This is a genomic window from Flavobacterium filum DSM 17961 (genome assembly GCF_000425465.1).
In the GTDB taxonomy this organism is placed as follows: domain Bacteria; phylum Bacteroidota; class Bacteroidia; order Flavobacteriales; family Flavobacteriaceae; genus Flavobacterium; species Flavobacterium filum.
Window position 1 is genome coordinate 1 of sequence record NZ_AUDM01000012.1, and the last position, 57,671, is coordinate 57,671.

Below are 57,671 nucleotides of genomic sequence, written 5' to 3' on the forward strand. Positions count from 1 at the left end.
AGGCTTTGGTATGCTATACTACTACTATACTAGTACTATATCTCTACTATACCAGTACTATTACAACTTGCAAAAAAAAGGGAAAAAACAGCGAAAAAGAAAGGTATACCTGCTTGAAACAAAGATAAAAATTTTGGTGAATGTTTAGGGTGGTTAGCCCCCTTTTTTAGCTAAAAAATGTACTCTTTTTTGAGTGTAATGGCAGATAAATTGCTGTTTGGTTATGAACCCCCCCCCTTTTTTTTGAAAATAAGACATCAACAAAGGGTACCACAACCCCGAACCAATATCGAATAAAACCCGAAGGAACCCTGAAGAAATATTTTTTTAATTTATTTAATTGTCAGACGCATACCATTCTGCAAAGGATGTCTCTGTTTCTTGTAATTTTAAGGAATGCAATTCAATCGTATTAGGAAGTCGGTTTTTGATTTTTTCTGCAAAATCAATCACCATATTTTCACTAGTTGGTTGATAGTCAACTAAAATAACATGATGACCACGATTTTTAAGTTCATTTGCTAGTTCAATGTGCGGCGTATTTTGATTAAAAACGGTTGCATGATCAAATAGGTCAACAATTTCCTCTTTCACGATTTTTTTTAAATCGCCAAAATCGATGACCATGCCAAATTTCACATTCGTAGAATCAACAATTGGTGCTCCAATTACTGTAACCGAAAGTTTATAACTATGACCATGCACATTTTTACATTTTCCATCGTAGCCATAAAGAGCATGTCCGGTTTCAAAACTAAATTGTTTGGTAATTCTAATTTTTGCCATTTCACATTTATTTCGGTACAAAGATAAGAAATGCTACTGGTTATTTTCCCTTTTTTTGGTGGCATAATACATCCAATAGGCAATTGCCACCAACAAAACGAAAGGAATAAATGAACCGATAATCAAACCAATCTGATAAGAATCGTCAGGAGCATTTTCAAGTTTTTCTTTTAAATCAACTGATTGAATCAGGAAAAGGAGATTTTTCATTTATAAATGAATAAAGTAATTGTATCAAACAAAATTATGAATTTATATAGAGCAAAAAGACTTTAAAAAATTAAAAAAGGAAAAGCTCTGATTTAAAATAAATTTAATTAAATTTGCCGTCACTTTGGGGATGTAGCTCAGTTGGCTAGAGCGTTTGGCTGGCAGCCAAAAGGTCGTGGGTTCGAGCCCCATCTTCTCCACAAAAAAACCGCAAGTCTATTTTGATTGCGGTTTTTTTATTTTTTTATGCATCCGGTAACGGATCACCCACTTTAATATCACAACGGTGATGTGGTTGACCATGTGCGGGATTATTTTTTGGTCTAGGGCCATCAGCTTTTGCAGTAGTGGCAGGTGTTGGTGTTGCTGCTGGTTTTACTTGTTGCGTCTGAGTTGCTTGCGGAGCAGGAGCAACCGCAACTGGCTGAGTTGGATTGGCTTGTTGCTCACTTTGTACCGTTTTGAAAAACGACCTAGGCTCACCTTGCTGAGGGCTAGGAGTTGCTCCTTGTGCTGGTGCAGAACCATCTAAAGGTGCTCCAACGGCAATTTCACAACGGTGAAAAGGTTGCCCATGTGGTGGATTTAATTTTGGCGGTTGTCCTGCCGGAGTAGCAGTTTGTGTAGCTGCCGGAGCCGGAGTTGTGGTTATATTGGAAACATCATTTGAAGCCGGTGTTTCATTCGCCGTTGTTTCTGTTTTTTGTTCTGTTGAAGCTGGTGTTTCCTCTGTTTTTTTACAAGAAGTAAAGAAAAGGGAACTTCCCAAAAGGAAAAGTAGTATTGATTTTGATTTCATAACATGGATTTTTTTCAATTTCAAATATAATAATTTAAAAATGAATGGCTTTTGTTTTTAACAAATTGTCTTAAAAATAAGCCCTTAACTGGATACTTCCCGTGTGAATCGTATCACTGGTTTCGCTTTTTCTTCCTTGGTAATTGATATTCACATCTAAATATTGTGTCAGGTTTTTTTGGATGAGTAATCGCCAGGTTTGGTTTCTTCCCGGTTGAAGTCCTTCTAACATTTGAAAACCTACTGCGGATAAAGCATCGCCTGTAAAATCATTGTTGTAAAGCGAAAATTCTCCGTTCATCGTGAATTTTTTCTCGCCTGCATACGTAAACGAAGTTCCTAATCTGCTTTGATTCAAAGTTTCACTATTGCCCAATTGGTTTTCTTTGTTTTGAATTTCAAAAAACACATCTAAGCTCGTGTTTTTTGAAAATAAATAACTCACTTTAGGAGCAATTTGATACCCTAAAATATCAAAATTGCGTGCCGGAAAATTATCAGAAATACTTTCGGTGGTAAATGTTTTTCCAGACATGGCAAACAGCCAACTCTTTTTTAGCAAATGAGCATATTGCAATTGATGAGCAAAATTGATGTTTTCTTGCAATCCAATCGATAATAAATTGCGGGTTCTACTATTTAAAATCGTATAGGTAACCGAATGTTTTTGTTTGCCTCGATTGTAGAAAAAACTATTCATAAAACTGGAATTCAACCCTAATAATTCTGATTCATCATCATCAAACGGATTGAGGTTGAAATTATCCGAATTACGTTCAATTTTCCGGTCGATTAAATATGACGTTTGATTGTAGAAATAAGACAAAAACTTTTTAAATCCTGTTTCATTCTGCCAAATGGAAGGATTCAGCGTAAGCGAAACCGAAAATTTATTTTGATGGGTTTTTACAAAAACTTGGTTGGGCAAAAATACCCGAACATATTTAGCCTGGTCAGGAAACGGAGCAATTTCAAATTCTTGCAATTCTTGAATTCCGTTGCCGTTATAGTCATTCCACATAAAAACACCTTGGCCGGGTTCCACTTCCAAATAGGTAAATTCTTGTTGTGGCAAGGTTCCTGAAGCGGTTTCATAAGCCGTTGTGAGCAAAAGCAATTGTTTGAAAAAACGATCATTATACAAAATTCGTGAATTCAACGAAGGTTCGTTTGGACGCGTTTTGTCTTCAAATGCTAAATTTCTATAATTGATAAAAACGCTCAAATCACTTTTTTCGGTTTGTAATAATCTCGATTTCAAATAATATGAATGTGATCGATTTACCCGTTGCACAAAACCGTTTTGCAAACTGTCGTTCACGCGATGCAAATAGCCAATTTCCATATAAACTTTAGTAGAATCTCCACGGCCAACAAAACCACCATATTCCACAAAACGCTGACTAAGTTGTGAAAACGTATTGGTGGCGTTTATTTTTTCGCTATTGTCTTCTAATCGAAGTGAACCACCCGCCCAATTTTTTTTCCAATCATATTTGGCTAACGTTTCGCTTCGTGCAAAAGTTGAATTGGCAATAGAACCATCACTTTTCATCAAACTGCTGTTGTTGGAAATAGTCCAGTTTTTATGACGAAATCTTCCGTTTAACACATGTCTAATTCCGGAAAAATTATCCGAAAAATCTAATTTTTCCAATTGATAAGTAGCAAAACCTTTTTCAGGATCGTTCCATCGCAAACCGGAAATAACCAAACTCTGATTACCGATTGGAGAAGTTAAATTCCAATCGCGATCAAATTCAATCGTAAACAAACGTTCAATAGTTCTAAAATCTTTTTGCACAAATTGCATGTTTGCAAAGGCATCTAACGTTGAATTTTTGGTAAAAAGTCGTTGATTGGCATTGATTCTTCCTGCAATTCCTTGATTGTCGTCGTTATCAAGGTTGGAATATAAATTCAAATCGTTATTGCTCATTCCAATTTCAAAATCAATACTGGTTTTGTCAGACGGATTATATTTTCCCATCACCGTGGCAATTTGAATTTTGGTTGGAGCAATCAGTCGAATAATCGGTTCAAAATTCCCTTGTGGAATACCATTTAAAGGTTCAACATACTGATAAATTCTTCCTACAGCTTGGTTGTTGGCTAAGATGTAATTTCCTTGATTATTTCCCACCAATGAAAAACGAACATTGTATAAAACTTCTTCCGGATTATTAGAAAATTCAAATACTTCCACACCTGAAATGAGTGTTTTTCGGTACAAAACTTTGTTTTCCGAAAATGAATCGACAAAAGCAGATGGAGCATTCATCAGATTGATATTATCGCCGGCATTTTTGAGAATTTCGACTTGTTCTTCGGATAAATCTTGTTGCAAAGGTTGATTTTTTACATCATTTTCAGAATAAATGAATCCGCCAATGCTCCATTTTTCACGTTCATGCGTTACGCCTCCATAAGTAACAAACCTTGTAAAACTTCGATCAGAATATTGGTATTCAATGTTAATCCGCATTTCGGAATTAATGGGAAAAAGCGAAGTAAACGTAACTTCTCCGGCATTGTAATCAATTGTGTAGTGATTGTTTTCGCCTCTTTGCAAGAGAATACCATTCACAAAAACCCGTTCGGAACCCGAAATAACCAAAACATACAATTCGCCATTATTCCCTCGCAATTTATACGGACCTTGATTTCCTTCCTGACCCACAAAAGTGCTTTTGGCATATTGACCACGAACCAATGCGGCCGAAGCAAAAATGGTGGTTCTGTTTCCTTCTTCGCCTAAACGAAATTGTGTAGATAAACCTTGCACTTTTTTGTTGAAATTTAAAAAACGAGATTGTCTATTTTCTAAAAATAAATCACCGGCACGAATGTTCCATTTATCGGAATACAATTCGATAAAAATCTGGTCAAACTCATCTAATTTTTGCGAATAACCACCTTCTTGCAACGGAATATTACTGTCTTGAATAGAAGCCCGCAAACTCACTTTGTCTGACAATTTTCCTGCAATTTGCAAATCTAAATTGGAATTGACAACAGCATTTTGATTGTTTCCAATGGTTACACCTCGTGTGATGCTTCCTGAAGTTGTGAGTCCGTCAAACGGTTTAAAATTATTGATTCGGTCTTTGGAAAGCGAGTACAATTGACCGTTTCCTCTTGAATTAGGAACAACTTTGCTTTCATCGTAAACGCTATAGGTTTTGGTTAAATAGTCAGGAAAAGCGAGGTAGCGAACGGTAAGTGTGTCGTTGGATGGATAATTGTTTTTAAAAACAAGCGTCCCTTTTTGAAAGTTTACGTTGTAAAAAGTTGTGTCAATCGGACTGCCATTTCCATCTAAAACTTTAAAAAACTCTTTGTTAATGCTCACTTTTTCGAGCGAAATGGTGTCGGTTGAAACGGTGATTTTTTTCTTTTTATAAGGTGTTTCGCTTTCCTGAGCCCACAACTCGGAAACCAAGAGCAACAACATCCCTAAAAAGCAATTTTTCAACATAGATATACTAACTCTAAAAACTCAAAAGTAGTATTTTTTAGGGGTTAAAATCAATAAGAACATATTATTCCGTGTTCACTATACAATTACAAGTAGACTTATTACATGAGAAAGACTAGAATTATTCTTTCGTCACCACCTGCAACGTTTCTCTACTAATCTGTTTCACCAAAACAGTTTTGTTTTCTTCCACCATTTGAGCGGCTTTTTCCGTGAAGTGACGAATGGTATAAAGCGACACGTTTTCGTTATATGAAACTTTAAACTTTTTAGAAAGAATGGTTTTCAACTCCGGAAAGTTGCCAAATTTATCTTCAATACACACCGAAAAACTAATGGCGGTATTCTGAATTAAACTTACTTTTATTTTATAATCATGAAACAAAGCAAAAATTTCGCTGATGTTTTCTTCCATAATAAACGAAAAATCAATCGAAGAAAGCGAAATCAGTAATTGATTCTTTTTCACAATAAAACAAGACGTTTGCGGTTCTAAATCGGCACCTTTATACACTCTTGTTCCCGGTAAAAGCGGATTCACAAACGATTTTACGAACAACGGAATTTCTTTTCTTTGCAACGGTTGCAACGTTTTAGGGTGAATAACCGAAGCACCGTAAAAGGCTAATTCAATCGCTTCACGATAGGATATCTGATTCAATAAAATCGCATTTTCAAAATACCGTGGATCGGCATTCAAAACACCGGGAACATCTTTCCAAATCGTTACACTTTCGGCATTCAAACAATAAGCAAAAATAGCAGCCGTGTAATCCGAACCTTCTCGACCCAAAGTGGTTGTAAAGTTATTTTCATCAGAGCCCAAAAAACCTTGCGTAATGTTCAAGGCTTTTTTCTTCACATTTTTCGAAATTAATTTTTGCGTTTGTTCCCAATCCACAATCGCATCACGATACGTGGCATCCGTTTTGATGAATTGACGAACATCCAACCAATTGTTTTTCAAACCACAATAATTAAAATAATGACTCACAATAGTGGTCGAAATAATTTCTCCATAACTCACAACTTGGTCATACACAAAATTATAGTTGGGCGATTTATTGTGGCTCAAAAAATAATCTAATTCTTCAAAATGAACGTTTACAACTCTAAAAACCGGATGTTTATCGTCTTCAAAAAGTTCTAATAAAATTTGGTTGTGGTATTTTCGCACTTCCTGAATCGAAGCTTTTAATTCTGGTGATTTTTCAAAATAATGTTTTATCACAACTTCTAATGCGTTCGTGGTTTTTCCCATGGCAGAAATCACGAGCAACACATCATCGTGTCCCACTTTTTGTAAAACGGATAATACGTTTTTTACACCTTCGGCATCTTTTACAGATGCTCCTCCAAATTTGAATATTTTCATCAGTTCAATTAGTCAATTAGCCAATATGGCAATGTGTCAATTTATTTTTATTTCAAAAATCAAAAATCGTTAATCTTCAATCAAAAATCTATTTATTCCTTCTTCATTCATTTGCACCACTCGCCAATCATCCAAAACCTTCGCACCTGATTTTTCATAAAAACGAATGGCGGGTTCATTCCAATCCAACACATTCCATTCAAGACGTCGAACATTATCTTTCTTACCTTGTTTAATGATTTCAGAATACAATGCCAAGCCCGCTCCGGTACCACGATGAGCTTCCTTTACAATCAAATCTTCTAAATGAATTGTTTTCCCTTTCCAAGTCGAATACCTGTAATAATACAACGCCATCCCAATAATTTCGCCATTCATTTCCGCCACAAAAGTGTGAAAAAGCGGATTTTCACCAAAACCATCACGCTCTAAATCGGCAACCGTTACCACCACTGCATCCGGTTCTTTTTCAAAAACTGCGAGTTCTTGAATCAAGCTTAAAACCGCTGGCATATCGTTTATTTTTCCTTTTCTGATGTTCATTTTAAACGCTTTTCTTTGTTAGTAAGGCAGTTAAGCTAGTGTAAAGGTTATTAATCATGCACAAAAATACAATTCTTTAACATAACAAAATAATAATCTTATTTGTATCACAAAAATTTCGATATTTGTGCCACTAATACAACTACAACGTTTTCGTAATGGAAGAAAGAAACAAAACCCTCGGTGAATTTATCATCGAGAAACAAGAAGAATTTCAATATTCAACCGGAGAATTATCACGCATCATTAACTCTATCAGACTTGCAGCAAAGGTTGTCAACTACAAAGTAAACAAAGCCGGATTGGTGGATATTGTAGGAGCAGCAGGTGAACAAAATATTCAGGGCGAAGACCAACAAAAATTGGATGTGTATGCCAATGAAGTGTTTATTCAAACCCTTATCAACCGTGAAATTGTGTGTGGAATTGGCTCCGAAGAAAACGATGATTTTATCACCGTAGCCGGAAGTGACAATTCACACAACAACAAATATGTAGTGTTAATGGATCCTTTGGATGGTTCTTCCAACATTGATGTAAATGTCTCGGTGGGAACCATTTTTTCGGTTTTCAGACGCAAAACCCCTGTGGGAACTCCGGTAACTTTGGAAGATTTTCTACAGCCCGGTGTGAATCAAGTGGCGGCGGGTTATGTGATTTATGGAACATCGACCATGTTGGTTTATACAACCGGTCACGGCGTAAACGGATTTACTTTAAACCCGGCTATTGGTACTTTTTATCTTTCACATCCAAATATGACCTATGCCGAAACCGGAAAAATCTATTCTATCAACGAAGGAAATTATGTTCATTTTCCACAAGGAGTGAAAGATTACATCAAATATTGTCAATTAGAAGAAGAAGATCGTCCGTATACTTCTCGTTATATCGGAAGTTTGGTTTCCGATTTTCATCGAAACATGATTAAAGGAGGAATTTACATTTACCCAACCAGTTCAAAAGCACCCAATGGGAAACTTCGTTTGTTGTATGAATGCAACCCAATGGCCTTTTTAGCAGAACAATCGGGTGGAAAAGCTTCAGATGGTTATCAACGTATTATGGAAATTCAGCCAACCGAATTGCATCAACGCGTCCCTTTCTTTTGCGGTAGCCGAAAAATGGTGGAGAAAGCAGAAGAGTTTATGGCGAAATATAAATAGTTTAAAAGTTTAAAAGTTTAAAAGGTATTCTTAAAACACAAAAAAGCCCCGATAAATCGAGGCTTATTTTATTTGTTCATGTGTTGCATTTCAAATAAGAAGGTATCTAAATCAACATTTAGAATCAAAAGCGAAAGGGCTTTGTCTACAATGTAATTCACATTCCCGGGAGTAAATCCTAAAGCCAAAGCAAATTTGGTTAAAATTTCTTTTTGTTTTGGTCCTAAAACGTGATCGGCATATACCATACGAGCCAAATCATATAAACGCTCCAAACGGTGAATGTATAAATAAGGAGGGTTAATTGGATATTTCATCGGATTTTCCATGATTTCCTCATACTCATCTGCTGAAATTTCTAAATTTTTAGCAAGTTTATCAATGAATTCGCGTTCTTCAACCGTGATGTCTCCATCGCTCAAAGCTACACGAACAATCGCTGAAAAGTGACCTTTATTTCTGTTTTTAAATCCGCTATCAAATAAATCTGAAATTGACATAAGTTTGTTTTAAATAGTTGTGCAAATATAATTCAATTTCCAATTTTTTTTAAGAAATCCGCAAAAATTCTTTCTTAATTTCATTTTTCTTTAACATCAATTTAAATGTTTCTCGCCTTTCATTTTCAAAATAAATCGTATGTTTGAATTCCCTAAATTTTAATTTGAAAATGCTATGTCTGAATTTTGGTTATATTTCAATATTGGTCTCAAACATGTACTGGATATTAACGGGTATGACCATGTACTTTTTTTGATTGCTTTATCCGTTCCTTATGCTTTTAAAGACTGGAAAAAAGTACTCATTTTAGTTTCGTTGTTTACACTTGGGCACACTTTAGCTCTCATTCTTTCAGTTTATGAAATAGTGATTATTAAAGCAAGTTTGGTTGAATTTCTTATTCCGGTTACCATCTTAATTACGGCTCTTTTTCATCTTTTTACTGCAGGAAAGTCCGGAAAAAAAGAGAGTATCACGTTTGTGGCATTTGTTACTTTGTTTTTTGGAATTATTCACGGGCTAGGGTTTTCCAATTATTTTAAAGCTATTTTACCCGGTGAAAAAGTGGATAAATTAGTACCACTTTTAGAATTTGCACTCGGAATTGAAGCGGCTCAAATTATTGTAGTCTTAATTGTTTTACTTTTGTCGTATATTGTTCAAACGTTTTTCCGATTTTCAAAAAGGGATTGGACGCTGGTAATGTCAGCTTTTGTAATTGGAGTAGTACTTCCAATGATTATTGAAAGCGATATTTGGACAAATTAATGAACCCTCATGAACAAGAAAAAATTAAATAAATACGACAAAGCCTATCTCCGAATTGCAAAAGAATGGAGCCGTTTATCGTATTGTAAACGCAAGCAAGTGGGTGCTATTATTGTAAAAGACCGTATGATTATTTCAGACGGTTACAACGGAACACCTTCAGGTTTTGAAAATTGTTGTGAAGACGAAAACAATCTAACTAAATGGTATGTGCTTCATGCAGAAGCCAATGCGATTTTAAAAGTAGCGGGTTCCACACAATCTTGTGAAGGAGCAACGTTATATATTACTTTATCACCATGTAAAGAATGTAGTAAATTGATTCATCAATCCGGTATCAAAAGAGTGGTTTATCACGAAGGTTACAAAGATGATAGTGGAATTCAATTTTTAGAAAAAGCGGGTGTTGAAGTAGAATTGATTACTGATTTGGAATAGTCATTTTATCAAAAATTGAAAATAAAGAAAATATATTGGCCAATTGTTTTTTTCTCCATTTTGGGGCTTGGGGTTGTTATTGGGGGAAAATTAAATTATTTCTCTCAAGATATTTCCGGGTCTGTCAATAATCATAAAAATAAGCTCAATCGGCTTATCAATTTGATTGAACAGAATTATGTTGATCAAATCAATACCGATAGCATAGTTGATTTAACGGTCAATGGTATTTTAGAAAAATTAGATCCTCACTCGGTTTATATTGCAAAAAACGAAATTGATCAAGTGGCGGAATCCATGCGGGGAGATTTTGTTGGAATTGGAGTCAATTTTTATATGTACAATGATTCAGTAGCCGTCATTAAACCCTTACCGGGAGGGCCTTCTGAAAAAGCAGGAATTAAAGCAGGTGATCGCATTTTATTTGCCGATAATTATCAACTATTTGGAAAAAAATTACCCAATGATTCGCTTTTTCCTCGTTTGAAGGGAAAAATTGGGTCAGAAGTGGAATTGACCGTTTATCGCAAAAGCGTAAATAAAAAATTAAAAGTAAAGCTTAAACGAGGCGTTATTCCCATTAAAAGTGTTGATGTTGCTTTGATGTTGAACGAGCGTATTGGTTACATTAAAATTAATCGATTTGCGGAGTCAACCTATAAAGAATTTAAAAACGGACTTTTAAAGTTAAAAAAACAAGGTGCTCTAACCATTGTGTTAGATGTACGTGATAATGGCGGAGGATACTTAGATCAAGCCGTAAAAATTGTGGATGATTTTTTGGTTGAAAACGCTCCGATAGTTTCTACCAAAAACAAAAGAGGAAAAGTAGATAAAACCCTAGCAACTAAGAACGGACTTTTTGAAAATGGAGAAGTAATCGTTTTGATTAACGAAAATTCGGCATCCGCTTCCGAAATTTTAGCTGGAGCCATTCAAGACAATGATAGAGGTTTAATTATCGGTCGACGTTCCTTTGGAAAAGGATTAGTACAGCGTGAAATGCCTCTAGGCGATGGTTCTGCTGTTCGATTAACAGTGGCACGTTATTATACGCCATCCGGTCGTTCGATTCAAAAACCCTACGTTGAAGGAAATGAAATGTATTTTAATGAGTTTGAAAAACGTTTTTACAGCGGCGAATTATACGAAAAAGATAGCATCAAAGTAGCTGATAGTCTAAAATTTAAAACCCTAAAAGGCAGAACGGTTTTTGGTGGCGGCGGAATCATTCCGGATGTTTTTGTACCCTTAAATGGAAAACATGGCGATGAAGCCACCGAAATGCTTATGCAATCTGGAATTGTAAGCTATTTTGTATTTGAGCAACTGGAAAAAAACAGAAAACAGTTTGAAGGACTTACGCTAGAAACTTTGAAAAAGAAGTTTGCAGAAAATAAATACCTAGATAAATTCACCGCTTATCTTCATCAAAGTGGCGTTTCAATTGAGTTAAAAAACAATCGCGAAATGGCCAATAATTATTTGTTAGCCGAATTTATTCGTCAACTTTTTGATGAAGAAAAAGCGTTTGAGTTAAAATTGAAAAATGATTTGATGATTCAGGAGGTATTGAAGAAGTAATTTTTTAGTTTCTGGTTCTGATTTTCAGACAACTGACAACCGACAACTATTTCTTTATACTATCATGCACTTGAACGTGCACACCACCATTCCACAATGTTAAAATATCAGTAGCTACAGCTGCACCGCTTCCGGAGGCAATTGAGAGTTGACTTCGCCATCCGGCTAAAACGCCACAAACGTAAATACCGTCTTTCACCAAATGGTCGTGATTCTTTAATTGAATGCGGTTTTTCTCCGGATTGGCTTTTTGGTGAGGCATCACAAATTCTTCTAAACCTTCAATCGTAAAAGGATTTCCGGCTCCAATGCCAATCACAACTAATTTTGTGTAATAAACATTTTTGTTGGTTGTAACCGAAAATTTCCCGTTTTTACCTTCAATTTTCAGCACTTTTTCGTTTGGAATTTGTTGAATATGTGGATAAACCGAAGTTAAATGAGCTAAACTTTCAGTTAATAACTCACTACCCAATTTTCCGGCTTCAATACCATATGCATTATTAAACAAAGCATCTTGAAGTGAAGAAGCTTTTTGGTGAGAAAGTAGTGCGATTTTTTTATCAGATGCAAATGGTTTAGAATGAGCAGAGCCAAGAATAAGAGCACAAGAAACGCCCGAAACACCACCGCCAATAATGAGGACATCCAACATCTTTATTGATCTTTCAATTTGTCTTCGATGGATTTTGACATTCGAAATATCAATAAAATCAAAATGGCACAGAAGGCAGCCACAATTCCAATCAAAGCAATCATACTGTCATGCCCAAAAAGGTTAGAAAAGTCCAACTGTGTTACGTTGAAAATCACCAATCCAATAGCTAAAGCAATAACAATGTAAGTAAAAATTTTCATGCTAATAAAATAATGGTACAAAGGTATGTTTTATCGGCTTAAGCAAAAAGACCTTTAACATTAGCTGCAAATAATTTAACAGCAATAGCCAATAATACGACCCCAAATACTTTTCGAATTACACTTAATCCGTTTTTGGTTAAGAATCGTTCAATTTTGGCAGAAGATTTTAATACACCATACACTAAAATAATGTTCAATATTATTGCAATGATAATATTAATCGTTTGAAATTCAGCTCTAATGGAAAGAATTGTAGTCATTGTTCCGGCACCGGCAATCAGCGGAAAGGCAATCGGGACAATAGAAGCAGACCCGTGATTTTCATCACGATATAAACGAATGCCTAAAATCATTTCCAAAGCTAAAAAGAAAAGTACAAATGAACCTGCAACGGCAAATGAATTTATATCAATTCCAATTAAACTTAAAATGGTTTCTCCCACAAATAAAAAAGCAATCATGATGCAAGCCGCAACAATAGACGCTTTTTCAGATTGAATATGACCCACTTTTTGCCTTAAGTCGATAATGATTGGAATACTTCCTACTATATCAATTACTGCAAAAAGCACCATGGTAGCGGTAAAAATTTCTCTCAAATCAATTTCCATATCGTTCAAATTTTTGGCAAAATTAATGCTTTTCAAATGGCTTTGCCCTAAAATACCGTTAATAATTTGCGGTATTTAATGATAAACCTTAGTACCTTTGTGCCTTTACATCTTTAAATATGTTTCAATTAGGTAAAACCATCGTTTCGGAAGAAATTCTGGAAAAAGAATTTGTTTGTAACCTTACAGCCTGCCATGGAGCATGTTGTGTGGATGGTGATGCCGGAGCTCCTTTAACCAAAGAAGAAGCTCAAATTTTAGAAGAAATATTTCCGAAAGTTAAACCTTTTTTACGCAAAGAGGGAATTGAAGCCATTGAAGCTCAAGGTACCTGGATTACCGGATGGGATGGCGAATTAGAAACCCCTTTAATCGATGGGAAAGATTGTGCTTACGTAATTTTTGACGGCAAAACCGCGTTGTGTGGTATTGAACAAGCGTATAATCAAGGCATTGTTTCTTGGAAAAAACCGGTTTCTTGTCATTTGTATCCTATTCGCGTAAAAGACTTTTCAGATTTTGCTGCAGTCAATTATCACCGTTGGGATATTTGCAGTCCGGCTTGTTCATTAGGCAAAGAATTGGAAGTGCCGGTGTATAAATTTGTCAAAGAAGCGTTGATTCGAAAATTTGGTGAAGAGTGGTATAAAGAACTTGAAAAAGTAGGAGAAGAATACCATAAAAAAGATTGATATTTTTACTTACTTTCCTGCTTAATTATTTCTTAAAATAATTTCGTTTTCCGTTGTAACAGCTAGTAAATAGGTTTTTAAGTAGCTGATATGTAGTTTTTTACATTTTTATTTTTCAAGTAAGAAATTCCTCATTGGTTGTTAAAAACTAAGCCCGATTGTGAATAAGTTTGACTTTCATTTACCATTTTGAATTGCAATCTTTGTAACTCGCAAAACGCAAAAATTTTAACCCTCAATAAAACCAAAATCGAAAAAGATGGCAGCAGTAGAACCAATTTTGCAAGAAAATAAAGACAGATTTGTGATTTTTCCCATTAAACACCACGATATATGGGAATGGTACAAAAAAATGGAAGCCAGTTTCTGGACTGCGGAAGAAATTGATTTACATCAAGATTTAACCGATTGGAATACCAAATTGAATGATGATGAAAAGTATTTTATAAAGCACATTTTAGCTTTTTTCGCTGCATCAGATGGTATTGTAAATGAAAATCTAGCTGAAAATTTTGTAAATGAAGTACAATATCCGGAGGCAAAATTTTTCTATGGTTTTCAAATTATGATGGAAAACATTCATAGTGAAACTTATTCATTATTGATTGATACGTATGTAAAAGACGAAAAAGAAAAAAACATTTTGTTTCACGCTATTGAGGTATTTCCGGCTATTCAAAAGAAAGCGAACTGGGCTTTGCGATGGATAAAATCAGATTCGTTTGCAGAAAGATTAATTGCTTTTGCAGCAGTAGAAGGAATTTTCTTTTCAGGTGCGTTTTGTTCGATTTTCTGGTTGAAAAAGAGAGGTTTAATGCCGGGATTGACCTTTTCAAACGAATTGATTTCGCGAGACGAAGGAGTGCATTGTGATTTTGCAGTGCATTTACATAATCACCATTTGGTTAATAAAGTTTCAAAAACGAGAATTACCGAAATTATTACGGATGCTTTAAACATTGAAAGAGAGTTCATTACCGAATCACTTCCTGCAAGTTTGATTGGTATGAATTCCACCCTGATGACCCAATATCTTGAATTTGTTGCCGACCGTTTATTAGTTGAATTAGGATGTGAAAGAGTATATAATTCTTCCAATCCGTTTGACTTTATGGATATGATTTCACTACAAGGAAAAACCAATTTCTTTGAAAAAAGAGTAGCAGAATACCAAAAAGCCGGGGTAATGAACAATGATTCAGAAGCTCAAAAAATTAGTTTTGATGCTGATTTTTAATCAATAACCCTAACCCTTCGGGGGTTTCAACCCTCGAAGGGTTCAAAGGGTTCAAAATACCGGGAGTAGTTTCCCAAAAACCAAATTACAAATAACCAAAACAGCAAAAGGGATTTTCTGTTTTACAAAAACGTAAGCGTATGTATGTAGTAAAAAGAGACGGGCACAAAGAACCGGTAATGTTTGACAAAATCACCGACAGAATTAAAAAACTCTGCTACGGATTGAATGATTTAGTAGATGCCGTAAAGGTAGCCATGCGAGTAATTGAAGGTTTATATGACGGTGTAACAACTTCTGAATTGGATAACTTGGCCGCAGAAACCGCTGCTTCCATGACGGTAACGCATCCCGATTATGCCCAGTTGGCCGCTCGTATTGCGGTATCGAATCTACATAAAAATACCAAAAAATCATTTTCTGAAACTATGACCGATATGTATTTGTATGTGAATCCACGTACAGGTCAAAAAGCTCCTTTGATTTCAGATGAGGTATATGAAGTAATCAAAAACAATGCAGAAGTATTGGACTCTATGATTATTTACAACCGTGATTTTAATTATGACTATTTTGGTTTTAAAACACTAGAACGTTCGTATTTATTAAAAATAAACGGAAAAATTGTAGAGCGTCCGCAACACATGTTAATGCGTGTTTCGGTGGGAATTCATTTAAATGACATTGAAGCCGTGAAAGAAACGTATGAATTAATGTCGAAAAAATTCTTCACGCACGCAACACCCACTTTATTCAATGCCGGAACACCAAAACCGCAAATGTCATCATGTTTCTTGTTGACTATGAAAGATGATAGCATCGACGGTATTTATGATACGTTAAAACAAACCGCAAAAATATCGCAATCTGCAGGTGGTATCGGACTTTCAATTCACAATGTGCGTGCAACAGGTTCATATATTCGTGGCACAAACGGAACATCGAACGGAATTGTTCCGATGTTACGTGTATTCAACGATACCGCTCGTTATGTTGACCAAGGTGGTGGAAAAAGAAAAGGAAGTTTTGCCATTTATTTAGAAACATGGCATGCCGATATTTTTGAATTTTTAGATTTAAAAAAGAATACCGGAAAAGAAGAAATGCGTGCCAGAGATTTATTCTTTGCGATGTGGACTTCTGATTTATTCATGAAGCGAGTACAAGAAGATTCTACTTGGACGTTGATGTGTCCAAATGAATGTCCGAAATTATGTGATGTTTATGGCGACGAATTCGAAGCATTATATACTTCGTATGAAGCAGCCGGAAAAGGTAGAAAAACCATTAAAGCACGTGAATTATGGGAGAAAATTCTGGAATCTCAGATTGAAACCGGAACGCCATACATGCTGTACAAAGATGCCGCAAACCGTAAATCAAATCAGAAAAACTTAGGAACGATTCGTTCTTCTAACTTGTGTACGGAAATTTTAGAATATACATCACCGGATGAAATTGCGGTGTGTAATTTGGCGTCTATTTCGCTACCAATGTTTGTTGAAAACGGAAAATTTGATCATCAAAATCTATATAATGTTACCAAACGTGTAACACGCAACTTGAACCGCGTAATTGACAGAAATTATTATCCGGTTCCAGAAGCAGAAAATTCGAATATGCGTCACAGACCAATTGGTTTGGGAGTACAAGGGTTGGCCGATGCTTTCATTTTGATGCGTTTGCCTTTTACGAGTGACGAGGCTAAACAAATGAACCAAGAGATTTTTGAAACCTTGTATTTTGCAGCTGTTACCGCTTCAATGGAAATGGCAAAAGAAGAAGGGCCGTATTCAACCTTCAAAGGTTCGCCAATTTCACAAGGTGAATTCCAATACAATTTGTGGGGATTAAAAGATAGCGATTTATCCGGAAGATGGGATTGGGAAAGTTTACGTAAAGAAGTAGTAGAACACGGTGTGAGAAACTCATTGCTTGTGGCTCCAATGCCAACGGCTTCAACATCTCAAATTTTAGGAAACAACGAAGCGTTTGAACCTTATACGTCTAACATTTATACAAGAAGAGTACTTTCAGGAGAATTTATTGTAGTAAACAAACATTTATTGGAAGATTTGGTGCAATTAGGGCTTTGGAATGAATCTTTGAAACAAGAAATTATGCGTCATAATGGTTCGGTTCAAAATATTGAAGTGATTCCACAAGACATTAAGGACTTATACAAAACGGTTTGGGAAATGAGTATGAAAGACATTATCGATATGTCTCGTCAACGGGGTTATTTTATTGACCAATCACAATCGTTGAACTTGTTTATGGAAGGGGCAACCTATGCTAAATTAACGTCAATGCATTTCTATGCTTGGCAATCCGGTTTAAAAACAGGAATGTATTATTTAAGAACCAAAGCTGCGGTGGATGCCATCAAGTTTACCTTAAATAATGATAAAAAAGCAGAGCCGGTTCAAATCATTGAGCAACCTTCGCCACAAAAATTAGAGACCATTGCAGTAGTAAACGAACCCGTTGAAATGTCGCAAGAAGAATACAGAGCCATGATTGAAAGAGCTCGAAATTCAGGACCTGAAGATTGTGAAATGTGTGGGTCGTAATAAAGCAAATTAAATTCAAAGACAGCTATCAATTGATGGCTGTTTTTATTTTAGATAATTAGATTCCAATTCGTACATTTGGAAAACAAATTTAAAATCATGTCAAAAGAAAAAAAGGGAATCTACACCGGAGTAATTGAAAAAGATGATAAAGGGAATTATTTCTGTGGCGAATATTTGTTGGATTATAAATATACCGAAGCTAATTTTAAGCTTGGCGATGTAGTCAACATCAAATCGGTTATCGAAAACCCAAGCGATATCAGTTACAATCAATATCCTAAAAAATCAAAAAATTTCTTTTTGGCAAACGATAAAAAATAGTATAATTCATGTATCTCTCAAAACCTAAAACCATTCCCATCACCAATGAAATGTTGGCTTCTCAAGGTCAACGATTTGGTAATTATTTAATCGATATGTTTGCTCACAATATCATTAGTGTTATTCCAATGATCATTGCCTTTATTTTAAGTGAGTTTTTCGGGAATTATGATCTTTCTTTTTGGTTAGAAGATGTTAATCCTTTTGTTGATTTTTTAATAGGTTATATAGTAGTAGTGATATATTATTTCACCTTTGAATCCTTAACCGGAAGATCATTGGGTAAGTTTGCTACCAATACAAAAGTACTAATGGCAGATGGTTCAGAGCCAACCACTCATGCGGTGTTTATTCGTTCAGTTTCGCGATTGATTCCATTTGAACAGTTTTCTTTTTTATCTGATAAACCTAAAGGATGGCATGATTCGATTGCTAAAACGGTTGTGGTTGATATTAAAAAATATAATCAAGCTTTGGAATCGTATGATGCCATTGACGAAATTGGAAAAGAACAAGATTAATTATGATGCATTGGGAACAACTTTTATCGCTAAAAAGACAAGGCGACACGGGAAAACGATTACGTTCTGAACAAGATGATACTCGATTGGGTTTTGAAGTCGATTATGACCGAATCATCTTTTCGGCAGCGTTTCGAAGTTTGCAAGACAAAACACAAGTCATACCACTTTCAAAGACCGATTTCGTTCATACACGACTAACGCATAGTTTGGAAGTTTCCGTTGTGGGTCGTTCCATTGGAAGATTGGTTGGAAAAAAAATAATTGAAAAATATCCGTATTTAAAAGATGTGCATGGCTATCATATGAATGATTTTGGAGCCATTGTTGCCGCCGCTTGTTTGGCCCATGATATTGGTAATCCGCCTTTCGGGCATTCAGGTGAAAAAGCCATTGGAGAATATTTTAAAAACGGAAATGGTTTACAATACAAAGACCAACTTTCCGAAAAAGAGTGGCAAGATTTAATCGATTTTGAGGGAAACGCCAATGGTTTTTCAGTATTAACCGCCAATCGTCCCGGTAATGAAGGCGGATTGAGAATTTCGTATGCCACTTTGGGAACCTTTATGAAGTATCCTAAAGAAAGTCTTCCCAAAAAGCCAACATCCAATATTGCCGATAAAAAATATGGTTTTTTTCAGCAAGACAAAGCTTTTTTTCAGGAAGTAGCAGAAGAGTTGGGTTTACTTCCCAATAAAACAGGAGATGATATTGGGTATGAACGACATCCATTGGCTTATTTAGTAGAAGCTGCAGATGATATTTGTTATACCATTATTGACTTTGAAGACGGAATAAATTTAGGATTGGTTAATGAAGATTTTGCACTTGAATATTTGGTTAAGTTGGTAAAAGATACTATAGATGTCAATAAATACAATAGTTTAAAAACCAAGGAAGACCGAATTAGTTATCTAAGAGCTTTAGCCATCGGAAGTCTGATTAATGATGCAGTTAGAGTTTTTCTAGAAAATGAAGAATCCATTTTAAAAGGAAACTTTCCTTATGCATTGATGGACAAAAGTAAATACAAAGCTCAAATGGATGACATCATCAAATTAAGTGTAAAAAATATTTATCAATCACAAGAAGTGATTCAAAAGGAAATTACTGGCTATCAAGTCATCAATCATTTGTTGGATAAATTCATTACCGCTTTTGAAAACAAACACAATGGTAAAATGTCGAATTATGACAAATTATTGTTGAATCTTTTACCTGAAAAATACCATGTTGAAAAAAGCGATTTATATTCGAGATTATTACATATTACGCACTTTGTTTCGTTATTGAGTGATGGAAATGCAATGAAAATGCACACGATACTTTCGGCGAACAAAAGTTAAAAATAAATAAACTGTAAAATAAAACGTTAAATATTTTATATTTGGCAATTAAATTAAAAAAAATGAGAAGAAAAATTACGATTTTGATGCTTTTTGCTTTTTCTTGTCTGCTTCATGCACAAGTCCCTACGGCAAAAATTCAATCTTATCTGAATGAAAATTATGCAAAATTGGAGGTTTCGCTTGCAGATGTTCAAGATTGGATAGTGGAAAGTGAAGCAAATTCAGATGCCACAGGAATCACGAATTATTACATCAAACAGCGACATCAAGGAATAGAGCTTTTTCATGCACAAACCAATTTTTCAATTAAAAATGGAGAGGTTTTTTATGTAGCCAATCGATTTGAATCTTCAATTGCTCAAAGAGTAAATACTGTTACTCCACAGTATTCATTTAGTCAGGCGTTAGCGGCTGCTTATAATAATAGTGGCATCAATTATGCCGGACCATTCTCTATTGAAGAAACGATTCGTACGAATTATTACAAATTATCTAACGGAATTGGCTTAGAAGAACCCGTTTTTGCAAAATTAGTTTTTCAATTAACAGAAGAAAACAAACTCAGATTAGCTTGGGATTTTACTTTTTATTCTCCTGAATATAAAAACTTATGGAGTGTTCGTGTAGATGCCGTTAATGGTGAAATTTTAGAGAAATTTGATTTAGTTGTGAATTGTAGCTTTGATTCTAATCACTCTAATCATGCTCATAATATACCTTTCACAAAGCAAATTGTAAAAGAGGAATTTAGTGTAGTAGAAGCACAATCTGGTTCGTATCGAGTGTTTCCTTTCAATATTGAAAGTCCAAATCACGGACAGCGACAATTGATTTCCACTCCACATGATATTCTTGCTTCACCTTTTGGATGGCACGACACTAATGGAGCAGTTGGAGCAGAATTTACTACAACCAGAGGAAATAATACATGGGCAAAAGAAGATATTGCCGGTTTAAACGGTAATGGTCAAGCACCTAACGGTGGAGCTAATTTAGTTTTTGATTATCCTTATGGTGGGAATAGTGCCCAGCCAACTTCTTATACAGATGCTTCTATTACGAATTTATTTTACATGACGAACATCATGCATGATGTATGGTACCGTTATGGATTTAACGAGGCAAATGGTAATTATCAGTCAAATAACTATGGACGTGGTGGAACACAAGGCGATTATGTTTTTGCTGATGCACAAGATGGTTCAGGAACAAATAATGCTAACTTTTCTGCCCCTATTGATGGACAAAGAGGAAGAGTTCAAATGTTTTTGTGGGATGTAGGTCCACCAACACTTTCATTGATTGTAAATTCACCTTCTAATATTGCTGGATCATATGCAACACGAGTAAATAATTTTAATCCGGGTTATGTACCATTACCAACGGCTCCAAATGGAATTACTGCTAATTTGGTTTTGTATAGTGATGGTGGTGCAAATCCTTCTCAAGCATGTGCACCAGCTATTAATGCTTCTGAAATTGCAGGGAAAATTTGTGTAGTAAGAAGAGGAAATTGCTTATTTGTTGAAAAAGTGAAAAATGCTCAAAATGCAGGAGCTTTGGCAGTAATTGTTGTAAATAATGTGGAAGGAAATATTATTATGGGTGGAGGAGATGCTACAATTACTATTCCGGCTATCAGTGTGACACAAGAAATCGGTGAGGCTATCATTGCTCAAATGGCGTTAGGAACGGTAAATGCGACTTTACAAGATCCTTTGGAAGTATTCATTAATGCAGATGGATCATTTGACAATGGAATTATTTCGCACGAGTTTGGTCATGGAATTTCCATTCGATTGGCAGGTGGAAGAAATAATTCAAGTTGTTTGAACAATGCTGAACAAATGGGTGAGGGTTGGTCTGATTGGTTTGCTTTGATGATGCAATTAAAACCTGGTGATGTTGGAACGGCTAGTAGAGGTATTGGAACTTTTGCCGTTAGTCAATCAACAGATGGTGTCGGAATTCGTTCGTTTCCATATAGTACAAGTACGGCCTTAAATCCAATGACATTTGCAAGTTCAAATACTGAAGCGATTCCACACGGTGTTGGATCGGTATGGGCAACAATGCTTTGGGATTTAACGTGGGCGTATATCAATAAATATGGATATGATCCGAATATTTATACTGGTACAGGTGGAAATAATAAAATAATGCAATTAGTATTAGATGGCTTAAAATTGCAACCATGTTCTCCTACATTTGTGGAAGCTAGAAATGCATTAATTGCAGCAGACCAAGCGACCACAGGTGGTCAAGATTTTTGTATGATTTGGGCGGTTTTTGCTAATAGAGGTTTAGGCTTAAACGCCTCTTCAGGAAGTAGAACAAGTGCTACAGATCAAATTGAAGATTATGCCGTTCCACCAGATGGACCAAATTGTACCTTATCAGTTGATTATTTTGTAAACAACGAAATGTTCTATGTTTATCCAAACCCTTCAAACGGAATTTTCAATATTCAAATTAACAAGTTCTTAGGTAAAATTTCTTTAAGAGTGACAGATTTGAATGGAAGAATTGTATATGCTGAAAATGAAGCTTCATTCAATTCTTCAAAAGAAATCAACTTGTCTCACCTTCAATCCGGTATGTATATCATCAATGTTGAAGCAGATCAATTGAGTTTCTCTAAAAAGATTATTAAAAACTAAATCAGTTTTTACACGATAAAAAATGCCGAAGAAAGTTCTTCGGCATTTTTGTTTAAAAACTATAGATTAATCCAATTCCTAATGCTTGTTTAAGCTGAATTTTTGGGCCTACTGTAACTTGTTGACCGTTCACTTCTTCTTTCGCTTTGATGTCGTCGTCGTAAATCAAATGAACACCAATATTCGCCCTCACATATTTATTGACCACCATTTCCATTTGAATCTGCCAATCTACATCTATGTTTCCAAAGTTGTTGATATAATCTGAATACAAGGAAAGTCTGTTTTCAACAAACATGTTTTTATAAAATTCTTTCTTCCAATAATTTGTTACTAACAATCCTACTTCATTTCTACTTTTTCTTCCACGCCTCAATAGATTACCCTCTTCATCAAATAAAGCCTTTGTTACCCCAAAGGATCCTAAATCGGCTAATCGCTGATTAAGAACTAAAGTAGTTTTTACGGTTAAAGGTGAAAAGTAGATATTAAAATTTTTATCTTTTCGGTTATATTCAGAACCAACACCTAAAAAAATGTAGGCAGGAGCAAAAATGGTTGAAATAGATTTATCTGTATTTGGATAAGCATATCCATTCGTAAATTGTGTATTGAAATTAAAACGAGCTGAATAAAACCAATTCGAACTTTCTACTTTTCGATAACCATAATGCGATAAAAAGGTAAAAGCATCATCTGTTTTTCGTAGTTCTCTGCCTTCCTGCTTGTTTACCCCATAGCGAATAGACATTTCATTGTTCCAAATGACATTTCCCTTCACATATTTTCGAACAAAATCACCTTTTAGTAATCCTGAAATGGAGCTGTTTCCACCGGCATTCCAATTCACAAAAGCAATTTGGCTAAAATCTAATCCTGCCTGATTTTTATGACTCCAATAGGATGTGTCTTTTTTGGTGGGGTTTGTCTCATTTTCTAAAATTTGCCCATTTGCAGCAAAAGTAAGAATGAAAAGGAGCGTAAAAAACGTATATTTCATCAGTAAAGGTTGAGTTGCAAAATGCAAAAATCACTATTTTGAATAAGTTGACAAAACAACAATAAGGTTTTCTACACTAATTTTGCTAAAACGTTGTAGTTCTTCTATAGTTCCTTGTTCAATAAATTGGTCGGGAATTCCAAGTATTTGAAGGTCATTTTTATACTTATATTTTGATTTGAATTCAGCAATAGCCGAACCAAATCCGCCAATAATTGTCCCGTCTTCAATAGTTATGATTTTTTCATATTCTTTGAAAATGGAATGTAAAAGTTCTTCATCCAGCGGTTTCACAAACGGAAAATCAATATGCGAAAATAAGGCTGCATTTTCCATTTCGGCTAGAGCCAAAGATACATTTCGTCCTATAAAACCATTAGATAAAATCGCTGTTTTTGTCCCTTTTTTCAATAAAGTAGCTTTTCCAATCTCAATTTTTTGAAACGGTTGTTGCCAATCGACTATTTCACCTCTTCCTCTCGGATACCGAATTGCGATTGGATGATTTAATCCCAATTGAGCAGTGTAAAGCATGTTTCGCAATTCAATTTCATTGCGTGGCGAAAAAATAATCATATTCGGGATGCATCGCAAATAGGCCATATCAAAAACGCCGTGATGCGTGGCTCCGTCTTCGCCAACCAAACCGGCTCGGTCTAAACAAAAAATGACAGGAAGATTTTGCAACGCCACATCATGAATCATTTGGTCATACGCTCGTTGCAAAAAAGTGGAATAAATGTTGCAAAAAACAACCATTCCTTGTGTTGCCATTCCAGCTGATAAAGTCACAGCATGTTGTTCTGCAATGCCAACATCAAACGCTCTTTCCGGAAAAGCATCCATCATGAATTTGAGCGAACTTCCCGTTGGCATCGCTGGCGTTATACCAATAATTTTTTCGTTTTGTTGAGCCAATTCTACCAATGTCAACCCAAAAACATCTTGAAACTTTGGAGGCAAATGGCTTTCTTCTTTGAGATGAATTTCTCCGGTTAATTTATCAAATTTCCCCGGAGCATGGTATTTTACTTGATCTTCTTCCGCTTTTTGAAGTCCTTTTCCTTTGGTGGTTATCACATGCAAAAACTTCGGACCTTTTACATTTTTCAATCTTTCCAATTCCGAAATCACCGCTACTAAATCATGTCCGTCAATTGGACCTGAATAATCAAAATTGAGCGACTTAATCATATTATTGACTTTCGGATTTTTGCCTTCTTTTACTGCAGTCAAATAGTTTTTCAATGCTCCCACACTGGGGTCAATTCCTATCGCGTTGTCATTTAAAATCACGAGTAAATTAGCATCAGTAACTCCGGCATGATTCAACCCTTCAAACGCCATTCCGCTTGTAATCGAAGCATCGCCAATCACCGCAATATGGTGTTTGTTTTCTCCTTTTAATTGAGAAGCTATCGCCATGCCCAAGGCCGCGGAAATAGAAGTAGATGAATGCCCAACACCAAAGGCGTCATATTCACTTTCACTTCGCTTCGGAAAACCTGAAATGCCATTTAATTGGCGATTGGTATGAAAAATTGATTTTCTTCCGGTTAATATTTTGTGACCATAGGCTTGATGACCAACATCCCAAACCAATAAGTCTTCCGGAGTATGGAACACATAATGCAAAGCAATCGTGAGTTCTACCACACCTAAACTCGCTCCCAAATGTCCTTCTTTTACGGAAACAATATCAATGATAAAGTCGCGTAATTCTTGGGCCAATTGCGGTAATTGATTTACGTTGAGTTTGCGTAAATCAGAAGGAAATTCGATATGTTGCAGTAAATTATCAACCATAGGACAAATGTACGAATTGAAATTGTATTTTTGTTTCTATGGAAAATCCTTTCAACGATACCTATTTCATGAAAAAAGCTTTGCAAGAAGCTGAAACTGCTTTTGAAAAAGGCGAGATTCCGGTAGGTGCGGTAATTGTGGTGGACAATAAAATCATCGCCAGAACACATAATTTAACCGAATTGCTCCACGATGTGACGGCTCATGCCGAAATGCAAGCCATCACTTCTGCTGCCAATTACTTGGGTGGAAAATATTTAAAAGGATGTACGCTTTACGTTACGTTAGAACCGTGTCAAATGTGTGCCGGTGCGTTGTATTGGAGTCAGATTTCTAAAATCGTTTTTGGAGCCCGAGATGAACAAAGAGGTTTTATAAAGATGGGGACCCAACTTCACCCAAAAACAGAAGTGGTTTCAGGGGTTTTAGCTAATGAAGCAGCCGATTTAATGGTTCGTTTTTTTGCTTCTAAACGGAAATAATTTATTCCAAAAATTCTTCTTAAAAAATAATTAACTTTAACACAATATTTGGAATACTTTTTGTGTTATCGTGAATAAGTACCCACACCTTTTTCGTTCCATTTTTTAATCTTTATTGTAAAATGTCAATCAAACGTTTGATGCAACTTTTTGTTGCGGTTGTTGTGCTACACTCTTGTGGCAAAAAAGTTTCTACCGAAGAATTCAATTCTGATTTTTCGAAGTACGAGAACTACATACTTAGTTTTAGTTCCGGATTGCAATCGGCTCATTCGGACATCAGGGTGACGTTAGCGTTTGACAAAACAGAATGGCAGCCGAATCAAGAAATTGATGCGGGTTTATTTGACATTTCCCCCAGCGTAAAAGGTAAAATGGTTGCTTTGGCTTCTAATACTATTGCTTTTGTGCCTGAAAAACCTTTAGAACAAGACACCGAGTATCGTATTATTTTCAAATTATCCAAACTCATTAAAACCGAAAAAGGCCTTGAAGAATTCAAGTTTTCTGTCAAAACAGTAAAACAGGATTTTACAGTGAACCTTTTGGATTTGCAATCCTACAGCCGTGAATTAAATTATTTGAATGGAACCATTCAAACAAGTGACTGGATGGATTTAGAAACCGCTACAAAATTGGTGGAAGCTACTCAAAACGGTAAAAACTTAAAACTTAAATTCGATAAAGCACTTAGCACAAAAACCGAATTCAAATTTATCATTGATAGCATTCAGCGTAAAGTTGAAGATAGTAAAATCACTATTTCATGGAACGGAAAATCGTTCAACATCGACCAAAAAGGAAGTGTGGAGTATGATATTCCCGGCAAAAACAACTTCAAAATTGTAGGGATGGAAGTGGGTGATGAAGACAACCAATCGTTGTTCATTAATTTTTCTGACCCGATAAAAAAAGGGCAAGATTTACAAGGTTTGGTTGCGGTTGAAACGGCTCAAACATCCAAATTCATCATCGAAGGGAATTTGCTTAAAGTTTATTTTAGCGAACCACTCAAAGGCGATTTGTTGGTAGAAGTTTTTCAGGGAATTTCGAGTGACGAAGGCTATAAAATGAAAGAAACGCATTCCCAACGTGTGGCGTTCAACGAAATGAAACCCAATATTCGATTTGTGAAAAACGGAACCATTTTACCGAGTTCCAACAATTTAAAAATCAATTTTGAATCGGCCAACTTGAAAGCGGTGGATGTCAAAGTGTATAAAATTTACAAAAACAACATCCTTCAATTTTTACAAGATAATAATTTGAATGGCAAGCGAAACCTGCGAAAAGTAGCTTCGCCCGTGACCAAACAAACCATCAATTTATTGGATAAAAAATTACCCAATTATAGTAAATGGAACACATTTGCCATCGATTTATCCAAAATCATTACCCCTGAACCAGGTGCGATTTATCGGGTGGAAATGTCGTTCAAAAAAAGTTATTCTTTGTACAGTTGTAGTAATTCTGTTTCTGATTCCGAACAAGAAAGTGAAGAAGACGGCGATGAAGTGCGTTCCAACGACGATGATTACTACGATTATTATTGGTATGACGATTACGATTGGTACGATAGCAAAGACCCTTGTGAATTGGATTACTACCGTCGTGGACCAATTGGGATGAATGTATTGGCTTCCGATTTGGGTGTAATAGCCAAACGTGGTGAAAATGGTTCGTATACTTTTGCGGTGACGAATATTGTCAATACGCAACCCATTAGCGGAGCAAAAGTGGAATTGTATGATTTTCAACAACAAAAGTTGGCTTCCGGAACCACCAATGCGGAGGGAATGGTCGCTTTTCAAGTGGAAAAATATGCTTTTTTTGCGATTGTTTCCAAAGATAAACAAGCCATTTACGTGAAATTAGACGAAGGGTATTCGCTTTCGGTGAGTAATTTTGATGTGTCCGGTGAAAAATTACAAAAAGGACTCAAAGGTTATATTTATGGTGAAAGAGGCGTTTGGCGACCGGGCGATACCTTGTTTTTAGGATTTATGCTCAATGATGCTGCCAGTAAATTGGATAAATCACATCCGATTAAATTCAAATTGAATGACCCAACCGGAAAGTTGACTTTTCAATCCGTTCAAAAATATAATGCACTCAATCATTACAAATTTATCATTCCTACTCGTGAGGCTCATCCTACCGGAAGTTGGGAAGCGGTGATTAGTGTGGGTGGAGCTCGTTTTTATAAAAACATCAAGATTGAAACCATTAAACCCAATCGTTTAAAAATTAAAAATAAATTTGATTCCGAGATTTTATCTACTTCTAAAATCAATACCGGTCAAATAGAAGTCGCTTGGTTACATGGTGCCGTTGCCAAAGATTTAAAAATGGAAATGCAAGCTAAAATCATGCAACAAAAAACCACGTTCAAAGGGTTTGCTAATTACAATTTTGATGATCCGATTCGTCAATTTGAAACGGAAGAAACCAATATTTTCAGCGGAAAAGTAAATGCCGAAGGAAAAGCAACTGTCAGTTTTCAACCGAAAGTAAGCACTGAATCACCCGGAATGTTGAAAGCCAGTTTGATGACCAAAGTCTATGAAAACGGAGGCGATTTCAGTACTGACGTGATGGTAGCCACGCTTTCGCCTTATCAAACGTATATCGGTTTAAAAACACCTGAACCAAATAAATACGGTTTATTGGAAACCGGAAAAATGAACCGTTATGACATTGTAACCTTGGATGAAAAAGGAAATCCAAAAGCGGTGCAAAACCTAAAAGTACAAGTGTATAAAGTAGAATGGCGTTGGTGGTGGGATGCGAGTTATGATAATCTTTCCAGTTATGTTTCCTCTAATTCAACCACAGCGTTCAAGAATTTTACCGTAAATACGAATTCCAGTGGAAAAGTCAGCTTTCAATTCAAAAACGAAGAAAATGAATGGGGTCGCTATTTAATTCGAGTAACGGATGAAGAAGGTGGTCATGCTACAGGTTCTACCGTAATGATTGATTGGCCGTATTGGTCCGGAAAAACTAGAAATACCGATTCGTCTAACGCTTCGATGTTGATGTTTTCTACCGATAAAAAGAACTATTCCGTAGGCGAAAAAGCTAAAATTTCCTTTCCATCGAGTGCCGGAGGAAGAGCGTTAATTTCGTTAGAAAATGGATCACGAGTCGTAAAAACAATATGGGCAACCACTCAAAAAGGTGAAACGAAAGTAGAAATTCCAATCACCGGCGACATGGCTCCGAATGTGTTTGTGCACATTACCTTATTGCAACCGCACGCTTCTACCTTAAATGATTCTCCGATTCGTTTGTATGGAATTGTGCCGATTGAAGTCATTGATAAAAACACCATTCTTGAACCTCAAATCAGTATGCCGGAATTCTTGAAACCGGAGAGTAAAACCAGCATCCGTGTAAGCGAAAAATCTGGCAAAGCGATGACCTATACCTTGGCGATTGTAGATGATGGTTTGTTGGATTTAACCCGTTTTAAAACCCCAAATGCGTGGAACAGTTTCTATACTCGTGAAGCCTTAGGCGTTAAAACCTGGGATATTTTTGATGACGTTATTGGAGCGTATGGTGGAAGAATTAACCAAGTTTTCAGTATTGGTGGTGACGAAGATTTAGGCGGAAGCAAAGCCAAAAAAGCCAATCGTTTTAAACCGGTGGTTATTTATTTAGGACCATTTAAGTTGGAAAAAGGACAAAGCAAAACACATCAAATCAAGTTGCCCAATTACGTTGGTTCGGTTCGAACAATGGTCGTAGCCGGTGATGTAAATTCAAGTGCATACGGTGCAGCTGAAAAAACCACTCCGGTTAGAAAACCATTGATGGTGTTGGCTTCGTTGCCGAGAAAAATCTCACCTTCCGAAAAAGTAACGCTTCCGGTAACGCTATTTGCCATGGAATCGAAAGTAAAAAATGTTTCGGTACAAATCAAAACGAATAACGGTGTGCGTGTCATAGGAAGCAGTTCACAAAGCGTGACTTTCGCTCAACCTGATGAAAAAATGGCGTATTTCAATTTGGAAGTTGGCAGTGCCACCGGATTGGCAAAAGTTCAAATCATTGCCACATCCGGTAATGAAAAAGCAACATATGAAGTTGAATTAGATATCACCAATCCAAACCCGATAACAAATGAGTTTACCGATGTAGTTTTAGAACCCAATAGCTCTAAAACCATTACTGTTTCTACCTTTGGTGTCGCCGGAAGCAACAAAGCTCAATTGGAAGTTTCGTCTTTCCCGACGATTGATTTTAGCAGAAGATTGCAGTATCTGATACATTATCCACACGGTTGTTTGGAGCAAACCACGTCGAGTGTGTTTCCGCAATTGTATTTGGCCGATATTTTCGATTTAGACCAAAACCGTAAAAACGAAATTCAGAAAAACATCAAAATCGGCATTCAAAAATTAGGCGGTTTCCAAATATCAAATGGCGGATTCTCGTATTGGAGCGGACAAAATTATGCCGACGATTGGAGTTCGTCCTATGTGGGACATTTCTTGATTGAAGCCGAGAAAAAAGGCTATGTATTGCCACTGAATTTCAAAGCCAAATGGATTGGTTACCAACAAAAAACAGCCAAAGAATGGCGATTTGCCAAAAACGGAAACGATTTTGCTCAAGCCTATCGCTTATATACGTTGGCTTTGGCCGGTTCGCCCGATATGGCTTCGATGAACCGTTTGCGAGAAACCACCGGAATTTCCAACGAAAGTAAATTGCGTTTGGCGGCTGCGTATGCCTTAGCGGGACAAAAACAAGCCGCTCAAAGCGTGTTTAACCAAAGCAAAATTGACGATTCCAATCCAAATTATTATTACTATTACGGATCGTCTGACCGCAATAAAGCGATGGCATTGGAAACTTTGATACTGTTAGGCAATAAACAACGAGCGTTCAAAATGGCGACCGATTTGGCTAAAAATATGGCTTCCAACCAATGGATGAGCACGCAAACCACGGCGTATAGTTTGTATGCCATGTCTAAATTTGCTCAACAAAATGGAGGAAAAGGGGTAGCGATTACTTACTCCGTTAATGGAAAACCGGAGAGCATCAAAACCGCAAAATCGTTGGCCAATCGAAACTTAGCAATCAAAACCGGAAGCAATATCATTACAGTCAGAAACACCCAATCCAACACCTTGTATGTGCGGGTGCTCACGAGTGGTATTTTGCCGATTGGGCAGGAAAAAGCCATGCAAAGCAAGTTGTTTACCAATTTGGTTTTCAAAAACCGAAGCGGAGCACCGGTGAATGTGACTAAAATTGCTCAAGGAACAGAGTTTGTTGCTGAAATCACCATCCGAAACCAAACCAATGAACGATTGGAAAACGTGGCATTGACGCAAATTTTACCGTCAGGATTTGAAATTGTGAACACGCGTTTCACCGATTTTGGCAGTTTTGGCAATAACGTAGCCGACCATATCGACATTCGCGACGACCGCACCAATTTCTATTTTGGTCTCAAAGCCAACGAGTCCAGAACGTTCCAAATGCTGTTGAATGCGTCGTATTTGGGTCGTTACTATTTGCCGGGCATGCAAGCCGAAGCGATGTACGACAACACGTATGCGGCACGAACCTTGGGGCAGTGGGTGGAAGTGGTGAAGGATTAAAGCGAAATTTAAAGTACTAATAAAAAAATATAATTATGTTATGAAGTTTGGTTTATCAGTTTTTTTAATTGTTTTAGGAACATTTATATTTATCATTACATTTATCGATGGCAGAAAACGTAAAGCAGAATTAACAACATCATATGTAATGCATTTAAAAGGCTATTTTGGAGGCTTAATTTTATTTATAATCGGGTTGATTATCCTTTTAAAGTTAGTTAATTTTTAGTTTATTTTTAAATCAAGTTTTTTTAGATTATTAAAAGTTTGATCATTTGTACAGTTATGTCATTCCGATTTTCCTCCTCGTTGTGTCATTCCGACGCAGGAGGAATCTCATAAAGATTGAGTCGATGTATTTTCATTTTTTATCTGAATATCTGCTTACTGAAAACTGGCAACTTTATATGAAGCCAATCCCTCTTTCCATTCCAAGCTTGTTTGCCAAAGCTGTTTTTTCTAAGCCGACCCAAGAGCTTCTTTTAGTCGCTTTGGGTCCGCAAGAAAAAAGCAGCTTTGGCTGCACAAGGCTTTGCATTTCAATCGGGGCTAGGGGGGTTGGTCCTAGATTTGGAGATATGAATGAGGTTTTAATTAAGAAAATTTATTAACCACATAAGGTAGTTCGTCGGATGCTGGGCTTACTAATCGTAATAATGTTGAACTTCAAATTTTTAAAGTATGAAATTATGTAGTTTTTTTATGCTATTAAGTGCGTTAGTCTCATTTTCACAAAATGATACACTATCAACTTTTGATGTAAAAAAAGTTTGGAATATAGAAGAACAAAAATATTATTATTATGAAAAATTAAATTTAAAAGACGATACATTTAGCCCTACTAATTACATTTTGATAGATAATAAGGTTATCAAATCGAAAAATAAATTTGAAATTATAAAAGATGGATTTTTAGTAAAAGAGATTATCTTTAATACAAATGATAATAAAAAAACAGTGAATATTGTCTATGAAAAAAATATGCTTTATAAAATTCACTGCGAAGAAAGTTCTTTAAAAAAAATTGAGGTTTTCAAAGATTCGCTTATTATGAAAGAGTTTTTTTATGGACTTAATAATCGTATTTATAATTATCATCACACAGATTTTGGATATTTTTTATTTGATCATTTTAATAGCAAGATTTATAAATACAAGGTAATTGTGAAAAAATCTAAAATAGTCAATAAAGTGTTAATTGATACCATAAATGAAAGCGAAATAGCTCAAGACGTTAAAGGTGAATATTTTTATACAAATGATTTTAATGAATCTAGTGAGATTTTTGACAGATTTGTTAATTTATGTTCTAATGGGTGATACGCAAAATAAATAGCTATAGATTAGCAGTAGCAAAAGATAAATGGATTTGCCTGTATTGAATTTCTAATTATGCTCAATTTAGATATGTATTTAATGCTATAATTTGAAAATAGGTTTAGGTTAAAAGCACTTTATAAATTTATATGAAAAAAAAGATTTAGTTATGAATTCAAATTATATTGAAAAAATATTTGGTAAGCCAAGAAATGAATTGTTGTTAATAGATATAGAGGAATATTTCTCATCACCTCAAGAGGAAACATCTGTTGTAGAATTTAAGAGTGGTGAAGTGGAAATAAATGATATTTTTAAAGAAGTAACGGCATTTCTTAATACTGAAGGAGGTTTACTTATAATTGGTTCACCAAGAGAGGTTAATAAAACAATAGGTAAAACTACTATTAAGATTTGTCAAGGATCATTAACTTATTCTAATTTTAAAAATAAAGATTGGCTCTATCAAAAAATTGCTTCTAACATTGTTCCTTCCCCAACGAATATAAAAATTGAGGAATTTATTACTTCTAATGGAAATATATTCATAATTGATATTCCTCAAAGTTTAAATCCCCCACACCAATCATTGTCAGATGGGAGATATTATTTAAGACTTGAACGAGATGCAAAGCCAGCACCTCATGGTATTGTACAAGCATTATTTAATAAAAGGAGAGTTCCTTTAATTGCAGCAACTATTCAAGTTGAACAATTTAATGATTTAAATGATAAAGTCACAATTAGCTTAAGAAATGAATCAAGTTTTCCTGCTGAAAAAGTTTCTTTTATAATTGATGTTTATAATGTAGAAAGTATTAATTCATCTTATAGTTTTAAATTTTTTAAAGATACTTTAGGGAATAAATTTTCTTTATCAAATCATTCTAATCATGTACTAGTTCAAGTTATAAGTATACCAATAGAATTTAATATAAAACATTATAATAAGGAATATTTAGTTTTTGTAGCATATTGGTGTAAAGATTTAGATTTTGACTTCAAATATTTTACGTTTTCTCCAATTGAGAGTAAAGTTGTAACAGAGGCAACATTTAAGGAAGGTAAATTATTAAGTGAAGAATTAGAAAGATTATCTAAACTTTAGTCAAAAAAATAATCATTTGAGAATAGAAATTATTGATAATTTTTTACTCTAAAAAGCTATATTGATTAACTAAAATTGTAATCAACTCCGTGCTCAAACCCCTCCTCCATAAAACCAAAACCAAAATCCTTCAACACAAAATCAAATCCATTTTGTTTTTGCTGGTGTTGATTGGTTATTATTTTTGTTTACCACGAACGCTTTTTTATGAACCCTATTCCACCGTTATCGAAAGCAAAGAAGGTAATTTATTGGGAGCTAAAATCGCTCGTGATGGGCAATGGCGATTTCCGGCGGCGGATAGTGTGCCTGAGAAATTTCAACAATGCATCATCGCTTTTGAAGACCAACATTTTTATTATCATCCCGGTTTTAATCCGATTTCGATGTGGAATGCTTTCAGGCAAAACCGCAAGGCCAATCGCGTCGTCCGAGGCGGAAGTACGTTAACCCAACAAGTCATTCGCCTTTCCCGAAAAGGAAAAAACAGAACGTATTTTGAAAAAATTATCGAAGTAGTTTTGGCTACTCGCTTAGAACTGCGTCATTCTAAAAAAGAAATCTTAAAATTGTATGCGGCTCAAGCTCCGTTTGGCAGTAACGTGGTGGGTTTGGAAATGGCTTCGTGGCGGTATTTTGGCGTGCAATCGCATCAGTTATCGTGGGCAGAAACGGCTACGTTAGCAGTTTTACCGAATGCTCCAAGCTTAATTTATCCCGGAAAAAACCAACAACGATTACTGGAAAAACGCAATCGGTTGTTGCAAAAATTGTATGAGAATAATGTTTTGGATAAACTTTCATACGAAATGGCGTTGCAAGAACCGTTGCCTCAAAAACCGTTTGACTTACCGCAAATGGCTCCGCATTTATTACAAAAAACAGCCAAAAAGCAAGAAGGTCAAAAAGTAAAAACGACTATTGATTTTGCCTTACAAGAACGCTTGAATCAGATTGCTCTAAATTATTATTACCAATACAAACAAAATGAGGTGTACAACTTGGCCATTTTGGTGGTGGATGTCGAAACCCGTAATATTGTGGGTTATGTGGGTAATGCTCCCACCGACAAAAACCACCAAAAAGATGTCGATATTATTTCGGCACCGCGAAGTTCAGGAAGTATTTTGAAACCGTTGCTTTTTGCCGGAATGTTGGATGAAGGCGAATTGTTACCCAATACCTTAGTTCCCGATATTCCCACACAAATTTCGGGTTACACTCCGCAAAATTTTAATTTAACGTATGATGGAGCGGTTCCGGCAAGACGGGCTTTGTCACGGTCGTTGAATATTCCGTCGGTGTTAATGTTGCAGGATTTTGGCGTGTATCGGTTTTATGACCAATTGCAACAATACGGTTTTACGACGATGAAACGGCATCCGAATCATTACGGTTTGTCGCTCATTTTAGGTGGAGCCGAAACCAGTTTGTGGGATTTGTGTAAAACGTATGCAGGACTAACCGGAACATTAAATCAATACCCAAAAAACAATTTTCAATACCGTAAAAATGAATTTTCGGAGTTGAATTATGATTCGGATAAAAAAGTGGATTTCGGAAAATTATCCTATCAAAAAAATATCGTAGGAGCCGGTTCCATTTATTTGACCTATGAAGCCATGAAAGAAGTCAACCGTCCCGAAGGCGATGAAGCGTGGCGATTTTACGATTCGTCATTACCAATAGCATGGAAAACCGGGACGAGTTTTGGGAATCGGGATGCGTGGGCGGTTGGAACGAGTAAAAAATATGTTGTTGGAATTTGGGTTGGTAACGCTACCGGAGAAGGTCGTCCGTTGCTCACAGGTGTAAGTCATGCCGCTCCGATTTTGTTTGACGTATTTAATTTATTGCCCAGAAGCAATTGGTTTGAAAAGCCATTGAACAACATGCAACAAGCTGAAGTTTGTGCTAAAAGCGGTTATTTAGCCAATGAAAATTGTCCGAAAAGCAAACAATGGATTCCGGTCACGGCCAAACAAACGGAACAATGTGCGTATCACAAACTAATCCATTTAGACAAAACAGAACAATTTCGCGTAAATAGCAATTGTGAAAATGTAGATGAAATGGTCACTAAATCGTGGTTTGTTTTGCCTCCGGTAATGGAATGGTATTATAAAAGTAAAAACATGGATTATTGGGTTTTGCCACCATTTCGTTCGGATTGTGAAGACAACCAAACGCCTTTTATGGATTTTATTTATCCGAAGGCAGATAGCAAATTATACTTAACCAAAAATTTTGACAGCGAAGTACAACCGATTATTTTAAAAGTAGCTCATTCGCAACCTAATATCAAATTGTATTGGTATGTAAACAATACGTATTTGGGCATCACTCAAAACTTTCACGATATGCCGTTGAAAGCGACTTCAGGAATTCATTACATAACGGTGGTGGATGAAAATGGAGGAGAGATTAAGCGAAAAGTGGAATTGGTGGTAGAATAAAAAAACCGCCTCAAGTGAGACGGTTCAGTGTTATTCAAGTTCAACTTTTTTTTCTTTAGCTGTAAGTTGAGGTTCGTTTTTGGATTGTCTATTATTTTTTTCTTTATTTTCTTCCAATCGGTTTTCTTCTTGTAGCTTTACAGTTGTTGATTGTGCCGGTTGTATATTATTTTGGTGATAAATTCCTTTTTCTTTGGGTTGATTAAATAATTCAGGCATCAAATATTTACCACTATCATTGGCATCTTTATTGATTTCCACTGCTCTTTTTTCAGGAAATTGTTGCAGATAGGCATCGTTTCTTTCTGAATAAACTTGCCATGAAATTTTTTGATTTGGCAAACCACCTGCAATTTTGAATTGATTGTTGATGATCTCTTCTTTAATGAATACATCAGATTTAGCACCAATAGAAGTTAAATTATAGGAAAAATTGATGTTGATTTTGTCAAAATAGTTTGGAAGAGTCACAGTAGCTTCACCGTTTGCATCTAAAATAACATTTCCACGATAAACGTTAAGCACCTCATTTGATTCTAATGCAAAGTGACGTAAATATTTGGTAGCAGGTTCAGTTGGGTGGTCAATATAGAATGGTTTGACACCGGACGCTCCCATATCGCCATTAGCAAACACTGCAAAACCTGCTGATCCTGCCGGAGTTTGTCCTACTATTCCATTTCCGGTTAAGCTTGTATTTATACCCACAACCGCAGTTCCGGTAGATGAATTTTGACCTTGCACACCTACACCGGCTCCTGTATTGAATCCAATAACACCAATTCCAGAAGAAACACTTTGACCTTGCACGCCTACACCGGTACCTGAGTTTAATCCAAAAACACCAATACCAGTTGATGCACTTTGACCTTCTACTCCGCGACCTGTTCCTGTATTATTACCTAAAACACCATTTCCGGCACCATTGTTAAATCCAAAAACACCAATTCCCGTGGTTAAACTTTGTCCCCTTACACCAACACCGGTTCCTGTGTTATCACCCCATACACCATTTCCCGTTCCATTATTAGTTCCTAAAACACCTGAAGCGGTAGTTGCACTTTGTCCTCTAACTCCAAACGCATTGGCACCGGTCGTACTACCAAAAACGCCAATTCCAGTTGCATTATTATTAAGACCCCACACTCCATAGCGACCCCCTTGAGTTGCTTCTCCAATTACCCCGTCACCACCAGCGTTGTTAGCAAAGCCATAGACACCGGTTCCATTTGTTCCTGTAGCTTGTCCGTAAACACCATTACCAAGATTTCCGGTAGTATTTCCAAAAACTCCAGTTCCTCCGCCTCCATTACTTGTTCCGTAAGAACCAGCTCCATTGGCAACATTGGCAACACCGAAAACTCCTGCACCAATAGCACCAGCTGTTTGACCGTAAACACCATTACCAGTGCTTAAGTTATTTCCAACAACACCTATTCCATTAGCATTATTTGTAAGACCATATACTCCTTGACCGGTTCCTGTGTTTTGTCCGTAAACTGCCACCCCTGAACCGGCAGCATTACCATCAACGGCATTGTTGTTTCCAGTAGCTAAACTATAAAATGTGGAGGTTGCAAATGAAGTTGTAGCATTAACCATTACTTGACCAGTAGCATTTATTCTTAATCGCTCTAATGAATTAGTGGAAAAACCTAAGATGTTAGCACCAATTCTGTACATTCCCATAGTTAAGCCTGTTGCTACATTCCATGAATAAGTAGGTTGAGCGGCATCACCATCATTTAAACTTCGTAATCTACCATTGTTGGTAAAATTAAATCTTTCAGCATTGTTTGTTCTAACTCGAAAGTCCACATTATCCGTTGTTCCAATAAAATTAGTAGCCGGAACAGTTCCGGAATTTCCGGTGGTTAACCATGCAAATCCGTTCAAAGCAGCGGAGGGTGCTTGAAAACTTAAGGCACCTAAAGCATTGTATTGAAGAATTTGCCCAGCTACAGTTGCTGGTCTGGTAGTTGGGAATGAATATCCTGTTACAGTTGGATTCCCAATTTGAAATTGACTGTTTGTGCGTAACACTTTTGCTCCAGTTGTAAATTCTCCATAAATTAGAGCATTATTGGCATCAGCATTCGAATTTTCAATATAAAGGCGATTACTTCCGGTTTCAGAAAAACCGGCTTGATTTCCAATTGCCACATTGTTACTTCCGGTTAAATTGCTAAATAATGATTGAAAACCTATAGCTGTATTGTTTGACCCGGTTGTGTTTTCTCTACTGGATTGAACACCAACAGCAGTATTGTTGTTTCCAATTGTATTGGCGGTCAAAGAGTTTACACCAACACTAGTATTTTCAATACCGGTTGTATTGGCAAGCAAAGAAGCTCTACCCACAGAAGTATTAAAATTACCTGATGTATTTGCTCGTAATGCAAGATATCCAAGTGCAGTATTTGAACTTCCGGTAGAGTTGGTTGTCATTGCATTTCTGCCAAGAGAAGTATTTTGATTACCAGTTGTATTAGAGAATAAATTACCAACTCCTATTGCAACATTTTCGCTTCCTGTTGTGTTTGAAAATAGTGTATTTTCTCCTATACCGGTATTTAAAGTTCCGGTTGTATTAGCATTTAAGACATTTGCTCCAATGGCAGTATTTCTAATTCCTGTTGCGGCAGGATTCAATGAGTTTAAACCAAAAGACGTATTGTTGAGTCCAAGTCTTCCGGCTCTTAGATTATTTCTTCTGAAAATTAAATCAACATCATCAGTTGTACCCAGAAAATTGGTAGTTGCATTAGTTCCACTATTACCAATTAGCGACCAATCAGTACTTAGACCAGCGGCAATTCTTTCCCAAATGGTTCCATTGAAAAAGTAAAAACCAACTGAGGTCACATTGACTGTGGTGCCTGAAGCTGTTCCCGAAACCACGTCATCAATATATACAAGTGTAGAAGTGGGAGTACCAGTCATCACTTGAGCTCTTTGTCTTGAGATTCTTGGAATCAGAATTCCATCAACGTTAGTAGATGGACCAGTAGGATTGGTAGCTGTCACATCAAAAGTGGCTCCTGGAGTAGTTGTACCAATACCAACTTGAGCAGTTGACATAAAACAAGTTAAAACAAAAAATAAAAGTAGAATTTTTTTCATAGACAATCAGTATAATTATTAAAAATAATTGAAAAACAGGTAGTTATGTTGTTTGTTGGCTATGTGTGGTATTTGATTACAAAAGTAATTGATTTTTCAAATACAAATACAAATTAATACGCAAAATCTTGTTATTTGTAAATCAAATTCTACAAAACCAGATTATTGAAGTTAGTACATTTTACATTTCAGCATCCTCTTTTATATTTTCTAAAGTAAATAAATGCAACTGTTGTTCAACCGTTCCTATTACTTTTCTTGAAAATCGTTCATTGGTTATGAAATAATCAGTCCCATTTGTAGTACTGATAGCTTCAATTTGATGAAAAGGAAGTGAGAGCTTTATTTTTCGTTTATTAGCTTTATCGAAATTTGTGTTTTTCCAATCTGAAATAAGGAAAAGAAATGGATTCAATTTTTTGGAATAGCCACAAAGTGAGATTAGGTTTTTGGATGCTAAATAATTAGCTCCGGTTATCAATCCATTAACTTGTAATGTAGTGAGGTATTCCGCTTGATAATTTCCGGGTTCTTTAGGTAAACGATAAACTGCTGTTTGATTTTTAGTCCACTGCTTAGTAAACAAAAACAATTCGTTTTCGGTTGCAATAAATGCCTCACAATCAAAGTTGGTTGTATTGCTTTTTTGTTTAGAAAAATCAGTTTGTTCAGGATACGAAAAAGTGATTATTTCAATATTTGGATTATCAAATAATGAATCTTTTGCTATTTTATAGATGGTTAAATCGGTTCGGTTTCCTTTTGAGTTATTGCCAAAATCACCTAAATAAAAATGGGTTTTGTCTTGTGTAATTTCCTCCCAGTCTTTGTTTTTAATGCCATTTAACTTTATTTTTTGTGTGACTGAACCTTTTTTATCCAATTGATAAAGATGCAAATCAGTATCATCGTTATGCGTATAAAAATGATCATCCCATTCCACTAAACCCGAAGTTTCATTCAATGTGTCAGATAAAATAATAGAAGTAAATTCTTTTATTTTTAGTTTTTTGTAAATACAACTTCCATCGTTTTCAATTGCATTTGAATCATAATTTTTAGCCAAAGTATCTGTGCAGCCCGATTGAGCTGATGTTGTATTTTGGAAAGTAATCCAACAAAAAAGAATAATTAGTAATTGAAATCTCATCAAAAGAAGTAAAAGTAAGTTTCAAAATTAGTGTAAATCCGTGAAATCTGTGTCAAAAACCAAAATTCTGTGAAATTTATCCAAAAAAAAACGTCCACCAAATAAATGGCAGACGTTCAGTTTTATTCTTTTATTACATTACCGTCTTTATCATAAAATTGGTATTGTAAAAACGTGTAAGCATCACGAGGTATGATTTTCACCCACTTTTTATGTTCAAAAAACCATTTTGAACGTAATGATGGAAAACCTTTGGTTAGGTATGCTGCCACAAAAGGATGTGCGTTGAGCACTAATTTTTTGTGGTCTTTTAGTCGTTCAACATCAAGAGAAATTTTATCAATCACTTGGATAGGAGCATCTATTTCTCCGGTACCGTTATTAGGATCTTCTTCTCGGGTTTTAATGTTGACTTCCGGTCTTACGCGTTGTCTAGTGATTTGGATTAATCCGAATTTACTTGGCGGTAAGATTTTGTGTTTTGCTTTATCATCGCTCATTTCTTCACGAAGAAAATCAAAAAGTACTTTTCTGTTTTCAGGATTTTGCATGTCAATAAAATCAACTACAATTATTCCACCCATATCTCGTAAACGCAACTGTCTGGCTACTTCTGCAGCGGCAATCATATTTACTTCTAAGGCGGTTTCTTCCTGGTTTTGAGCTTTATTAGAGCGATTTCCACTATTCACATCAATAACGTGAAGAGCTTCGGTATGTTCAATTATCAAATAGGCACCTTTACTCATGGAAACTGTTTTTCCGAAAGAGGTTTTGATTTGACGCTCAATGTGGTACTTTTCAAAAATCGGTAATTCTTTTGATTGATATAGCTTCACGATGTTAGCTTTTGAAGTGTCTATTTCTTCAATAGCATCTTTTGTTTGCTCAAACAACTCTTCATCATCAATGTAAATTCCAGTGAAAGTATCGTTGAAAATGTCTCTTAAAATAGAAGAGGTTCTGTTTACTTCACTTAATACTTTTGAAGGATGATGAGCTGTCGGTAATTTTTTACACATGGCAGTCCATTTGTTTAATAACTGCTGCATGTCTTGGTCGAGTTCGGCTATTTTTTTGCCTTGTGCTACTGTACGAACAATAACACCAAAACCTTTAGGTTTGATGGATTGGACAAGTTTTTTTAAACGGTCTTTTTCTTCTTTGGAATCTATTTTTTGAGAAACAGAAACTCTATCAGAAAAAGGAACTAATACAATGTATCTTCCCGCTAAGGAAAGTTCAGAACTAATACGTGGTCCTTTTGTTGAAATCGGTTCTTTTACGATTTGCACCAAAACGGATTGATTAGCACTTAAAACATCGGTAATGGTTCCGTCTTTGTCAATCTCTTTTTCAAACTGAAAGTTTTTAAGGGAGAAATCTTTTAGTTTACCTGTGCTTACAAGTTTAGTGAATTTTAACAAAGAAGGTAGATTCGGACCTAGGTCGTGGTAATGTAAAAAGGCATCTTTTTCAAAACCTAAATGCACAAAAGCTGCATTAAGACCCGGTACCGGTTTTCTGATTTTAGCAATAAAAATATCGCCTACTTGAAAACCGTTTTTGCTTTCTTCTTCTTTGTGTAATTCTATTAGTTTTCCATCTTTTAATATGGCAAAATCTACAGCATCGGAACCTGACCTAATGATCAATTCTTTATTCACGGTGTAAATTTTTATCTATACCTTTTAGTTTGGTGATGGGTTATGGGTTATGGGTTATGGTTTGGGGTGATTAGTGAAAAAAGAATTGCTAAACACAATTAATTTAACTCCAATTTACCTTTTACCAATTACCGTTTACCAATTACCACCTTAAAAAACAGAATTGTACAGATGGATTAAACAATATTTTAAACAGGTAGTTTTTGTACCCGGTGAAACAGTTATTGTTTTTTACTGTTTCATTTCAAAGAACTTGTTGTAAAAGAAAAAAGTAGTTTAGAACTACTTTTTCTTTTTGTGACGGTTAGCTCTCGCTCTTTTTTTACGTTTGTGCGTCGCTACCTTATGTCTTTTTCTCTTTTTTCCACTTGGCATAGTGTGATCTTTTTGCTATTAATAATAATTTATACTGTAACTTCAGTGTTTGTTTTTACACCTTCTACAAAAACCTTAGCCGGTTTGAATGCAGGGATGTTGTGTGCAGGAATTTTGATTGTAGTGTTTTTAGAAATGTTTCTTCCTGTTTTTTCAGCTCTAGTTTTGATGATAAAACTTCCAAAACCTCTTAAATAAACATTGTCTCCTGTTTCAAGAGAGTTTTTTACCTCCTCCATAAAAGATTCAACTGTTGCTTGAACATCTCCTTTTTCAAGTCCTAATTTTTCTGAAATCTTCGCTACGATATCTGCTTTCGTCATTTTGTTTCGTTTTAATTTTTATGTGTAAATTTTTGAGAGTGCAAATATACAAATTAAAAAAACAAATATTCAAGCATAATTGATTAAAATTTAATCACATAAAGATATACTTTTGTTAACCTAATTAAAAACTATGGATTTTTCTAAAAAGCTTATTGCATGGTATTTAGAAAACAAAAGAGATTTACCTTGGCGAAATACAACTCATCCTTATCCGGTTTGGCTATCTGAAATTATACTTCAACAAACTAGAGTAGCTCAAGGATTACCTTATTTTGAATCGTTTTTGAACACTTTTCCAACGGTTTTTGACTTAGCAGAAGCCTCCGAAGAAGAGATTTTAAAGCTTTGGCAAGGATTAGGCTATTATTCAAGAGCCAGAAATTTACATCAAACCGCAAAAACGATTGCTATTCAATACAATGGAGAATTTCCAAAAACATACAAAGAATTGCTACAATTAAAAGGTGTTGGAAGTTATACTGCTGCAGCTATTGCTTCATTTTGTTATGAAGAGCCGGTTGCTGTTTTAGATGGAAATGTGTTTCGAGTACTTTCTCGATACTACGGAATTGCAACAGATATTTCTTCCCCGAAAGGGAAAACTGAATTTACAGCATTGGCAAATGAAGAGATGAGTCGCCAACATCCATCACAGTATAATCAAGCCATTATGGAATTTGGAGCTTTGCAATGTGTTCCTAAAAATCCGGATTGTATGGTTTGTGTTTTAAAAGATAGTTGTGCAGCTTTACAATATAAAAAAGTGAATGAGCTTCCGGTAAAGTTGAAAAAAACAAAACAAACGAATCGTTACTTTAATTATTTAATCGTAGAAGATGAACATCAATACATCGAAATTCAAAAACGAACACAAAAAGGGATTTGGCATAATTTGTATGAATTTCCATTGATAGAAACGGAAGGTGAAATGGATTTAAAAGAGCTTTCCAATCTTATTGAAAAAGAATCAGTAGTCGAACATTCTATTTTAGAAATTATTGAAATGAATGAGGAAAGTATTATTCATCTTCTTTCGCATCAAAAGTTATTTATCAAATTTTGGTGGATAAAAACGGGAGGTAAAAATACAGCAGCCCTTTCATGGGAAGAAATTAAAAAAAGACCATTTCCTATTGTTGTTTACAATTTTATTGAAAAGTATTTCTAATGTTGTAATTAATTTGTAACTTTGATTTAATCCAAAAACAATAAAATTATATGAATGCCACATTGAATAAAGTTATGTTGATTGGTCACTTGGGTGACGACGTAAAAATGCATTATTTTGAAGGAGGAAATTGTATCGGTCGATTTCCATTAGCTACGAATGAAGTTTACATCAACAAATCGACTAATGAAAAAATTACGTCAACCGAATGGCACAATTTGGTTGTACGAAACAAAGCCGCCGAAATTTGTGAAAAATATTTGTCCAAAGGTGATAAAATTTATGTTGAAGGCAGAATTAAATCCAGACAATGGCAAGCAGAAGACGGTCAAACAAAATATACCACCGAAATTCAAGTTACTGAATTTACGTTTTTGACCACTAAAAAAGAATCAGAATACAATAAACATACAGTTGGGAATGTTCCTGATTCAATAAAAAATTCTAATTTTGACCCACATAATAGCCACGACGATCATTAAATAGAAGTTTAATTAAAACCCTTTCATTTGGACTCAGACCCCTCGAGTTTTTTTTCCGATTATACTACTGGATTATTGCCCGGCATTTTGGGCATATTATTTTTGCTTGTATTGTCAGCATTGATTTCCGGTGCTGAGGTGGCATTGTTTTCACTTTCGCAAAAAGATATAGATGATGCTGTAGATAAAAACACAACTGCAGGAAATCGTATAATTTCACTGTTAGAAAAACCAAAAAAATTATTGGCAACGATTTTAATTGCGAATAATTTTATTAACATTGGTATCGTCATTATCTTCTCCTTTATTAAGGATGATTTATTTAATCAAATTCAATATGAATGGTTGCGGTTTACCGTTGAAGTTGGAGTAGTAACTTTTTTGATTCTCTTTTTTGGTGAAGTTTTGCCAAAAGTATATGCGAATCGAAACAATGTTACGTTTTCAATTTTTATTTCATTTCCGATAGAAGTTTTGAATACGCTTTTAGTGCCTTTAAATATGCCTATGAGGGCGATAACACTCTTTTTGGAAAATAAGTTAGCGAAACAAAAAAGTAATATTTCTGTTAATCAACTTTCACAAGCATTAGAATTAACGTCAAATGAAGATACTTCGCAGGAAGAACAAAAGATTTTAGAAGGCATTGTTTCTTTTGGGAATACAGATACCAGCCAAGTTATGAGTCCGAGAATAGATGTGTTTGCTTTGGAAATAGAAGAATCATTCAAAGATGTTTTAACGAAGATTTTAGACAAAGGTTATTCGAGAATTCCGGTTTACCGAGACAATATTGACCAGATAGAAGGCGTTTTATTCGTTAAGGATTTATTACCGCACATAGATAAAACAGATTTTAATTGGACAACCTTGTTAAGAGAACCGTTTTTTGTGCCGGAAAATAAAAAATTGGATAATCTTTTGAAAGATTTTCAAGGCATGAAAAATCACCTTGCGATTGTGGTAGATGAATATGGAGGAACTTCCGGAGTGATTACTTTGGAAGATATTATTGAAGAAATTGTGGGTGATATTAGTGATGAATTTGATGATGAAAACATCAATTATTCACAAATTGATGAACGAACTTTTTTGTTTGAAGGCAAAATCAATTTGAAAGATTTTTACAGAATTGTGGATGTGAACGAAGATTGGTTTGAGAGCAAAAAAGGAGAAGCCGAAACATTAGCCGGATTTATTTTAGAAATTCTCGGCACTTTTCCTCGTAAAGGACAAAAAATTGGTTTTGACAATTGTACTTTTATAATTGAATCGGTTGATAAAAAAAGAGTAAAACAAATAAAAGTAGTGGTAGATGAATAAAATAGTCAAGTTAGTATGTTTGAGCATATCCTTTTTATTGTTGTGGAGTTGCAAGGAAGAACTTTTACCCAAGCCAAACGCCTTACTTCGATTGGATTATCAACTAGCCCAATACGAGCGATTTGATAGTCCGTGTGCCTATCAATTTGATTACAATATTGATGCTAATTTAAAAGTAAATGAAAAATGCGATATCACGATTCAATATCCTAAAATGAAAGCTACGGTTTATTTGACGTATCGAAAAGTGAACAATAACATCAATGATTTATTAAAAGATGCCCAAAAACTTACCTATGAACATGTTATCAAAGCGGATGAAATTGTTGAAACGCCGTTCATCAATACTCAAAATAAAGTATATGGCATGTTTTATCAAGTAGGAGGAAATGCCGCTACTAATACACAATTTTACGCCACCGATTCTATCAATCATTTTGTGACCGGTTCGGTTTATTTTTATACTAAACCTAATTTTGATTCTATCATGCCGGCAGCAAGTTATATCAAAGATGATATGAAAACGTTATTGGAGACAATGAGTTGGAAGAAATAAAAAAGAGTTCCTAAGAACTCTTTTTTATTATGATTTTACATCACTTACTTTATATGTTTTTCCGTCGGCAGCTCCTTCAACGGTTTGAACTAAAATTTCAGGTGTGATTTTGTTCGCATCGTATTCTACGGTTGCTTTTTTCGCTTCAAAATCAATTTCTGCTTTTTGAACACCGTCTAATTTCGCTAATTTTTTTTCTAAATGCCCCGCACAACCAACTTCGCAGTGCATGCCTTCCACTGTAAAAGATGCAGTAGCCAATTGAGCCGGTTGATCTTGTGTTTTTTCGGTCGTAACCGAAGTGGTTTCTGTGTTTTCTTTTGCTTCATTTTTGCAGCTGACCATTATTACAGCTGATAATGTTATAACAGAAAGGAGATGAGAAATTTTCATACTTAATTTAATTTAAAAGACATTACAAAAATAACATTTTTTTCGCTGATTATTTGCCAAAATTAACGGAGTTTTGTGACTTGAAAATTGATACATGGAAAACAAAAACCTCCGATTCGTTTATTTAGCCATCCTAGCCTTAGTTTGGGGTAGTTCATTTATCTTAATTAAACGTGGATTACTAGGGTTAAATCCATTTCAATTGGGCTCTCTTCGCATTGTTTTTGCGGCTCTTTTTTTATTGATAATTGGGTTTAACAGTATTAAACATATTCAGCTTAGGCATTGGAAATACTTAGCCTTAACGGCCTGTTTTGGTACGTTTGTTCCGGTTTTTTTGTTTTCCTATGCACAAACGCAAATAAGCAGCACAATTAGTGCCATACTTAATTCCCTCACACCATTGAATACTCTTTTGTTGGGAATATTATTGTTTAAAGTAGATTTCCAACGCCGGCAAATTTTTGGAGTTTTTTTCGGTTTAGTAGGAAGTTCATTGCTGATTTTAAATGGTGCAGCCACGCATCCTGACCAAAATTATGCCTATGCTATTTTGTTGATTTTAGCTTCTATTTGCTATGCTTTGAATGTCAATTTCATTAAACGATATTTGTCAGATTTGAGTCCGCTTAGTATTACCACCGGAAATTTTGTGGTCATGTTAATTCCAGCTTTAATAGTGATGTATTTCTCTGGATTTTTTGAGGCTGTTCAAGTAAAACAAACACAAGATGTGATTATTTATATCGCTATATTAGGAGTGGTGGGAACTGCTTTAGCCAATATTTTATTTTACCGATTAATACAGATTTCATCACCTGTTTTTGCTTCATCCGTTACGTATCTTATTCCGGTAGTAGCCTTTTTTTGGGGATTATTAGATAATGAAGGACTGACGTTTGTTCAATTAATAGGAGCGGTAATTATATTCATTGGCGTGAATTTATCTAGTATAAAATAAAGTAATTTATACAAATTTTTTAATCATAACAATAGATTTTGTAAAAATTTTAACTTAATATTGCTTTTAGGTATAATTGATATTTTATGAAAAATAAATTTTGTTTCTTTGTTTGTTTGTTTGTTTGTTTTAATTTGGTTAATGCACAACAATGTGGTTATGAATCTTTTGAGGATAATCATAGTTTTGAAAGAATTCCTTCAACAATTTTATCACTTCAAAATCAGAGATTTTGCATAAATGTAGTTTTTAGAATTGTCAGAAATAATGATGGAACTAATGGCTATAATGTAAGTAATATTCCAATTATTTTATCTAACTTAAATTTAATTTTTAATCCACACAATATTTACATTAATGAATTAATCTCTCATGATTATATTAATAGTTCAGATTTAAACAATAATACTGGTTCTGTAAATATTGGACATATTCCAAATGCAATCAATATTATTTGTGTTAGTAATTATACATATGCTGGAATAGCTTTTTTAGGGAATGCTATTAGTCCTCCGAGAGTTTTAATAAAAAAAAGTGGATTAATTTCTCAAGATAATGTATTAGCACATGAAATAGCTCATTGTTTAGATCTTAAGCATACGCATCAATGTTCATATTATCTCAATCCTCCACCTTTTTTCACACTTTCATGTGCAGAAAACCCTAATGGTTCAAATGGTTCGACTGCAGGAGATGAAGTTGCTGATACACCTGCTGATAGATATTTAACACCCCAGCAGTATATACCATGGAATATAAATTTATATAATCCTGACAAAACTAATATTATGTCTTACTATTTAAATGCTAAAGATCATTTTACAATTGGTCAAGCGAATAGAATGAAAAATGCTTTAGTTCAAAATCCATATCTTCAAAGTATACGTTCTTATAATTGTGCGAAAATAAACGGTAGTAGTAGATTGTGTTTAGGAAATGTGAAAGAATATTTTTTGACAGGTACTAATTTTAATTCCCCATCATATAATTGGAGTGTTACAAATAATTTACAAATTATTGGTTCTTCGAATAATTCAAACGTTACAATAAAAAGAATAAATTCAAATGGTCCTGCAATTATGAATGTTTTGATAAATGGTACTATTTCTAAATCTAAAAGAGTAAGATGCTCTTTTTGGGGTTTTAGATTAATTGGAGTATATGATTGGGTGAGTAAGGATTATGAAAATATGGGTTTAATAGCACCGGTTGATTATGAGGATATTGATGAAGACGACCCAACAATATCATATTTATGGGAAATTAAAGAAAATACAACAATAGAAAATTTAAATTCTAATTTGGTAAAACCTTACTTTATAGGAAATCAATCTGTAAATACCTATGAGTATTCAAGTCAAACAAACCAAGCCATTATTAATTGGGGTAACATAACAAATAGTTATCTGATTTCTTGTTATGAAATAACACAATCTGGTGAAAAAAATTTAATAAGTGAGAATTATGTTGATGTAGGTGACTCAAAAAACAACCCTTGTTTTAAGGATGATTTTCAGGCAGTTATAGTGCCAAACCCAGTTCAAGAAAATAAAATTAATATCTTAATTAATAAATCAGATAATATTTCTCCTTGTAATTATAGAGATATAAATGAACCTTTGTTTTTTAATGATAAACTAGATAAAATTGATAATTTAATATCAATTTTTGATTATTTCGGAAATCAAATTTATAGAAATGTTTTTGACAAGAATGAATTTACAATTGAAAATTTAAATTTAGTAAGCGGTAATAATTATGTTGTTAATATTTATACAAATGAAGGTGGTTTTTTACAAAAAGTAATAATTGTACAATAAAAATAAATTTTATGAAAAGATTGATGTTTTTTTTAATTTTTAGTATCCAAATAAGTTGCTCAGATAATTATGATGGAATTAATACATTACAATTAAAATTAAGTGGAACTTGGGAAAATACTGGATATTATGATGATGTAGTTAATCCTGATAATCCTGATCTAGGAGGGTACTATCCAATACCAAATGGTATTACTATAACATATTCCTCAACAACATTTTCTTCAACTTATTTAAATGAACCTTTTGAAGAAGGTACATTTATTGTTACTGAAGATAGCATATTAAAACACAATTCATCAGTAATTGGTAAAATTAAAATTTTAAATGAATCAGAATTGATAGTAATTAATTTATCTCAGTTAGGTGGTGTTAGATATACAAAAATTTAGATTTTTTTTAATTAATGTAGAAGTGTATTTAAATGAAAAGACCGTTTAAAAAATTAAGAAACGGTCTTTTCGTTCTATAAATTAGTGTAAATTATTTAAAATCTTCTTCTGAAACTCCTTCGTTAATTTTAACTTCTGAAGTTGTCATTTCTAACTCTACTCCAATATTTAAAGTGGTTTTATGTGGAACTTTTACGCCTTTAACTTCTTTGTAATCGGCATAGTTTGTTGTTTGGGTCATTTTTTGTCCCATTTGTTCCATTTCTTTAGCTTCTGCAACTTTCAATCCAGATTTTACATCATAAAAATAAGTTGTTTTTCCGCTTTTTACCTTATAAGCATCAGCACCGTTCACATTTTCTATTCCTCCTAGAGAAATTGAATTATCATTCAAAAGATTTAATTCTTCAAAAGGATAAGCCGAGGCTTTCATATCTTTTAATTCATCAGCAGTAAAATCTTTACGTTGCCCTTGTTGAACCATGTAGCCTCCGGTTGCATTCACTACTTGTTTCATCATGGTCATGCCCATCGCTTTCATTTCAATGGCCATTTTGTTTTCGGCACTCACTTTGGTAGTCAATTCTAATGCTGTTCCTTGAATTATTCCGCTGGATTTAGTCATGATGGTTTTTACATCGGCAACCGCTTTTTGACCACCAATTGCAGCTAGATATTTTTCTAATACAGATTTAGCAGTCACATCAGCAGAGGCAGTTTTAGCAACCGGTTTTTCTACTTTATTTCCATATTTATCAAAGTAAAAGATTGGAATATTTAATTTTTCTAAACCGGGTAATACATCGGCACCTTTACTCACCACAACAATTCTTAAATTATCAGCTAAAAAATATTTTTTGGCTACTCTTAAGATATCGTCTGCTGTAACCGCGTTGATGTTTTTGATGTAATTTTCATAAAAATCAGCCGGTAAACCTTGCGTTTTGGTTTGTAATGCATAACGAGCCACTGTTGTTGGTTTTTCAATGTCCATAACAAATTTTCCAACATATCCGGCTTTCACGTTTTTCAACGTTTCTTCAGTAACTTTTTCAGTTCTGATGCGTTTGATTTCTTTCAAAATTTCAACAACAGCACTATCCGTTACAGCATTTCTTACTTGAGTAGTAGCACTAAAATTGGAAACATATTTGCTACCTCTCAAACCTGAACGAGCACCGTATGTCCATCCGTGAGCTTCTCTTAAATTCATGTTCAAATAACTATTGAAATCACCTCCCAAGATTTGATTGGCTACTAAAGCTGCAAAATAATCTTTGTCGGTCATTTTTAAGTTCGTGATATGAACAGCTGCAATTTCTGATTGAACAGCATTTGGTGCATCAACAAAGTTAATTTGCGTATATTGAACATCTTTTGGTTCAGAATAGCTTACTTGAGGTGCAATACCTTTTTTCCAAGTACCGAATAAACGCTCAACATCCGCTTTTACTTTTTCAAATTTTACATCACCAACAATTACTAAATAAGCATTTTGTGGAGTGAAATAAGTAGCATAGTTTTGATTAACATCTGCTAATGAAACATTATTAATGGTTTCTTCACTTAAATATTCACCATTAGGATGATTTTTTCCATATGCTAATACGCGTTGAACTCTGCCGGCAATAGCTGGAACGCTTTTCTCTTGTGACTTTAAACCTTCAATTAGTTTAGATTTTTCTTTGTCAAATTCTTCTTGTGTAAACACCGGGTTTAAGGCACCATCGGCCATTAATTCCAAAATACGGGTCGAATATTTAGAAAGACCACTAGCAAAAGCACCATTAGCATCAAAACTAATATTGGCTCCTAAAAAGTCAACTTCTTCGTTGAAGGCATCTTTTGAAATGGTTTTTGTGCCATTACCAATCATGCTGCTTGTCATATCAGCAACCCCTTTTTTGGTACCTTCTGCATACGGAGCATTATCAATTGTTAAGTTATAGGAAACTCTGGGTAATTTATTGTTTTCAACTACCAATACTTTTAAACCGTTCTTTAATTCAAAAGTTTGTGGTTTACCAATATTGATTTTTGGAGCCGGTCCCGGTTTTGGTTGGGGTCTATCTTGTGCTTGCATAGTTATAGATAAAAACAAGCTGGTTGCTATGAGGATTAATTTTTTCATGTGATAATCTTAGTTTTGTGCTTTATCTGATTTTGGAGCGTAGTCCAATAATAGACGTTGATTTGGATTTAAGAATTTTTTAGCAGCCTCTCTAATTTCTTCTCTGGTGATAGAGCGGTAAATTTCAATTTCAGTATTGATTAAATTTACATCGCCATACAACATGTGAAAAGTTGCTAAATTACCGGCAATTCCCTCAACAGATGCATTACTGTTAACATATTGATTTTCATAAATATTTTGTAACTTTTGAAATTCTTTTTCGCTAATTAAATCCGTTTGAAGTTTTACGATTTCCTCGTCAATTTCTTTTAGCATGTCTTCTTGTTTGAATCCAGTCATTGGTAAACCGTACAAAATATACAAACCATAATCTTCTTGACTAAAGTTAAATGCACCTACTTGAAGAGCCATTTTTTTATCATCAACCATTTTTTTGTATAAACGTGATGATTTTCCATCAGATAGTAAAGTTGAAATCATGTCTAAAACACGAGCATCTCTTGTTTTCATTGAAGGAGTTCTATAAGAGGCAACTACCATTGGAATTTGAATATTTGGATCTTCATAACGTGCTCTAATGGTGGTTGTAATTGGAGCTTCTTCAATTTTTTCTCTAGTTACCGGTGCACCTTTAGGAATCACACCAAAATATTTATCAATCCAAGCTCTAGCTTGAGCAGGATCAAATTGACCAGCCACAACTAATGTAGCATTGTTTGGCACATAAAATTTATTGTTAAATGCTTGAAATTCTTCAAGAGTTGCAGCATCTAAATGTTCCATAGAACCAATAGTTGCCCAACGATATGGGTGTTTTACAAACATATTTTTCTTTACTTCTGCAAGTAAATTTCCATACGGTTGATTGTCTACACGTAAACGCTTTTCTTCTTTTACAACTTCGTTTTGCGTATCCACTCCAATTTGGTTAATCACTGGATGAAGTAAGCGTTCTGATTCCATCCATAAACCTAATTCTAAGTTGTTTGAAGGGAAAATTTCATAATAATAGGTTCTATCATCAGTAGTGTTGGCATTGTTTGTACCACCGTTTCCGGTCACAATTTTAAACCATTCACCACGTCCGATATTTTTTGTACCTTCAAACAAAAGGTGTTCAAAAAAGTGAGCAAACCCTGTTCTTTCAGGATTTTCATCTTTTGCACCAACATGATACATAACTGATGTGATTACAACCGGAGCAGAATTATCTTGGTGTAAAATCACATGCATGCCATTATTCAGCGTGTAATGTTCAAACTCAACTTTTTGAGCTGAAGCCGTACTTCCTAGCATAAGAACTGAACTTAAAGCCATTAAAGATTTTTTCATAAAAAATTAGTTAATTATTTTGCGATTTAGAATAGGTATGCAATTTCGGAATTTTGTTACACATTATCACTGTTTTGAGTAAAAAAAAACAGGAATTGGAAATCATTTTTGGAAATACAATTTATTTTCTTTTATAAGTTGTATGATTCATAATTAGTTGTATATTTGCAGACTCAAAAAATTAATTAAAACATATTGTTATGTACGCAATCGTAGAGATAGCAGGGCAACAATTTAAAGTAAGCAAAGACCAAAAAGTATTTGTTCACCGTTTAGCATCTGAAGAAGGAAGCAAAGTTTCTTTTGACAAAGTAATGTTGTTAGACGAAAACGGAACAGTTACTATAGGCGCCCCCGCTATAGAAGGTGCTTCAGTAGAAGCCAAAGTGTTACAACACTTAAAAGGTGATAAAGTAATCGTTTTCAAAAAGAAAAGAAGAAAAGGTTACAAAAAGAAAAACGGTCACAGACAGTCATTGACGCAAATCGTTATCGAGGGAATCAATGCTTCAGGAAGTGCTCCAAAAAAGAAAGCTGCTAAAAAAGCAGAAACCACAGAAGAATAATTAACATTTAAAACTTAAACATCATGGCTCACAAGAAAGGTGTCGGTAGTTCCAAGAATGGTAGAGAATCAGAATCGAAACGTTTAGGCGTGAAGATTTATGGTGGTCAAGCTGCAATTGCAGGTAATATCATTGTAAGACAAAGAGGTTCTAAACACAATCCAGGAGAAAACGTTTACATGGGTAAAGATCATACTTTACATGCAAAAGTTGACGGAGTTGTTAAGTTCCAGAAAAAAGGAGAAAACAAATCATTTGTATCTGTTATCCCATTCGAAGCTTAATTAGAATTTTTTCTACTATACAAAACCTATTTCGAGAGAAATGGGTTTTTTGTTTTTTAATTTTTTCCTAATTGACACAAAAAAACCCTCGCTTTTCAGCAAGGGTAATTTTATTTCAAAAGTCTTAATACTTAATACTTCAGTCTTAATACTAGTATCTATAATACTCAGGCTTAAACGGTCCTTGAACTTCTACACCAATATAAGCTGCTTGCTCATTATTTAATGTTTCTAGTTCAACACCTAATTTTGCTAAATGTAAAGCTGCTACTTTTTCATCTAAATGTTTTGGTAACATATACACTTCGTTTTTGTAAGCCGCACTGTTGTTCCACAACTCAATTTGAGCTAAGGTTTGGTTGGTAAATGAATTACTCATTACAAAACTTGGGTGACCTGTAGCACAACCTAAGTTTACCAAACGACCTTCAGCCAAAATGATGATATCTCTACCATTGATAGTATATTTATCTACTTGTGGTTTGATTTCAACTTTTGAACCACCATGGTTTTTGTTTAACCAAGCCATATCAATTTCATTATCAAAGTGACCGATGTTACAAACGATCGTTTTATCTTTCATTTGCTCAAAATGTCTTCCTACCACAATGTCTTTGTTACCTGTAGTTGTGATTACAATATCAGCATTTCCGATAACTGTGTCTAATTTTTTCACTTCAAATCCGTCCATTGCAGCTTGTAAAGCACAAATAGGATCGATTTCAGTAACTGTTACAATAGAACCGGCACCTCTGAATGAAGCTGCTGTTCCTTTTCCAACGTCACCATAACCACAAACAACCACTCTTTTTCCGGCTAACATAATATCAGTTGCACGACGAACGGCATCTACAGCCGATTCTTTACAACCATATTTATTGTCAAATTTCGATTTAGTAACCGAATCATTTACGTTGATAGCTGGCATGTGTAACGTTCCGTTTTTCATTCTTTCGTACAAACGGTGAACACCTGTAGTGGTTTCTTCTGATAAACCTTTGATACCATCAATCAATTCCGGATAACGGTCAAAAACCATATTGGTTAAATCTCCACCATCATCTAAAATCATGTTCAAAGGCTGTCTGTCTTCACCAAAAAATAAAGTTTGCTCAATACACCAATCAAAATCTACTTCATTCAAACCTTTCCAAGCATACACTTGAATTCCGGCAGCTGCAATAGCAGCAGCAGCGTGGTCTTGTGTTGAGAAAATGTTACAAGAACTCCAGGTAACTTCTGCTCCTAAAGCAATTAAGGTTTCGATTAATACAGCAGTCTGAATCGTCATGTGCAAACATCCTGCAATACGAGCTCCTTTTAAAGGTTGACTGTTTTTATATTCTTCACGAAGTGCCATTAAACCGGGCATTTCAGCTTCGGCCAATTCAATTTCTTTTCTTCCCCAAGCGGCAAGTGAAATATCTTTCACTTTGTACGCAACATAAGGCATTGTTTGTGTACTCATTTATAAAATAGTTATATTAGCTAAAAATTTTTGCAAATTTACGGAATAGGGAAGGAATTAAAAAACCTTTTGTTGTTTTTTGTGATTTGTTTAGTGTACTAAAGTTTTGAATTACAATTTAATATACTTATTTCAATAATGCCATTTTATCAGCAAATTAACGTTGACGATGCAACGACTATTTATGTTTGGAAAATTTCCGAATCATTTGATGAGTTATTTAGGTCGGTTTCGCTTAAAGATGTTTCATTGGCTCGATTGGAAGGAATGAAATCTGAAAGTCATCAAAAAGGGTTTTTGGCTGTAAGGATGCTTTTGCAATATAATGGCTACACTGATTTTGATTTGTATTATGACGAATTTGGGAAACCACATTTGAAAGACGGCACTCATATTTCCATTTCGCATTCGTTCGATTTTTCAGTGATAGTATTATCCGATAAAAATGTGGGAATCGATTTAGAGCTTCGCCGAGATTTGGTCAAAAAAATTGCGTACAAATTTGCAGAAGAAGAATTTGTATACGAGTGTCAACATAATTCAGAAGAATTTGTGAGTAAACTAACGGTAATTTGGGGGGTCAAAGAGGCAGTTTTTAAAGTGCGTAATGAAATTGGAATCAGTTTTAAAGACCATATTTTTGTTCGTCCGTTTGAAATGAATGACGAAAAAACAACCGCATTATTGGATTTTAATGCGGCAAAAAGAGAATTTTTGGTTTACTTTACCGAAATTGAAAAATATACGTTGGTTTGGCTTTGGGAATTGGAATCATGAAAAAAATATACAAAGAAATACTATTGGCAAAAGCCCAAAACCGAAAATTATTAGCCATTTTATTGGATCCGGATAAAATTGAAATCAATCAATTTTCAGATTTGGTTGAGAAAATAAAAGAAAGTCCGGCTACACATATTTTAGTAGGTGGAAGCATTGTTGAGTCAGATAAAATTGACGAATTAGTTCTTTTACTCAAAGAAAAATTATCCTTACCTGTTATTTTATTTCCCGGAGATCCTTCGCAGATTTCACTTCATGCTGATGGCATTTTATTTTTGAGTTTACTCTCAGGCAGAAATCCGGATTATTTAATTGAACATCATGTGAATGCCGTTCCAATTTTAAAAGAATCAAATTTGGAAGTTATTTCAACCGGATATCTTTTGATTGAAAGTGGCAGTCAAACTGCCGTAGAACGGGTTAGTCAAACAAAGCCAATTAATAGAAATAATATCGAGCTAGTTTGTCAAACAGCCAAAGCCGGAGAATATTTGGGCAATAAATTAATTTACCTAGAAGGAGGTAGTGGAGCCCAATTAGTCGTTCCTTTGGAAATGATTAATGCCGTATCAAATGAAATTTCAATTCCTGTAATTGTTGGGGGTGGAATTCGTTCGCATCAAGCCATTCAAGAGGCTTTTGTCTCGGGTGCTGATATGGTTGTAATTGGTACCGCATTTGAAAACGATAGTAATTTTTTTAACTTTAGGTAATAAACAATTCAGGCAATTTTATCAAATTTGAACTTTTGTAAGCCAACATGATTGATTTTTTCTTTTCACAATATAAAACCTATTCAGGCCTTGATATTGCTTTGGAGCTGATTGCTGTTTTTTTTGGTTTAATAAGTGTTTTATATTCCAAAAAGAACAACATTTTAGTATTTCCAACCGGTATTATCAGCACCGGAATTTTTATTTATTTATTGTGGAAATGGGAATTATTAGGCGATATGACCATTAATTTTTATTATACCATCATGAGTGTTTATGGTTGGTATCATTGGACTAGAAAAAAGGATGGTCAATCAGAATTACCGATTTCTTGGATGAATAGTCAAGAAAAAAAATGGGCGATTATACTTTTTGTATTAACGATTGTT

The 57,671-nt window shown here is 34.9% G+C and carries 49 protein-coding genes and 1 tRNA gene (1 of these 50 running past the window's edge); 30 read left to right on the top strand and 20 right to left on the bottom strand.

The features are described from left to right. Positions 1-336 precede the first annotated feature (336 nt). Positions 337-786, bottom strand: a complete 450-nt coding sequence (locus H601_RS0108400) for a 6-pyruvoyl trahydropterin synthase family protein (RefSeq protein ID WP_026711099.1) — start codon at positions 784-786, stop codon at positions 337-339. A 33-nt stretch (positions 787-819) separates the two neighbouring features. Continuing rightward, positions 820-996: a hypothetical protein gene (locus H601_RS16620; protein ID WP_169628260.1), complete on the bottom strand. Its 177-nt coding sequence runs from the start codon at positions 994-996 to the stop codon at positions 820-822. 126 nt (positions 997-1,122) lie between these two features. On the opposite strand from H601_RS16620, the gene H601_RS0108410 reads away from it, so the two are divergent. Continuing rightward, positions 1,123-1,196 (top strand) — tRNA-Ala (locus tag H601_RS0108410). 44 nt (positions 1,197-1,240) lie between these two features. On the opposite strand, the gene H601_RS16145 is transcribed toward H601_RS0108410, so the two are convergent. The 4 genes from H601_RS16145 to H601_RS0108435 form a co-directional block, all read right to left on the bottom strand. Next, positions 1,241-1,795 carry a hypothetical protein gene (locus H601_RS16145; protein WP_051220703.1) on the bottom strand — a complete coding sequence of 185 codons (555 nt, stop codon included), beginning with the start codon at positions 1,793-1,795 and terminating at the stop codon, positions 1,241-1,243. Between the two features lie 70 nt (positions 1,796-1,865). After that, positions 1,866-5,273, bottom strand: a complete 3,408-nt coding sequence (locus H601_RS0108420) for a hypothetical protein (RefSeq protein WP_026711100.1) — start codon at positions 5,271-5,273, stop codon at positions 1,866-1,868. Between the two features lie 121 nt (positions 5,274-5,394). After that, entirely contained in the window at positions 5,395-6,648 is a 1,254-nt protein-coding gene (locus H601_RS0108425) for an aspartate kinase (RefSeq protein ID WP_026711101.1), read from the bottom strand. Between the two features lie 69 nt (positions 6,649-6,717). After that, entirely contained in the window at positions 6,718-7,191 is a 474-nt protein-coding gene (locus H601_RS0108435) for a GNAT family N-acetyltransferase (RefSeq protein WP_026711102.1), read from the bottom strand. A gap of 158 nt (positions 7,192-7,349) precedes the next feature. Here H601_RS0108435 and fbp point away from each other — a divergent pair, with 158 nt between their 5' ends. Further along, positions 7,350-8,357, top strand: coding sequence for a class 1 fructose-bisphosphatase (gene fbp / locus H601_RS0108440; RefSeq protein WP_026711103.1), 1,008 nt, complete (start codon positions 7,350-7,352; stop codon positions 8,355-8,357). Positions 8,358-8,425: 68 nt separating this feature from the next. On the opposite strand, the gene H601_RS0108445 is transcribed toward fbp, so the two are convergent. Continuing rightward, the gene (locus H601_RS0108445) at positions 8,426-8,857 is read right to left on the bottom strand and encodes a tellurite resistance TerB family protein (protein WP_026711104.1); all 432 of its coding nucleotides are present in this window, start codon (positions 8,855-8,857) and stop codon (positions 8,426-8,428) included. Positions 8,858-9,032: 175 nt separating this feature from the next. Here H601_RS0108445 and H601_RS0108450 point away from each other — a divergent pair, with 175 nt between their 5' ends. The 3 genes from H601_RS0108450 to H601_RS0108460 are packed head-to-tail and all read left to right on the top strand — an operon-like array spanning position 9,033 to position 11,648. Further along, a complete protein-coding gene (locus tag H601_RS0108450; RefSeq protein ID WP_026711105.1) occupies positions 9,033-9,626 on the top strand; it encodes a HupE/UreJ family protein in 594 nt (197 codons plus the stop codon). Between the two features lie 9 nt (positions 9,627-9,635). Continuing rightward, a complete protein-coding gene (locus H601_RS0108455) occupies positions 9,636-10,064 on the top strand; it encodes a deoxycytidylate deaminase (RefSeq protein WP_026711106.1) in 429 nt (142 codons plus the stop codon). 15 nt (positions 10,065-10,079) lie between these two features. Further along, positions 10,080-11,648, top strand: coding sequence for a S41 family peptidase (locus H601_RS0108460; RefSeq protein ID WP_026711107.1), 1,569 nt, complete (start codon positions 10,080-10,082; stop codon positions 11,646-11,648). A 46-nt stretch (positions 11,649-11,694) separates the two neighbouring features. On the opposite strand, the gene H601_RS0108465 is transcribed toward H601_RS0108460, so the two are convergent. The 3 genes from H601_RS0108465 to H601_RS0108475 are packed head-to-tail and all read right to left on the bottom strand — an operon-like array spanning position 11,695 to position 13,120. Further along, the gene (locus tag H601_RS0108465; protein WP_026711108.1) at positions 11,695-12,303 is read right to left on the bottom strand and encodes an FAD-dependent oxidoreductase; all 609 of its coding nucleotides are present in this window, start codon (positions 12,301-12,303) and stop codon (positions 11,695-11,697) included. Between the two features lie 2 nt (positions 12,304-12,305). Next, positions 12,306-12,506: a hypothetical protein gene (locus H601_RS0108470; RefSeq protein WP_026711109.1), complete on the bottom strand. Its 201-nt coding sequence runs from the start codon at positions 12,504-12,506 to the stop codon at positions 12,306-12,308. Positions 12,507-12,544: 38 nt separating this feature from the next. Next, positions 12,545-13,120 carry a MarC family protein gene (locus H601_RS0108475; protein WP_026711110.1) on the bottom strand — a complete coding sequence of 192 codons (576 nt, stop codon included), beginning with the start codon at positions 13,118-13,120 and terminating at the stop codon, positions 12,545-12,547. Positions 13,121-13,239: 119 nt separating this feature from the next. Between H601_RS0108475 and H601_RS0108480 the strand changes: the two genes are divergently transcribed. The 7 genes from H601_RS0108480 to H601_RS0108510 all read left to right on the top strand — a co-directional run bounded on the left by H601_RS0108480 (position 13,240) and on the right by H601_RS0108510 (position 22,479). Next, a complete protein-coding gene (locus H601_RS0108480) occupies positions 13,240-13,812 on the top strand; it encodes a DUF3109 family protein (RefSeq protein ID WP_026711111.1) in 573 nt (190 codons plus the stop codon). Between the two features lie 259 nt (positions 13,813-14,071). Continuing rightward, positions 14,072-15,049: a ribonucleotide-diphosphate reductase subunit beta gene (locus tag H601_RS0108485; protein WP_026711112.1), complete on the top strand. Its 978-nt coding sequence runs from the start codon at positions 14,072-14,074 to the stop codon at positions 15,047-15,049. Positions 15,050-15,189: 140 nt separating this feature from the next. After that, positions 15,190-17,622 carry a ribonucleoside-diphosphate reductase subunit alpha gene (locus H601_RS0108490; RefSeq protein ID WP_026711113.1) on the top strand — a complete coding sequence of 811 codons (2,433 nt, stop codon included), beginning with the start codon at positions 15,190-15,192 and terminating at the stop codon, positions 17,620-17,622. Between the two features lie 99 nt (positions 17,623-17,721). Continuing rightward, on the top strand, positions 17,722-17,946 hold the full coding sequence (locus H601_RS0108495; RefSeq protein WP_026711114.1) for a hypothetical protein: 225 nt from the start codon (positions 17,722-17,724) through the stop codon (positions 17,944-17,946). Between the two features lie 8 nt (positions 17,947-17,954). Further along, positions 17,955-18,467, top strand: a complete 513-nt coding sequence (locus tag H601_RS0108500) for an RDD family protein (protein WP_026711115.1) — start codon at positions 17,955-17,957, stop codon at positions 18,465-18,467. A 5-nt stretch (positions 18,468-18,472) separates the two neighbouring features. Continuing rightward, a complete protein-coding gene (locus H601_RS0108505; RefSeq protein WP_035655777.1) occupies positions 18,473-19,816 on the top strand; it encodes a deoxyguanosinetriphosphate triphosphohydrolase in 1,344 nt (447 codons plus the stop codon). A 62-nt stretch (positions 19,817-19,878) separates the two neighbouring features. After that, positions 19,879-22,479, top strand: coding sequence for a T9SS-dependent M36 family metallopeptidase (locus tag H601_RS0108510; protein WP_026711117.1), 2,601 nt, complete (start codon positions 19,879-19,881; stop codon positions 22,477-22,479). Positions 22,480-22,531: 52 nt separating this feature from the next. Here H601_RS0108510 and H601_RS0108515 read toward each other — a convergent pair whose 3' ends face one another. Together H601_RS0108515 and H601_RS0108520 are read right to left on the bottom strand one after the other, a co-directional pair. Next, positions 22,532-23,479, bottom strand: coding sequence for a DUF3078 domain-containing protein (locus H601_RS0108515; protein ID WP_026711118.1), 948 nt, complete (start codon positions 23,477-23,479; stop codon positions 22,532-22,534). A 33-nt stretch (positions 23,480-23,512) separates the two neighbouring features. Continuing rightward, a complete protein-coding gene (locus H601_RS0108520) occupies positions 23,513-25,285 on the bottom strand; it encodes a 1-deoxy-D-xylulose-5-phosphate synthase (RefSeq protein WP_026711119.1) in 1,773 nt (590 codons plus the stop codon). A 38-nt stretch (positions 25,286-25,323) separates the two neighbouring features. Between H601_RS0108520 and H601_RS0108525 the strand changes: the two genes are divergently transcribed. The 6 genes from H601_RS0108525 (at position 25,324) to pbpC (ending at position 36,269) form a co-directional block, all read left to right on the top strand. After that, the gene (locus H601_RS0108525) at positions 25,324-25,767 is read left to right on the top strand and encodes a nucleoside deaminase (protein ID WP_026711120.1); all 444 of its coding nucleotides are present in this window, start codon (positions 25,324-25,326) and stop codon (positions 25,765-25,767) included. Between the two features lie 122 nt (positions 25,768-25,889). Then, on the top strand, positions 25,890-31,388 hold the full coding sequence (locus tag H601_RS0108530) for an alpha-2-macroglobulin family protein (protein WP_026711121.1): 5,499 nt from the start codon (positions 25,890-25,892) through the stop codon (positions 31,386-31,388). 353 nt (positions 31,389-31,741) lie between these two features. Then, the gene (locus tag H601_RS15485) at positions 31,742-31,999 is read left to right on the top strand and encodes a hypothetical protein (protein WP_026711123.1); all 258 of its coding nucleotides are present in this window, start codon (positions 31,742-31,744) and stop codon (positions 31,997-31,999) included. A gap of 70 nt (positions 32,000-32,069) precedes the next feature. Continuing rightward, complete coding sequence (locus tag H601_RS0108545) at positions 32,070-32,708, top strand: hypothetical protein (RefSeq protein WP_156900372.1); 639 nt, start codon at positions 32,070-32,072, stop codon at positions 32,706-32,708. Between the two features lie 166 nt (positions 32,709-32,874). After that, positions 32,875-33,813 carry an AlbA family DNA-binding domain-containing protein gene (locus H601_RS0108550; protein ID WP_026711125.1) on the top strand — a complete coding sequence of 313 codons (939 nt, stop codon included), beginning with the start codon at positions 32,875-32,877 and terminating at the stop codon, positions 33,811-33,813. An 80-nt stretch (positions 33,814-33,893) separates the two neighbouring features. Then, the gene (gene pbpC / locus H601_RS0108555) at positions 33,894-36,269 is read left to right on the top strand and encodes a penicillin-binding protein 1C (protein WP_051220704.1); all 2,376 of its coding nucleotides are present in this window, start codon (positions 33,894-33,896) and stop codon (positions 36,267-36,269) included. A gap of 30 nt (positions 36,270-36,299) precedes the next feature. On the opposite strand, the gene H601_RS16150 is transcribed toward pbpC, so the two are convergent. The 4 genes from H601_RS16150 to H601_RS0108575 form a co-directional block, all read right to left on the bottom strand. Beyond that, on the bottom strand, positions 36,300-39,392 hold the full coding sequence (locus H601_RS16150; protein ID WP_051220705.1) for a beta strand repeat-containing protein: 3,093 nt from the start codon (positions 39,390-39,392) through the stop codon (positions 36,300-36,302). 181 nt (positions 39,393-39,573) lie between these two features. Then, positions 39,574-40,542 carry a hypothetical protein gene (locus tag H601_RS0108565; RefSeq protein WP_035655760.1) on the bottom strand — a complete coding sequence of 323 codons (969 nt, stop codon included), beginning with the start codon at positions 40,540-40,542 and terminating at the stop codon, positions 39,574-39,576. A 122-nt stretch (positions 40,543-40,664) separates the two neighbouring features. Next, a complete protein-coding gene (locus tag H601_RS0108570) occupies positions 40,665-42,209 on the bottom strand; it encodes an Rne/Rng family ribonuclease (protein WP_026711128.1) in 1,545 nt (514 codons plus the stop codon). Positions 42,210-42,613: 404 nt separating this feature from the next. Then, positions 42,614-42,907 (bottom strand): HU family DNA-binding protein, encoded by a 294-nt coding sequence (locus tag H601_RS0108575; protein WP_026711129.1) that lies wholly within the window; start codon positions 42,905-42,907, stop codon positions 42,614-42,616. Positions 42,908-43,040: 133 nt separating this feature from the next. On the opposite strand from H601_RS0108575, the gene mutY reads away from it, so the two are divergent. From mutY to gldD, 4 genes are read left to right on the top strand one after another with little or no spacing between them, the layout of a single operon-like run. Then, on the top strand, positions 43,041-44,078 hold the full coding sequence (gene mutY / locus H601_RS0108580; protein ID WP_026711130.1) for an A/G-specific adenine glycosylase: 1,038 nt from the start codon (positions 43,041-43,043) through the stop codon (positions 44,076-44,078). A 50-nt stretch (positions 44,079-44,128) separates the two neighbouring features. Further along, positions 44,129-44,560 (top strand): single-stranded DNA-binding protein, encoded by a 432-nt coding sequence (locus H601_RS0108585; protein WP_026711131.1) that lies wholly within the window; start codon positions 44,129-44,131, stop codon positions 44,558-44,560. Between the two features lie 27 nt (positions 44,561-44,587). Further along, on the top strand, positions 44,588-45,883 hold the full coding sequence (locus H601_RS0108590; protein WP_026711132.1) for a gliding motility-associated protein GldE: 1,296 nt from the start codon (positions 44,588-44,590) through the stop codon (positions 45,881-45,883). Continuing rightward, a complete protein-coding gene (gldD, locus tag H601_RS0108595) occupies positions 45,876-46,439 on the top strand; it encodes a gliding motility lipoprotein GldD (RefSeq protein WP_026711133.1) in 564 nt (187 codons plus the stop codon). The genes H601_RS0108590 and gldD overlap by 8 nt, the downstream gene beginning before the upstream one ends. 27 nt (positions 46,440-46,466) lie before the next feature. Here the strand turns inward: gldD and H601_RS0108600 are convergent, their stop codons facing one another. Then, on the bottom strand, positions 46,467-46,832 hold the full coding sequence (locus tag H601_RS0108600) for a heavy-metal-associated domain-containing protein (protein WP_026711134.1): 366 nt from the start codon (positions 46,830-46,832) through the stop codon (positions 46,467-46,469). A 94-nt stretch (positions 46,833-46,926) separates the two neighbouring features. On the opposite strand from H601_RS0108600, the gene H601_RS0108605 reads away from it, so the two are divergent. From H601_RS0108605 to H601_RS0108615, 3 genes are all read left to right on the top strand, one after another. Continuing rightward, positions 46,927-47,793: a DMT family transporter gene (locus H601_RS0108605; RefSeq protein ID WP_026711135.1), complete on the top strand. Its 867-nt coding sequence runs from the start codon at positions 46,927-46,929 to the stop codon at positions 47,791-47,793. Between the two features lie 86 nt (positions 47,794-47,879). Further along, positions 47,880-49,613: a M43 family zinc metalloprotease gene (locus H601_RS0108610; RefSeq protein ID WP_026711136.1), complete on the top strand. Its 1,734-nt coding sequence runs from the start codon at positions 47,880-47,882 to the stop codon at positions 49,611-49,613. Positions 49,614-49,624: 11 nt separating this feature from the next. Beyond that, complete coding sequence (locus H601_RS0108615; RefSeq protein ID WP_026711137.1) at positions 49,625-50,005, top strand: hypothetical protein; 381 nt, start codon at positions 49,625-49,627, stop codon at positions 50,003-50,005. 91 nt (positions 50,006-50,096) lie between these two features. Here the strand turns inward: H601_RS0108615 and H601_RS0108620 are convergent, their stop codons facing one another. Both H601_RS0108620 and H601_RS0108625 read right to left on the bottom strand, forming a co-directional pair. Then, positions 50,097-52,136: an insulinase family protein gene (locus tag H601_RS0108620; protein WP_026711138.1), complete on the bottom strand. Its 2,040-nt coding sequence runs from the start codon at positions 52,134-52,136 to the stop codon at positions 50,097-50,099. Positions 52,137-52,145: 9 nt separating this feature from the next. After that, entirely contained in the window at positions 52,146-53,471 is a 1,326-nt protein-coding gene (locus tag H601_RS0108625; protein ID WP_026711139.1) for a M16 family metallopeptidase, read from the bottom strand. A gap of 200 nt (positions 53,472-53,671) precedes the next feature. Between H601_RS0108625 and rplU the strand changes: the two genes are divergently transcribed. Both rplU and rpmA read left to right on the top strand, forming a co-directional pair. After that, a complete protein-coding gene (gene rplU / locus H601_RS0108630) occupies positions 53,672-54,037 on the top strand; it encodes a 50S ribosomal protein L21 (RefSeq protein WP_026711140.1) in 366 nt (121 codons plus the stop codon). A 23-nt stretch (positions 54,038-54,060) separates the two neighbouring features. After that, positions 54,061-54,321, top strand: coding sequence for a 50S ribosomal protein L27 (gene rpmA, locus H601_RS0108635; protein ID WP_026711141.1), 261 nt, complete (start codon positions 54,061-54,063; stop codon positions 54,319-54,321). Positions 54,322-54,472: 151 nt separating this feature from the next. Here rpmA and ahcY read toward each other — a convergent pair whose 3' ends face one another. Beyond that, positions 54,473-55,789 carry an adenosylhomocysteinase gene (gene ahcY, locus H601_RS0108640; RefSeq protein WP_026711142.1) on the bottom strand — a complete coding sequence of 439 codons (1,317 nt, stop codon included), beginning with the start codon at positions 55,787-55,789 and terminating at the stop codon, positions 54,473-54,475. Between the two features lie 138 nt (positions 55,790-55,927). On the opposite strand from ahcY, the gene H601_RS0108645 reads away from it, so the two are divergent. The 3 genes in view from H601_RS0108645 to pnuC are tightly spaced (at most 47 nt apart) and all read left to right on the top strand, a layout consistent with a single transcriptional unit that may run on beyond the window. Continuing rightward, positions 55,928-56,566, top strand: a complete 639-nt coding sequence (locus tag H601_RS0108645; RefSeq protein ID WP_026711143.1) for a 4'-phosphopantetheinyl transferase family protein — start codon at positions 55,928-55,930, stop codon at positions 56,564-56,566. Further along, positions 56,563-57,282 carry a phosphoglycerol geranylgeranyltransferase gene (locus tag H601_RS0108650; RefSeq protein WP_026711144.1) on the top strand — a complete coding sequence of 240 codons (720 nt, stop codon included), beginning with the start codon at positions 56,563-56,565 and terminating at the stop codon, positions 57,280-57,282. The genes H601_RS0108645 and H601_RS0108650 overlap by 4 nt, the downstream gene beginning before the upstream one ends. A gap of 47 nt (positions 57,283-57,329) precedes the next feature. Then, positions 57,330-57,671 carry the 5' portion of a nicotinamide riboside transporter PnuC gene (pnuC, locus tag H601_RS0108655; protein ID WP_026711145.1) on the top strand. It continues 282 nt past the right edge of the window, so 342 of the gene's 624 nt are visible here — the first part of the coding sequence; the start codon lies at positions 57,330-57,332; the stop codon falls past the right edge of the window.

Excerpts from the sequence above, each read along its gene's own strand:
- H601_RS16145 (WP_051220703.1), bottom strand. The coding sequence starts at position 1,795 with ATGAAATCAAAATCAATACTACTTTTCCTTTTGGGAAGTTCCCTTTTC.
- H601_RS0108625 (WP_026711139.1), bottom strand. The coding sequence starts at position 53,471 with ATGAAAAAATCTTTAATGGCTTTAAGTTCAGTTCTTATGCTAGGAAGT.
- H601_RS0108600 (WP_026711134.1), bottom strand. The coding sequence starts at position 46,832 with ATGAAAATTTCTCATCTCCTTTCTGTTATAACATTATCAGCTGTAATA.
- H601_RS0108520 (WP_026711119.1), bottom strand. The coding sequence starts at position 25,285 with ATGGTTGATAATTTACTGCAACATATCGAATTTCCTTCTGATTTACGC.
- H601_RS0108450 (WP_026711105.1), top strand. The coding sequence starts at position 9,033 with ATGTCTGAATTTTGGTTATATTTCAATATTGGTCTCAAACATGTACTG.
- H601_RS0108490 (WP_026711113.1), top strand. The coding sequence starts at position 15,190 with ATGTATGTAGTAAAAAGAGACGGGCACAAAGAACCGGTAATGTTTGAC.
- H601_RS0108470 (WP_026711109.1), bottom strand. The coding sequence starts at position 12,506 with ATGAAAATTTTTACTTACATTGTTATTGCTTTAGCTATTGGATTGGTG.
- H601_RS0108465 (WP_026711108.1), bottom strand. The coding sequence starts at position 12,303 with ATGTTGGATGTCCTCATTATTGGCGGTGGTGTTTCGGGCGTTTCTTGT.
- H601_RS0108475 (WP_026711110.1), bottom strand. The coding sequence starts at position 13,120 with ATGGAAATTGATTTGAGAGAAATTTTTACCGCTACCATGGTGCTTTTT.
- H601_RS16150 (WP_051220705.1), bottom strand. The coding sequence starts at position 39,392 with ATGAAAAAAATTCTACTTTTATTTTTTGTTTTAACTTGTTTTATGTCA.
- ahcY (WP_026711142.1), bottom strand. The coding sequence starts at position 55,789 with ATGAGTACACAAACAATGCCTTATGTTGCGTACAAAGTGAAAGATATT.
- H601_RS0108420 (WP_026711100.1), bottom strand. The coding sequence starts at position 5,273 with ATGTTGAAAAATTGCTTTTTAGGGATGTTGTTGCTCTTGGTTTCCGAG.
- H601_RS0108515 (WP_026711118.1), bottom strand. The coding sequence starts at position 23,479 with ATGAAATATACGTTTTTTACGCTCCTTTTCATTCTTACTTTTGCTGCA.
- H601_RS0108530 (WP_026711121.1), top strand. The coding sequence starts at position 25,890 with ATGTCAATCAAACGTTTGATGCAACTTTTTGTTGCGGTTGTTGTGCTA.
- H601_RS0108425 (WP_026711101.1), bottom strand. The coding sequence starts at position 6,648 with ATGAAAATATTCAAATTTGGAGGAGCATCTGTAAAAGATGCCGAAGGT.
- H601_RS0108480 (WP_026711111.1), top strand. The coding sequence starts at position 13,240 with ATGTTTCAATTAGGTAAAACCATCGTTTCGGAAGAAATTCTGGAAAAA.
- H601_RS0108505 (WP_035655777.1), top strand. The coding sequence starts at position 18,473 with ATGCATTGGGAACAACTTTTATCGCTAAAAAGACAAGGCGACACGGGA.
- H601_RS0108610 (WP_026711136.1), top strand. The coding sequence starts at position 47,880 with ATGAAAAATAAATTTTGTTTCTTTGTTTGTTTGTTTGTTTGTTTTAAT.
- rpmA (WP_026711141.1), top strand. The coding sequence starts at position 54,061 with ATGGCTCACAAGAAAGGTGTCGGTAGTTCCAAGAATGGTAGAGAATCA.
- H601_RS0108500 (WP_026711115.1), top strand. The coding sequence starts at position 17,955 with ATGTATCTCTCAAAACCTAAAACCATTCCCATCACCAATGAAATGTTG.
- H601_RS0108645 (WP_026711143.1), top strand. The coding sequence starts at position 55,928 with ATGCCATTTTATCAGCAAATTAACGTTGACGATGCAACGACTATTTAT.
- H601_RS0108620 (WP_026711138.1), bottom strand. The coding sequence starts at position 52,136 with ATGAAAAAATTAATCCTCATAGCAACCAGCTTGTTTTTATCTATAACT.
- H601_RS15485 (WP_026711123.1), top strand. The coding sequence starts at position 31,742 with ATGTATTTTCATTTTTTATCTGAATATCTGCTTACTGAAAACTGGCAA.
- mutY (WP_026711130.1), top strand. The coding sequence starts at position 43,041 with ATGGATTTTTCTAAAAAGCTTATTGCATGGTATTTAGAAAACAAAAGA.
- H601_RS0108550 (WP_026711125.1), top strand. The coding sequence starts at position 32,875 with ATGAATTCAAATTATATTGAAAAAATATTTGGTAAGCCAAGAAATGAA.
- H601_RS16620 (WP_169628260.1), bottom strand. The coding sequence starts at position 996 with ATGAAAAATCTCCTTTTCCTGATTCAATCAGTTGATTTAAAAGAAAAA.
- H601_RS0108445 (WP_026711104.1), bottom strand. The coding sequence starts at position 8,857 with ATGTCAATTTCAGATTTATTTGATAGCGGATTTAAAAACAGAAATAAA.
- H601_RS0108525 (WP_026711120.1), top strand. The coding sequence starts at position 25,324 with ATGGAAAATCCTTTCAACGATACCTATTTCATGAAAAAAGCTTTGCAA.
- H601_RS0108455 (WP_026711106.1), top strand. The coding sequence starts at position 9,636 with ATGAACAAGAAAAAATTAAATAAATACGACAAAGCCTATCTCCGAATT.
- H601_RS0108565 (WP_035655760.1), bottom strand. The coding sequence starts at position 40,542 with ATGAGATTTCAATTACTAATTATTCTTTTTTGTTGGATTACTTTCCAA.
- H601_RS0108615 (WP_026711137.1), top strand. The coding sequence starts at position 49,625 with ATGAAAAGATTGATGTTTTTTTTAATTTTTAGTATCCAAATAAGTTGC.
- H601_RS0108435 (WP_026711102.1), bottom strand. The coding sequence starts at position 7,191 with ATGAACATCAGAAAAGGAAAAATAAACGATATGCCAGCGGTTTTAAGC.
- H601_RS0108495 (WP_026711114.1), top strand. The coding sequence starts at position 17,722 with ATGTCAAAAGAAAAAAAGGGAATCTACACCGGAGTAATTGAAAAAGAT.
- rplU (WP_026711140.1), top strand. The coding sequence starts at position 53,672 with ATGTACGCAATCGTAGAGATAGCAGGGCAACAATTTAAAGTAAGCAAA.
- H601_RS0108400 (WP_026711099.1), bottom strand. The coding sequence starts at position 786 with ATGGCAAAAATTAGAATTACCAAACAATTTAGTTTTGAAACCGGACAT.
- fbp (WP_026711103.1), top strand. The coding sequence starts at position 7,350 with ATGGAAGAAAGAAACAAAACCCTCGGTGAATTTATCATCGAGAAACAA.
- H601_RS0108545 (WP_156900372.1), top strand. The coding sequence starts at position 32,070 with ATGAAATTATGTAGTTTTTTTATGCTATTAAGTGCGTTAGTCTCATTT.
- H601_RS0108510 (WP_026711117.1), top strand. The coding sequence starts at position 19,879 with ATGAGAAGAAAAATTACGATTTTGATGCTTTTTGCTTTTTCTTGTCTG.
- H601_RS0108575 (WP_026711129.1), bottom strand. The coding sequence starts at position 42,907 with ATGACGAAAGCAGATATCGTAGCGAAGATTTCAGAAAAATTAGGACTT.
- gldD (WP_026711133.1), top strand. The coding sequence starts at position 45,876 with ATGAATAAAATAGTCAAGTTAGTATGTTTGAGCATATCCTTTTTATTG.
- H601_RS0108585 (WP_026711131.1), top strand. The coding sequence starts at position 44,129 with ATGAATGCCACATTGAATAAAGTTATGTTGATTGGTCACTTGGGTGAC.
- H601_RS0108650 (WP_026711144.1), top strand. The coding sequence starts at position 56,563 with ATGAAAAAAATATACAAAGAAATACTATTGGCAAAAGCCCAAAACCGA.
- H601_RS0108485 (WP_026711112.1), top strand. The coding sequence starts at position 14,072 with ATGGCAGCAGTAGAACCAATTTTGCAAGAAAATAAAGACAGATTTGTG.
- H601_RS0108605 (WP_026711135.1), top strand. The coding sequence starts at position 46,927 with ATGGAAAACAAAAACCTCCGATTCGTTTATTTAGCCATCCTAGCCTTA.